Annotated in this window: 55 protein-coding genes (2 of these 55 running past the window's edge); 20 read left to right on the top strand and 35 right to left on the bottom strand. The window is 70.4% G+C overall.

What is annotated here, in order from left to right; translation table 11 throughout:
• From VMD91_14200 to VMD91_14175, 6 genes are all read left to right on the top strand, one after another.
• On the top strand, window positions 1–235 hold the 3' end of the coding sequence (locus tag VMD91_14200) for an FAD-binding oxidoreductase (GenBank protein ID HTW85217.1). The gene continues 1031 nt to the left of window position 1, outside the view; only the last 235 of its 1266 coding nucleotides appear in the window; its start codon lies beyond the left edge, outside the window; its stop codon occupies window positions 233–235.
• Window positions 225–1337: a DUF2600 family protein gene (locus VMD91_14195; GenBank protein ID HTW85216.1), complete on the top strand. Its 1113-nt coding sequence runs from the start codon at window positions 225–227 to the stop codon at window positions 1335–1337. The genes VMD91_14200 and VMD91_14195 overlap by 11 nt, the downstream gene beginning before the upstream one ends.
• Window positions 1338–1445: 108 nt before the next feature.
• Window positions 1446–1883, top strand: coding sequence for a hypothetical protein (locus tag VMD91_14190; GenBank protein ID HTW85215.1), 438 nt, complete (start codon window positions 1446–1448; stop codon window positions 1881–1883).
• Between the two features lie 200 nt (window positions 1884–2083).
• Window positions 2084–3943, top strand: coding sequence for a M28 family peptidase (locus tag VMD91_14185; GenBank protein ID HTW85214.1), 1860 nt, complete (start codon window positions 2084–2086; stop codon window positions 3941–3943).
• A gap of 34 nt (window positions 3944–3977) precedes the next feature.
• Window positions 3978–4835 (top strand): TIGR01777 family oxidoreductase, encoded by an 858-nt coding sequence (locus VMD91_14180; protein ID HTW85213.1) that lies wholly within the window; start codon window positions 3978–3980, stop codon window positions 4833–4835.
• Between the two features lie 25 nt (window positions 4836–4860).
• A complete protein-coding gene (locus VMD91_14175) occupies window positions 4861–6540 on the top strand; it encodes a long-chain fatty acid--CoA ligase (GenBank protein ID HTW85212.1) in 1680 nt (559 codons plus the stop codon).
• Here VMD91_14175 and VMD91_14170 read toward each other — a convergent pair.
• From VMD91_14170 to VMD91_14135, 8 genes are all read right to left on the bottom strand, one after another.
• Window positions 6537–6767 carry a hypothetical protein gene (locus VMD91_14170; protein HTW85211.1) on the bottom strand — a complete coding sequence of 77 codons (231 nt, stop codon included), beginning with the start codon at window positions 6765–6767 and terminating at the stop codon, window positions 6537–6539. The genes VMD91_14175 and VMD91_14170 overlap by 4 nt on opposite strands.
• A gap of 8 nt (window positions 6768–6775) precedes the next feature.
• Window positions 6776–7381, bottom strand: a complete 606-nt coding sequence (locus VMD91_14165) for a hypothetical protein (GenBank protein ID HTW85210.1) — start codon at window positions 7379–7381, stop codon at window positions 6776–6778.
• An 8-nt stretch (window positions 7382–7389) separates the two neighbouring features.
• Complete coding sequence (locus tag VMD91_14160) at window positions 7390–7644, bottom strand: zinc ribbon domain-containing protein (protein HTW85209.1); 255 nt, start codon at window positions 7642–7644, stop codon at window positions 7390–7392.
• A complete protein-coding gene (locus tag VMD91_14155) occupies window positions 7634–8086 on the bottom strand; it encodes a MarR family winged helix-turn-helix transcriptional regulator (GenBank protein ID HTW85208.1) in 453 nt (150 codons plus the stop codon). Before VMD91_14155 ends, VMD91_14160 begins: the two co-directional genes overlap by 11 nt.
• Window positions 8087–8201: 115 nt before the next feature.
• On the bottom strand, window positions 8202–9389 hold the full coding sequence (locus VMD91_14150) for an acetyl-CoA C-acyltransferase (GenBank protein ID HTW85207.1): 1188 nt from the start codon (window positions 9387–9389) through the stop codon (window positions 8202–8204).
• A complete protein-coding gene (locus VMD91_14145) occupies window positions 9382–11517 on the bottom strand; it encodes a 3-hydroxyacyl-CoA dehydrogenase NAD-binding domain-containing protein (GenBank protein HTW85206.1) in 2136 nt (711 codons plus the stop codon). Before VMD91_14145 ends, VMD91_14150 begins: the two co-directional genes overlap by 8 nt.
• 28 nt (window positions 11518–11545) lie before the next feature.
• Window positions 11546–13366 carry an acyl-CoA dehydrogenase C-terminal domain-containing protein gene (locus VMD91_14140; GenBank protein HTW85205.1) on the bottom strand — a complete coding sequence of 607 codons (1821 nt, stop codon included), beginning with the start codon at window positions 13364–13366 and terminating at the stop codon, window positions 11546–11548.
• Window positions 13363–13794: a PadR family transcriptional regulator gene (locus VMD91_14135; protein HTW85204.1), complete on the bottom strand. Its 432-nt coding sequence runs from the start codon at window positions 13792–13794 to the stop codon at window positions 13363–13365. The genes VMD91_14140 and VMD91_14135 overlap by 4 nt, the downstream gene beginning before the upstream one ends.
• A gap of 85 nt (window positions 13795–13879) precedes the next feature.
• On the opposite strand from VMD91_14135, the gene VMD91_14130 reads away from it, so the two are divergent.
• A complete protein-coding gene (locus VMD91_14130; protein HTW85203.1) occupies window positions 13880–15676 on the top strand; it encodes a long-chain fatty acid--CoA ligase in 1797 nt (598 codons plus the stop codon).
• A gap of 93 nt (window positions 15677–15769) precedes the next feature.
• Window positions 15770–16636, top strand: a complete 867-nt coding sequence (locus VMD91_14125) for an SDR family oxidoreductase (GenBank protein ID HTW85202.1) — start codon at window positions 15770–15772, stop codon at window positions 16634–16636.
• Here VMD91_14125 and VMD91_14120 read toward each other — a convergent pair.
• From VMD91_14120 to VMD91_14090, 7 genes are all read right to left on the bottom strand, one after another.
• Window positions 16587–17099 (bottom strand): hypothetical protein, encoded by a 513-nt coding sequence (locus tag VMD91_14120; protein ID HTW85201.1) that lies wholly within the window; start codon window positions 17097–17099, stop codon window positions 16587–16589. The genes VMD91_14125 and VMD91_14120 overlap by 50 nt on opposite strands.
• 218 nt (window positions 17100–17317) lie before the next feature.
• The gene (locus tag VMD91_14115) at window positions 17318–17650 is read right to left on the bottom strand and encodes a tRNA-binding protein (GenBank protein ID HTW85200.1); all 333 of its coding nucleotides are present in this window, start codon (window positions 17648–17650) and stop codon (window positions 17318–17320) included.
• The gene (locus VMD91_14110; protein HTW85199.1) at window positions 17650–18420 is read right to left on the bottom strand and encodes a glucose 1-dehydrogenase; all 771 of its coding nucleotides are present in this window, start codon (window positions 18418–18420) and stop codon (window positions 17650–17652) included. The genes VMD91_14115 and VMD91_14110 overlap by 1 nt, the downstream gene beginning before the upstream one ends.
• A complete protein-coding gene (locus VMD91_14105) occupies window positions 18420–18932 on the bottom strand; it encodes a PaaI family thioesterase (GenBank protein HTW85198.1) in 513 nt (170 codons plus the stop codon). Before VMD91_14105 ends, VMD91_14110 begins: the two co-directional genes overlap by 1 nt.
• Window positions 18929–19885, bottom strand: coding sequence for a thioredoxin-disulfide reductase (trxB, locus tag VMD91_14100; GenBank protein ID HTW85197.1), 957 nt, complete (start codon window positions 19883–19885; stop codon window positions 18929–18931). The genes VMD91_14105 and trxB overlap by 4 nt, the downstream gene beginning before the upstream one ends.
• Window positions 19886–19942: 57 nt before the next feature.
• Window positions 19943–20692 carry a hypothetical protein gene (locus tag VMD91_14095; GenBank protein HTW85196.1) on the bottom strand — a complete coding sequence of 250 codons (750 nt, stop codon included), beginning with the start codon at window positions 20690–20692 and terminating at the stop codon, window positions 19943–19945.
• Window positions 20689–22017, bottom strand: a complete 1329-nt coding sequence (locus VMD91_14090; GenBank protein HTW85195.1) for a MurT ligase domain-containing protein — start codon at window positions 22015–22017, stop codon at window positions 20689–20691. The genes VMD91_14095 and VMD91_14090 overlap by 4 nt, the downstream gene beginning before the upstream one ends.
• Window positions 22018–22113: 96 nt before the next feature.
• Here VMD91_14090 and VMD91_14085 point away from each other — a divergent pair, with 96 nt between their 5' ends.
• The 4 genes from VMD91_14085 to VMD91_14070 all read left to right on the top strand — a co-directional run bounded on the left by VMD91_14085 (window position 22114) and on the right by VMD91_14070 (window position 25136).
• Window positions 22114–22302, top strand: coding sequence for a hypothetical protein (locus VMD91_14085; GenBank protein ID HTW85194.1), 189 nt, complete (start codon window positions 22114–22116; stop codon window positions 22300–22302).
• Window positions 22302–23138 (top strand): MBL fold metallo-hydrolase, encoded by an 837-nt coding sequence (locus VMD91_14080; GenBank protein HTW85193.1) that lies wholly within the window; start codon window positions 22302–22304, stop codon window positions 23136–23138. The genes VMD91_14085 and VMD91_14080 overlap by 1 nt, the downstream gene beginning before the upstream one ends.
• Window positions 23139–23202: 64 nt before the next feature.
• Entirely contained in the window at window positions 23203–24675 is a 1473-nt protein-coding gene (locus tag VMD91_14075; protein HTW85192.1) for an FAD-binding oxidoreductase, read from the top strand.
• Between the two features lie 47 nt (window positions 24676–24722).
• On the top strand, window positions 24723–25136 hold the full coding sequence (locus VMD91_14070; protein ID HTW85191.1) for a hypothetical protein: 414 nt from the start codon (window positions 24723–24725) through the stop codon (window positions 25134–25136).
• 119 nt (window positions 25137–25255) lie between these two features.
• Here the strand turns inward: VMD91_14070 and VMD91_14065 are convergent, their stop codons facing one another.
• Complete coding sequence (locus VMD91_14065; protein HTW85190.1) at window positions 25256–26494, bottom strand: MFS transporter; 1239 nt, start codon at window positions 26492–26494, stop codon at window positions 25256–25258.
• A 79-nt stretch (window positions 26495–26573) separates the two neighbouring features.
• On the opposite strand from VMD91_14065, the gene VMD91_14060 reads away from it, so the two are divergent.
• Entirely contained in the window at window positions 26574–27455 is an 882-nt protein-coding gene (locus VMD91_14060; protein ID HTW85189.1) for a LysR family transcriptional regulator, read from the top strand.
• On the opposite strand, the gene VMD91_14055 is transcribed toward VMD91_14060, so the two are convergent.
• The 7 genes from VMD91_14055 to VMD91_14025 form a co-directional block, all read right to left on the bottom strand.
• Window positions 27445–28998, bottom strand: coding sequence for a redoxin family protein (locus VMD91_14055; protein ID HTW85188.1), 1554 nt, complete (start codon window positions 28996–28998; stop codon window positions 27445–27447). The two genes, VMD91_14060 and VMD91_14055, sit on opposite strands and share 11 nt — an antisense overlap.
• Window position 28999: 1 nt before the next feature.
• Entirely contained in the window at window positions 29000–30622 is a 1623-nt protein-coding gene (locus tag VMD91_14050) for a redoxin domain-containing protein (protein ID HTW85187.1), read from the bottom strand.
• A gap of 45 nt (window positions 30623–30667) precedes the next feature.
• Window positions 30668–32281: a tyrosinase family protein gene (locus VMD91_14045; GenBank protein ID HTW85186.1), complete on the bottom strand. Its 1614-nt coding sequence runs from the start codon at window positions 32279–32281 to the stop codon at window positions 30668–30670.
• A gap of 87 nt (window positions 32282–32368) precedes the next feature.
• Window positions 32369–33136: an ABC transporter permease gene (locus tag VMD91_14040; protein ID HTW85185.1), complete on the bottom strand. Its 768-nt coding sequence runs from the start codon at window positions 33134–33136 to the stop codon at window positions 32369–32371.
• Window positions 33133–33858, bottom strand: a complete 726-nt coding sequence (locus tag VMD91_14035) for an ABC transporter ATP-binding protein (GenBank protein ID HTW85184.1) — start codon at window positions 33856–33858, stop codon at window positions 33133–33135. Before VMD91_14035 ends, VMD91_14040 begins: the two co-directional genes overlap by 4 nt.
• Window positions 33855–34592, bottom strand: a complete 738-nt coding sequence (locus VMD91_14030; protein ID HTW85183.1) for a metallophosphoesterase family protein — start codon at window positions 34590–34592, stop codon at window positions 33855–33857. The genes VMD91_14035 and VMD91_14030 overlap by 4 nt, the downstream gene beginning before the upstream one ends.
• A 10-nt stretch (window positions 34593–34602) precedes the next feature.
• Window positions 34603–35448: a hypothetical protein gene (locus tag VMD91_14025; GenBank protein ID HTW85182.1), complete on the bottom strand. Its 846-nt coding sequence runs from the start codon at window positions 35446–35448 to the stop codon at window positions 34603–34605.
• Window positions 35449–35533: 85 nt separating this feature from the next.
• Between VMD91_14025 and VMD91_14020 the strand changes: the two genes are divergently transcribed.
• Together VMD91_14020 and VMD91_14015 are read left to right on the top strand one after the other, a co-directional pair.
• Window positions 35534–35725 (top strand): DUF3311 domain-containing protein, encoded by a 192-nt coding sequence (locus VMD91_14020; protein HTW85181.1) that lies wholly within the window; start codon window positions 35534–35536, stop codon window positions 35723–35725.
• Window positions 35722–37173, top strand: a complete 1452-nt coding sequence (locus VMD91_14015) for a sodium:solute symporter family protein (GenBank protein ID HTW85180.1) — start codon at window positions 35722–35724, stop codon at window positions 37171–37173. Before VMD91_14020 ends, VMD91_14015 begins: the two co-directional genes overlap by 4 nt.
• A 191-nt stretch (window positions 37174–37364) precedes the next feature.
• On the opposite strand, the gene VMD91_14010 is transcribed toward VMD91_14015, so the two are convergent.
• From VMD91_14010 to VMD91_13985, 6 genes are read right to left on the bottom strand one after another with little or no spacing between them, the layout of a single operon-like run.
• Entirely contained in the window at window positions 37365–37805 is a 441-nt protein-coding gene (locus VMD91_14010) for a DoxX family protein (protein ID HTW85179.1), read from the bottom strand.
• Window positions 37806–37838: 33 nt separating this feature from the next.
• Window positions 37839–38300, bottom strand: a complete 462-nt coding sequence (locus tag VMD91_14005; protein HTW85178.1) for a hypothetical protein — start codon at window positions 38298–38300, stop codon at window positions 37839–37841.
• Window positions 38297–40843 carry an alkaline phosphatase family protein gene (locus VMD91_14000; protein HTW85177.1) on the bottom strand — a complete coding sequence of 849 codons (2547 nt, stop codon included), beginning with the start codon at window positions 40841–40843 and terminating at the stop codon, window positions 38297–38299. The genes VMD91_14005 and VMD91_14000 overlap by 4 nt, the downstream gene beginning before the upstream one ends.
• A 27-nt stretch (window positions 40844–40870) precedes the next feature.
• Window positions 40871–42310, bottom strand: a complete 1440-nt coding sequence (locus VMD91_13995; protein ID HTW85176.1) for a PLP-dependent aminotransferase family protein — start codon at window positions 42308–42310, stop codon at window positions 40871–40873.
• Window positions 42307–42993 carry a response regulator transcription factor gene (locus VMD91_13990; GenBank protein ID HTW85175.1) on the bottom strand — a complete coding sequence of 229 codons (687 nt, stop codon included), beginning with the start codon at window positions 42991–42993 and terminating at the stop codon, window positions 42307–42309. Before VMD91_13990 ends, VMD91_13995 begins: the two co-directional genes overlap by 4 nt.
• Complete coding sequence (locus tag VMD91_13985) at window positions 42994–44442, bottom strand: NAD-dependent malic enzyme (GenBank protein ID HTW85174.1); 1449 nt, start codon at window positions 44440–44442, stop codon at window positions 42994–42996. It abuts the gene before it with no gap.
• A 121-nt stretch (window positions 44443–44563) separates the two neighbouring features.
• Here VMD91_13985 and VMD91_13980 point away from each other — a divergent pair, with 121 nt between their 5' ends.
• Both VMD91_13980 and VMD91_13975 read left to right on the top strand, forming a co-directional pair.
• The gene (locus VMD91_13980; protein HTW85173.1) at window positions 44564–45520 is read left to right on the top strand and encodes an adenylate/guanylate cyclase domain-containing protein; all 957 of its coding nucleotides are present in this window, start codon (window positions 44564–44566) and stop codon (window positions 45518–45520) included.
• The gene (locus VMD91_13975) at window positions 45517–46923 is read left to right on the top strand and encodes a hypothetical protein (protein ID HTW85172.1); all 1407 of its coding nucleotides are present in this window, start codon (window positions 45517–45519) and stop codon (window positions 46921–46923) included. The genes VMD91_13980 and VMD91_13975 overlap by 4 nt, the downstream gene beginning before the upstream one ends.
• A gap of 264 nt (window positions 46924–47187) precedes the next feature.
• On the opposite strand, the gene VMD91_13970 is transcribed toward VMD91_13975, so the two are convergent.
• The 5 genes from VMD91_13970 to VMD91_13950 all read right to left on the bottom strand — a co-directional run bounded on the left by VMD91_13970 (window position 47188) and on the right by VMD91_13950 (window position 54897).
• Window positions 47188–48534 (bottom strand): TldD/PmbA family protein, encoded by a 1347-nt coding sequence (locus VMD91_13970; GenBank protein ID HTW85171.1) that lies wholly within the window; start codon window positions 48532–48534, stop codon window positions 47188–47190.
• Window positions 48527–49933: a metallopeptidase TldD-related protein gene (locus VMD91_13965; GenBank protein HTW85170.1), complete on the bottom strand. Its 1407-nt coding sequence runs from the start codon at window positions 49931–49933 to the stop codon at window positions 48527–48529. The genes VMD91_13970 and VMD91_13965 overlap by 8 nt, the downstream gene beginning before the upstream one ends.
• Before the next feature lie 120 nt (window positions 49934–50053).
• On the bottom strand, window positions 50054–51529 hold the full coding sequence (dacB, locus tag VMD91_13960; GenBank protein ID HTW85169.1) for a D-alanyl-D-alanine carboxypeptidase/D-alanyl-D-alanine-endopeptidase: 1476 nt from the start codon (window positions 51527–51529) through the stop codon (window positions 50054–50056).
• Window positions 51526–54042 carry a M1 family aminopeptidase gene (locus VMD91_13955; GenBank protein ID HTW85168.1) on the bottom strand — a complete coding sequence of 839 codons (2517 nt, stop codon included), beginning with the start codon at window positions 54040–54042 and terminating at the stop codon, window positions 51526–51528. Before VMD91_13955 ends, dacB begins: the two co-directional genes overlap by 4 nt.
• 9 nt (window positions 54043–54051) lie before the next feature.
• On the bottom strand, window positions 54052–54897 hold the full coding sequence (locus VMD91_13950) for a helix-turn-helix domain-containing protein (GenBank protein ID HTW85167.1): 846 nt from the start codon (window positions 54895–54897) through the stop codon (window positions 54052–54054).
• Between the two features lie 70 nt (window positions 54898–54967).
• Here VMD91_13950 and VMD91_13945 point away from each other — a divergent pair, with 70 nt between their 5' ends.
• From VMD91_13945 to VMD91_13935, 3 genes are read left to right on the top strand one after another with little or no spacing between them, the layout of a single operon-like run.
• A complete protein-coding gene (locus VMD91_13945; protein HTW85166.1) occupies window positions 54968–55732 on the top strand; it encodes a glucose 1-dehydrogenase in 765 nt (254 codons plus the stop codon).
• An 11-nt stretch (window positions 55733–55743) separates the two neighbouring features.
• Complete coding sequence (locus VMD91_13940) at window positions 55744–56139, top strand: cupin domain-containing protein (protein HTW85165.1); 396 nt, start codon at window positions 55744–55746, stop codon at window positions 56137–56139.
• The gene (locus VMD91_13935) at window positions 56132–56458 is read left to right on the top strand and encodes a carboxymuconolactone decarboxylase family protein (GenBank protein HTW85164.1); all 327 of its coding nucleotides are present in this window, start codon (window positions 56132–56134) and stop codon (window positions 56456–56458) included. Before VMD91_13940 ends, VMD91_13935 begins: the two co-directional genes overlap by 8 nt.
• On the opposite strand, the gene VMD91_13930 is transcribed toward VMD91_13935, so the two are convergent.
• Window positions 56386–57333 carry the 3' portion of a glycosyltransferase family 39 protein gene (locus VMD91_13930; protein ID HTW85163.1) on the bottom strand. Its footprint extends 681 nt past the window's final position, so 948 of the gene's 1629 nt are visible here — the last part of the coding sequence; the start codon falls outside the window, past its right edge; the stop codon is at window positions 56386–56388. The two genes, VMD91_13935 and VMD91_13930, sit on opposite strands and share 73 nt — an antisense overlap.

Genomic DNA, 57333 nt, shown 5'->3' with positions numbered 1-57333 from the left:
CGTCGTCGCGCGCCTGACCTGGCGCGCGGCGCACGACGGCGAGCTGCCCGAGGTCGTCGCGCTGTTGCGCGCCGCGCTCGGGCGCGCGCATCGGATCGCCGGCGACCCGCACGCCTGGGCCGCCGTCGATGCGTGGGGCGAGACGCCGGCGGCGCTGGCCACCATGCACGCGATCAAAGCGCGCTTCGATCCGCACGACACGCTGGCGCCGGGACGGTTTCTCGGTGGACGCTGAGCCGCCGCGGCTCGGGCGCGTCCCCGACGCGCTCTGGCACGACGTGCGGCGCACCCTGACGGTCGTGTTCCGCCGGCGCTCGCGTTTGGTGCGGCTGCTCGCGCTCGGTCCGCGCGGATGGTTCGCGACCGCGCGTTTCTTGACCGTCGTCATCCCGCGCGCCGGGCGCGAGCTGGCGCGCATCCGCCTGCGCGCCGCGGCGATCCCCGATCCGGTGCTGCGCGAACAGGCGCTGGCGTCGATCGACCTCAAGGCCTACCACGTGCACGGCGGCGCGATCTTGGCGACGTTCTTGCGCGGGGCCGTCGCGCGCCGCTACGTCGCGCTGGTCGCCGCGCTCGAGACGATCTACGACTACCTGGACAACCTGTGCGACCGGGTGCCGGACGTCTCCGCCGAGGCGTTCGCGGCGCTGCACGGCGCGCTGCTCGACGCGCTCGACGACCGTCGCCCGTTGGGCGACTGGTACCGCGCCGGCCCGGCCGGCGACGACGGCGGCTATTTGCTCGCACTGGTCGAGACGGCGCGCGCCGAGCTGCGCGCGCTGCCGAGCTACGCGGCCGTGCGCGAACGGCTGGCCGAGGTGGGCGCCTACTACGCCGAGCTGCAGGTGCTCAAGCACGGGCCGAGCGGGACGCGCGAGGACGCCTGCGACGCGTGGTACGGGCGCAACCGCGAGCGCTTCCCGGATTTGGCATGGTGGGAGTTCGCCGCGGCCTGCGGTTCCTCGCTGCCGGTCTTCGCGCTGATCGAGCTGGCCACGCGCCCGCGGCTCGATCCGGCCGAGATCGACGCGACGCTGCGCGCGTACTTCCCCGGCGTCTCGGCGCTGCACATCCTGCTCGACTACTTCATCGACCAGGCCGAAGACCGCGAGCACGGCGAGCTGAACTTCGTCGCCTGCTATCCGTCCAGCGCGGACGCCGTCACCGCGCTGGGCGCGCTCGTGCGCCTGGCGCTGGTCCGGGTACGGACCCTGGCCGGCGCCGCCCGGCACCGCTTCCTCGTGCAAGCGATGTGCGTCTTCTACCTGACCCACCCCAAGGTGTTCGAGCAGCAGCTCGACCGCGAGAGCGACGTGCTGCTCGGCGCTCTGTCCTGAAGCGCACCAACCAACGCGAAGCGCTCGCTTCCATGAAGGCCGGATGAGAAGATGCTCAACCTACGCTGAGAGCGGCACCCTCGCGGCGGTGGTACCATTGTATGTATCATGAACAACATCGCGCGAGCGCTGCTCGCCGGCCTCGTCGCGAGCGCGGCACTCGCGCTCCCGCTGGCGGCCGGCGCACAGGCTCCCTCCTATGCCGAGCAGCCGTCGTACGCTTCCCACGATGAGCAGATTCAGGGTCGCGTCGTCAGCTTCGACGGCGGCTACAACCTGCAGGTCCACGACAAGCGCGGCTTCATCGACAACGTGCGCCTGCACCAAGGCACGGTCATCAACCCGACCGGGTTGACGCTGCGTCCCGGCATGGCCGTGACGATCATCGGCACCTCGGGCGGCAACGTGTTCAACGCCAACGTCATCGACACGCCGTACACCTACGCGTACGCCTACGGTCCGTACCCGTACCCGTATTACTACCCGCCGGTCGCCATCGGCATCGGGTTCGGGTGGGGCGGCGGCTGGGGCCGCCACTGGCGCTGACCCTCGGCTGACAGTGCGCGCGGTCGCATCGCTCCGCTGAGCGGGCGCCGTGCGCAGGTCGCCAACCCGGGCGCGTGCAAGCGGGTCATGTGCCGTCCCCGCGCGCCCTAGGCCTTTTCCTAGCGGCCGTTTTCCTCGTCGGTGCCGCTCCGGTCCCCGCCATCCGCGGGTTCGACCCGGTCGCGCTCGCCCACGAGCGCATGGACGAAGCACTCTTCCTCGACGTGCCGAGCGCGCAGGGCGCGCAAGACGCCGCCGAGGCGCTGGGGCTGCACCCGCACTACGCCGGCACCAAGAACGATCACGCGTACGCGGTCCTGACGCGCGACCTGCTGCAATCGTACGGTTTCGACGCGCACCTCGAAGCGTTCACCGCGCACGTCGACACGCCGCGTTCGCTGGTGCTCGAGATGTACGCGGATGCGCGGCTGTACCGCCCGCGCGAGACGGTGTTCATCGGACCGCGGGGGACGCCGCCGACCGACTTCGCGCTGCGTGAGGTCGGCACGCCGGCCGATCCGGCGACGCTCGATCCGGCCGCCGGCCTGCCGTTCAACGCCGGTTCGGCCAACGGCGACGTCACCGGACCCCTGGTCTACGCCGGTCGCGGCTTGCCGGCCGATTTCGCCGTGCTGCGCGCGGCGGGCGTCGACGTGCACGGTGCGGTGGCGCTGATCCGCTACGGCGCCGCGTTCCGCGGCCAGCTGGTGCAGAACGCGCAAGCGGCGGGCGCGAGCGCGGTCGTCCTCTACGACGATCCCGCCGACGACGGTGCCGGACGCGGCGCGACCTATCCCGACGGACCGTGGCGCCCGTCGGCGTCGGTGCAGCGCGGTTCGCTCGGCGCCGGGATTCGCATTCCGGTCTTGCCGGTCAGCGCCGACGCCGCGCGGACGCTGCTGCGCGGCCTGCACGGGCCGGCCGGGCCGGCGGGCTGGGGCGGCGCGCTCGACGCACCGTACCCGCTCGCGAAGGGTCCGGCCTACGTGCGCGTCGCGGTCACGCTCAATCACGAGACGCGCACGCTGTGGAACACGATCGGCGTGCTGCACGGGACGCGCCCGGGCGAAGAAGTCGTGCTCGGCGCGCACCGTGACGCGTGGGTCGCGGGCGTCGGCGACAACGGCGCCGGCACGACCTCGCTGCTCGAGACCGCGCGCGGCTTGGGCTATCTCGCCAAGAGCGGTCTTCGTCCGGTCCGCACGATCGTGATCGCGCTCTGGGACGGCGAAGAGGTCGGGCTGCTCGGCTCGGCCGCCTACGTGCGCGCGCACGAGACGGAGCTGCGCAACGGCTGCGTGGCGTACCTGAACGCCGACGAAGACGTCACCGGGCCCGCCTTCGCCGCCACCGCCGTGGGCGCGCTCGGCCCGACGCTGATCGAGACGACGCGCGCCGTGCACGACCCGGCGCGCGAGCGCGCCAGCGTCGCCGATCGCTGGAGCCTGCAGCGCACCGGAATGCGCGTCGGCACGCCGGGCGGCGGCAGCGATCACGAATCGTTCCTCTATCGCTTCGGCACCCCGGTTGCCGAGCTGGGCTTCTACGGCCCCTTCGGCCCATATCACTCGAGCTACGATACCGCGCTGTACGCGGAGCACCAGAGCGATCCGTACTTCGTGCTGCACCGCGCCAACGCGCAGCTGTACGGCCTGATGGCGATGCGGCTGGCGAACGCCGACGTCGTGCCGTACGCGTTCGGCGGTTATCTCGCCGGCTTGCGCGCCGGCGTCGACGTGCTCGAAGCGCGCGCGCAGGCCGACGGCCGCACGATCGACCTCGCGCCGTTGCGCAAGAGCATCGACGCGTTCGGTCGCGCGGCGCGGCGGGCGGACGGCGCCATCGCGCTGGGCGGCGGCCCGGGCGACGAGCGCACGCTCGAAGCCGCGCAGATCGTCGACAGCGTCGCCTACGGCGTCTCGGGCTACGCCTCGGTCGCCTATCCGGCCATCGCCGACGCGTACGCCGGCGGCTCCGCGCAAGCGCTCGACGAGGCCGTCGCCGCCACCGTCGCGGCGCTCGACCACGCGCGCGACGACCTGCGGCTCACGCAACCGTAGCAACTCTCGCCGTCGGCCCGGCGTCGTGAGCGTGGTGAAGGTCACGCTTTTGGGCGGCTCCGGGTTCATCGGCCGTCACTTGACGGCCGCGCTGCAGGCGCGCGGCGATCAGGTCGGCGCCGTCTCGCTGCGGGATCCCGACGCGGCGGCGGCCGCCAGCGCCGGCAGCGACGCCGTCGTGAATCTCGCCGGGGCATCCGTGTCGCAGCGCTGGACGGCGGCGCACAAGCGCGAGATCGCGCGTTCGCGGGTCGACCTTCCGGCCGCGTATCTGGCCGCGCTCTCGCGCGCCCGTACGCGGCCGCGCACGTACGTGAGCGCGTCGGCGATCGGGTACTACGGGACCAGCCGCGATGCGACGTTCACCGAGATGAGCCCGCCCGGCGAGGACTTCCTGGCGCGCGTCTGCGTCGACTGGGAAGCGACCGCGCAGAGCGCGGCCGGGCTCGGCATGCGGGTGGCCTTGGTCCGCACCGGGCTCGTGCTGGGCACCGATGGCGGCGCGCTGGCCCCGCTGCTGCCCGTCTTCCGCGCCGGACTGGGCGGCGTGGTGGCGAGCGGCGAGCAGTGGTACTCGTGGATTCACGTCGACGACTTGGTCGGCATCTATCTGCTCGCGCTCGACGCCGCGACCGGTCCGCTCAACGCCACCGCGCCGGTGCCCGTCACCAACCGCGAGTTCACCCACACGCTGGGCCGCGTGCTGCACCGGCCCACCCTGCTGCCCGTCCCGGCCTTTGCGCTGCAGGCACTGCTCGGCGAGGGCGCCACGATCGTGACCGAGGGCCAGCGCGTCCTGCCCGAGCGGCCGAGAGCCGCCGGCTACGTCTTCCGCCATCCCGCGCTCGAGGGCGCCCTGCGCGCCCTGGTCCAGCCGGCGCCGCGCGCCTGAGGCGCACGCGAAGGAAATTTCCGGGGTGACCGGACAACCGAGCGGGATGGCGACGCTCTCCGCACCGGTTCTCACGTCGACGCTCGGGTCGACGATGTCCGATCAGCCGCTCTGCGTGCGCGCGATCTTCGAGCACGCGATGCGCAATCACCCGCGCAAGGAGATCATCACGCGCGAGGGCGGCGACGTGCTGCACTTCACCTACGCCGAGTTCGGCCGCCGGGTCGCGAAGCTCGCCAACGCGCTGCGCACGCTCGGCGTCGGGCCGGGTGACCGGGTCGCGTCGTTCGCCTGGAACGGACACCGGCACCTGGAGCTGTACTATGCGGTGCCGATGATCGGTGCCGTCCTGCACACGGTCAACATCCGGCTTTTCCCCGACCAGATCGCCTTCGTGCTCGACCACGCCGAGGACCGCGTCGTCTTCTTCGACGGCTCGCTCTCGAAGGCGCTGCGCGCCGGTCACGACTACCGGCCCGACGCGAGCCGCACGTTCGTGCAGATGGGCGCCTGCGCCGAGCCGTTCCCGGGCGCGCTCGACTACGAAACGCTGCTGGCCGCCGAACCGGACACGTACGCCTGGCCCGACCTCGACGAGCGCGCGGCCGCGATGCTGTGCTACACGTCGGCCACCACCGGCGATCCGAAAGGCGTGCTGTTCTCGCACCGTTCGACGTACCTGCACGCGATGGCGGTCGGGCTGGCCGACGCGATGGCGATCCGCGAACGCGACCGGCTGTTGCCGATCGTGCCGATGTTCCACGTCAACGCCTGGGGAACGCCGTTCGTCGCGCTGCTGGTCGGCGCCGACTTCATCATGCCGATGGAACGGCTGGACCCGGCCGGCGTGATCGAGCTGTGCGAGCGCGAGCGGGTGACGATCTCGGCCGGCGTGCCGACGGTCTGGATGGCCGTCCGCGACGTGCTCACCGCGCAGAACAAGCGGCTGCCCGATCTCGAGCGGGTCATCATCGGCGGCTCCGCGATGCCCAAGTCGCTGATGGACGATCTCGAGCAGCTCGGCATCGCGGCCACCCATGCGTGGGGCATGACCGAGATGTCGCCGATCGGGACGATGGCGTCGGACTACTCGCTGCTCGACGGCGATCCGGCGCGCCAGCACGCCGAGCGCTACAAACAGGGCCGCTTCAACCCGATCGTGCAGTGGCGCGTCGTCGACGAGCACGGCCAGGACGTCGCGCAGGACGGCGTCGCGCGCGGCGAGCTGTGGGTGCGCGGCTTCGCGGTCACGCGTTCGTACTATCACAACGAGGCCGGCACCAAAGCGGCGTTCGAGCCCGACGGCTGGTTCCACACCGGCGACGTCGTCACCGTCGACGAGTACGGCTACATCGAGATCGTCGACCGCGTCAAGGACTTCATCAAGTCGGGCGGCGAGTGGATCTCGTCGGTCGAGGTCGAGAACACGATCATGGGCCATCCCGCCATCAAGGAAGCCGCCGTGTTCGGCATCGCGCACCCCAAGTGGCAAGAGCGCCCGGTCGCGGCCGTCGTCGTGCGCGAAGGCCAGCAGCTCGACGAGGAGACGTTGCGCGCGTGGATGCTCGAACGCCTCGCCAAGTGGCAGACGCCCGATCGCGTCGTGTTCCTCGACGTCATCCCGCGCACCGGCGTCGGCAAGTTCCTCAAGCGCGAGCTGCGCTCGCGCTACGAGGGCCTGTTCTCCGAGGGCGAAGCGGGCTAGGGCTGCGAGCCGCCCGCGATCCAGTTCTGAACGATCGCGACTTTCTCGGGCGGCCACGCGCCGTCGCACGGCATGGTACCGCCCTTGACCGCGCCCAGGATCGCGTCCTGGTGCGTCTTGACGTCGCTGTAGCTCCAGAGATCGAAGGCTTTGAGCATCGAGTCGCGATCCTTCTGACGAAACAGCGGCTTGACGTCGGCGTCAAAGCTCGGGGCGTTCGTTGCCATAGCTCCTCCTAGCCTTTGCGGCGCGTGAACTGCAGGGCAGTCAGGCGCGCCGACACGGCTGCGACTTTCCGGTCGATCAGACCTTCACCGCGCAGCATCGCTCGAACGGCGGTCTCTCCGAGCGGCGCGTTCTTGCCCTTCACGTAGACGACCCATAGGGCCACGCCGGCGGCGAGTGCGGGGCCGGCCTTGCCGAGCGCGGTGCGTAGGGCGCCCGCATCGTCGGTGCGCACGATCAGCATCTCGGCAGCCGACGCTCGCGCAGCGCGGGGCACCCCGTCGAGCGCGCTCGCCAGCTCGTCGTCGTCGATGTCTCCGCTGACCCACACGCGCGTCGTCGGTCCGACGCTGAGCTTCTTCGCAAGCGAGGGCGGCGCGGCGACGAGCGCCGCCGCCCAGCGCGGTGCGAGGGTCGCGCCGAGATCGAGCACGATCTCCTCGCCTGCCGTGGAGCAGCGCACCGTCCCGTTCTCGGCGCGAACGCCGACGAGCGTAGCCAACGGCGCACGAACGCGAAACGCGCCGCGCGCGATCAGGTCCGGCGGTTCGATCTGAACCGTCACCTCGCCGGCGTGCTCTCCCCAGCGCGCATAGCAGCGCGCTTCACGCCCCATCGTGCGCGCTACGCTTCGGCCAGTGCCGGATGGTCTTTCCAGAGCGGCATCGTGCGCATGTAGGCCTTCGTCTTCGCTTCCGCCGCCGGTCGATCGAGACCGTCCTGCCGCAGCGCCCACTGCACCATGCGCTCGAACCGCTCGGCGAAGTCTTGCAGCGTGCCGTCCGGCTTGCTGCAGTATTTGCAATGGCGGCTATGCGGGTCGCCCGGGGCGTGATCCTCAGCGTCGTTCATCGCGTAGCCGCAGCTCTCACAGTGCATCGTCGTTCTCCTCACCGGCGCGCACGAGCGCGCGCATCCCTCGGACGAGCGCTTCGCGATCGTCCGGCGTCATGCGCGCGAGCGCCGCGCGCAGCGAATCTTCCTCGAGGACGCTCGGCGCGCGCTTCGCGCGACGTTCGCCCTCGACGGTCAGCCCGACGAAGACGCGACGTGCATCGCGATCGTCGCGCATCCGTGCCACGTAGCCCTTCGCCTCGAGCCGGTCGACCAGTTCGGTCGCGGTCGACTTCTTCGTGCCCGACGCTTCCGCCAGCTCGCCGAGCGTCGACGGCCCGACCGACGCGAGATGCTGCATGATCCACAGCATGCGCGGCGTCAGATCGGATCCCGGCAGACGCTGCTTCGAGACGTGGAAGCGATGATAGACCGCGGGGTACAGACGCCCGACCTCCGCACTCACCTCGTCCAGATCGTTCGTCACGAACTACCTTAGCATGGCGCGCCCGGACCGGTCAAGCCGCACGCGGACGACTGACAAGAAAAAGAAGGCGTGCCGCCGGGCACGCCTTCCGCGCGAGGAGCGCGCTCGCGCTGACCTAGTTCAAGTTGACTTCGAATAGACCGGCGGCGCCCATGCCGCCGCCGATGCACATCGTCACGACGACGTACTTCGCGCTGCGGCGCTTGCCTTCGATCAGGGCGTGCATGACCATGCGGGCGCCCGAGACGCCGTACGGGTGGCCGATCGAGATCGCGCCGCCGTCGACGTTGAAGCGCTCGTTGGGGATGCCCAGCGTGTCGCGGCAGTAGACGGTCTGCACCGCGAACGCCTCGTTGAGCTCCCACAGGCCGATGTCGTCGATCTTGAGGTTGTGGCGGCGCAGCAGCTCCGGTACGGCGAAGACCGGACCGATGCCCATCTCGCCGGGCTCGCAGCCCGCCACGACCATGCCGCGGTAGAAGCCCAGCGGGTTGATGCCCCGCGTACGCGCTTCGTCGGCGTCCATGATGACGACGGCGGCCGCGCCGTCCGAGAGCTGAGAGCTGTTGCCCGCCGTGATCGAAGAGTTCTTGTCGATCACGCCCTTGAGCGAGGAGAGGCCCTCGAGTGTCGTATCGGGACGGTTCCCCTCGTCCTTGAGCAGCGTGACCTGCTCTTCGGAGAACGAGCCGTCTTCCTTGTGCTCGATCAGCTTCCAGCTCTGCAGCGGGACGATCTCCGCGTCGAAGCGACCCGCCTGTTGCGCCGCGGCGACGCGCTGCTGCGACTGCAGCGAGTACTCGTCCTGTCGCTCGCGCGAGATGTCGTACTTCTTGGCGACGAAGTCGGCGGTCTGCAGCATCGGCATGTAGATGTCGGGATCGTGCCGCAGGATCCACTCTTCGGTGAAGCCCTTGGTGTTGACGTCGTTCTGCACCATCGAGATCGACTCGACGCCGCCCGCGACGATCGTCTTCACGCCGTCGGCGACGACGCGGCCGGCGGCCGTCGAGATCGCCTGCAGCCCGGAGGCGCAGTAGCGGTTGATCGTGGTGCCGGGCACGCGCAGCGGCAGGCCCGCGCGCAGCGCGGCGACGCGGCCGATGTTGTGGCCGGTCGCGCCTTCCGGCAAGCCGGTGCCCAGGACGACGTCTTCGATCTCGTTCGGATCGACGCCGGCACGTTGCACCGCGTGCTCGATGGCGTGTCCCGCCATCGTCGCGCCGTGCGTTTGATTGAATGCGCCGCGGAAGGCCCGACCGATCGGGGTCCGCGCCGCTGAGACGATTGCCGCCTCAGGCATGAGTCAGCTCCTTGGTTGCGTTCGCGATGGTGCCGCCGCGCTTGGCGATGTCGACCAGCAGCGGCGCGGGGGTCCACTGGTCGCCGAACTGCGACCGGTAGCCTTCCATGATGTCGACGGCCTTCTGCACGCCGATCTCGTCGACGTACCACATCGGGCCGCCGTGGTGGGGCGGGAAGCCGTAGCCGTAGATGAAGACGATGTCTTCGTCGCCGGGCCGCAGCGCGATCTGCTTCTCGAGCAGGTCGGCGCCGACGTTCGCCAGCGCCAGCCACAGCCGGTTGATGATCTCCTCGTCGGAGATCTCGCGCGGCGTGACGCCCAGACGCTTGGCGTCCTCGGCGAACAGCTGCTCGATCTCCTCGGAGCGCTGCGGCTCGCGGTTGCCCTTGACGTAATCGTGGAAACCGCCGCCGGTCTTCTGGCCCCAGCGCTTGCGCTCGTACATGGTGTCGACGACGGAGGTCTTGGCGCCCAGCGAGTCGGGCCGCTCCTTCTGGATGTGGTAGAACACGTCCACGCCGGAGAGGTCGAACGTCGCGAACGGCCCCATGGCCATCCCCGCAGCCTTCATGACCGCATCGATGCGGGTCGGCGTTGCACCTTCGGTCGCCAGCGCCATCGCTTCGCGCGCGTAGTCGAAGAACATCCGGTTGCCGATGAACCCGAACGCGTTGCCCGAGATGACGGCGACCTTGCGCAGCGTCTTGCCGAGCGCGATCGCGGTCTGCAGGGTCTGCGCCGAGGTGTCCTTGCCGCGCACGATCTCGAGCAGCTTCATGATGTTGGCCGGCGCGAAGAAGTGCAAGCCGACGACCTTGTCGGGGCGCTTCGTCTGCGCGGCCATCTCGTCGATGTCGAGCGTCGAGGTGTTCGAGGCCAGAATCGCTTCCGGCTTGACGGTCGCGTCGAGCTTCTGGAAGATCTGCTTCTTGAGGTCCATCCGCTCGACGACCGCCTCGACGACGACGTCGACGTCTTTGATCTCGTCATAGTCCGACTCGAACGACACGAGCTGGCTCTGCTGCCAGGCCTGCTCCTGCGTCAGCCGGCCCTTCTTCACGTGGTACGAGAACGTCCCGAAGACCAGCTCGCGCGCCTTGGCGATCTGTTCCTCGCTGATGTCGACGACCGTCACCGGGATACCGACGCTGGCGAAGGTGATCGCGATCCCGGTGCCCATCGTCCCGGCGCCGATGACGGCGGCCTTCTTGATCGGCAGCGGCTCGGTCTTCGGCAGGCCCGGCACCTTGCCCAGCTCGCGCTCGGCGAAGAAGATGTGGCGCAGCGCGGCCGAGGGCTTCGAGGCCAGCAGCTCGTCGAACAGGCGATACTCGCGCGCGAGACCGCGCTCGAACGGCAGCTCGACCGCGGCCTGCACGGCGTCGATCAGCTTGTGGGCGGCCAAGCCGCCGTTGTCCTCGGGCGGCACCATCTTGTGCGCCTGCGCGACGACGAACGGCGTCGCGAACAAGCCCAGGTTCGGAATGCCCAGCCCGGCTTGCAGCGCCGAGAGACGACGCTTCGGCTTGCCGGCGTAGGCCTTGGCCGCGGCGACGACGTCGCCGTCGACGACGTCGTCGAGCATCTTCTTCTGCAGGGCGTCGGGCGCTTTGACGTTCTCGCCCTTGAGCATCATCTGCATCGCGTCTTGCGCGCCGACCAGGCGCGGCAGACGCTGCGTGCCGCCGGCCCCCGGCAGCAGGCCGAGCTTGATCTCCGGCAGGCCGACGCGCGACTTCGACGTCGCGACGCGGTAGTCGCACGTCAGCGCCAGCTCGAAGCCGCCGCCCAGCGCCTGACCGTCGATGGCCGCGACGTAGAGCTTCTTGCCGTGCTCGATGGCGGCCATGACGTCGCGCGCCGTCTTCGTCTCCGGGCCCGGACGCGCGTCGATGTTGTTGAGGTCGTTGACGTCCGCGCCGCCGGACAAGAAGCCGTTGGCGCCGGTGATGACGACCGTCGAGACGTTGGGGTCGTTCTCGGCTTCGTGGATCGCCGCGACCAGCTCCGCGCACAGCGCGAACGAAAGCGCGTTGACCGGCGGGCTGTCGAGGGTGATGACGCGGACGCCGTTGCCGGCGTCCTCGCCACGAACCTTCCACTGCGGTTGGGTGAGTTCGCTCATTGCCTTCTTCTACTTCGACTCGCTGTGTTTAGGCGGTAACCAGGGCGCGGCGCTCGACTTCGAACGCCTCCTCACCGACGGCCATGACGTCGCCCGACCCTTCGGTGATCTGCTTCTGGTACCAGGCCGCCTGGCTGAGGACGTGGTGCGCGTAGAACGTCGCGGTCTGGATCTTGGCGGTGTAGAACGGATCGCTCTCGCCCGCCGCCAGCTTCTGCGCCGCGATCTCCGCGCCGCGGAGGAGCTGCCAGCCGCCGGCGACGACGCCGAAGAACTTCATGAACGGGACCGACGCGGCGAAGGCCTTGTTGAGGTCGCCCATCGCGTTCATGCCGATCCACTGCGCGGTCTCGCCCAGCGCCTTCGTGGCATCGCCGAGCGGGCCGGCGAGCGCGGCGACGTCCTTGTTGGGCGACTCGGCCAGCTGCTTTGCGAACTTGCCGATCGTCTTGAGGACCTTGGTCGCGCTGGCGCCCATGTCGCGCACCAGCTTGCGGCCGACCAGGTCGAGCGCCTGGATACCGGTGGTGCCTTCGTAGATCGTCGTGATGCGCACGTCGCGGTACTGCTGCGCGATGCCCGTCTCTTCGATGTAGCCCATGCCGCCGAAGACTTGCAGCGCGGTCGACGCGACGTCTTGCGCGGTCTCCGTGCACCAGCCCTTGACGATCGGGATCATCAGCTCGACGAAGGCCTGATGCTCCTTGCGGGTCGCTTCGTCGGGCGACTTGTGCGCCAGGTCGAGCGAGGCTGCGGTGACGTACGAGAGGGCGCGCATCGCCTCGACGTTGGCCTTGCACCACAGCAGCATGCGCCGCACGTCGGGGTGCTTGATGATCGCGACCGGCTCGGGGCTGCGCGAGGCAGCGTCGCGGAACTGGATGCGCTCTTTGGCGTACTCGACGGCGTGCTGATAGGCACGGTCGGCGATCGCCAGACCCTGCACGCCCACGCTGAAGCGCGCGGCGTTCATCATCACGAACATGTACTCCAGGCCGCGGTTCGCCTCACCGACAAGGTAGCCGATCGCGCCTTGGCCCGCCTCGCCGTAGTTGAGCGTGCAGGTCGGGTTGGCGTTGATCCCCATCTTGTGCTCGATGCCGGCGCACTTGACGTCGTTGCGCTCGCCCAGCGAACCGTCGTCGCCGACCATCACCTTGGGGACGATGAACATCGAGATGCCCTTGGTGCCCAGCGGTGCGTCGGGCAGACGCGCGAGCACCAAGTGGATGATGTTCGGCGCCATGTCGTGCTCGCCGAACGTGATGAAAATCTTCTGGCCCTTGATGCGGTAGTGATCGCCCTCGGGAATCGCCTGGGTGCGGACCTGCGCGAGATCGGAGCCGGCCTGCGGCTCGGTCAGGCACATCGTTCCCGTCCACTCGCCGCTGACGAGCTTCGGAATGAACTTCTGCTTCTGCTCGTCGTTGCCGAACTGTTCGATCGCCTCGATCGCGCCCTGGTTGAGCAGCGGACCGTTGGCGAAGCCGACGTTAGCGGCGTTCCACATCTCGAGCGTCGGCCCGAGCATGAGCGAGGGCAGGCCCTGACCGCCGAATTCCGGCGAGACGGGCAACCCGATCCAACCCGCTTTGGCGAAGCTGGTGTACGCCTCTTTGAAGCCCTTGGGCGTCGTCACGACGCCGTCGTTCCAGCTGCAGCCCTCTTTGTCGCCGCTCTGGTTGATCGGGTCGAGAACCTCGGTCGCGAACGTCGACGCTTCGTCGAGGATCGCGTCGAGGACGTCGGTCGTGTCCTCGAAACCGGGGAGCTTCGCGATCGCCTCGGCGTCCGCGAGCTCGCGCAGGACGAACTGCATGTCGCGCAACGGCGCGCGGTAGGTGCTCATGACGTCTCTCCGTACAAGTCGCGGCGCACTTGCTGCAGGGCCGCGATCAGATTGGTCAGGTAGGGCTTGAAGTTGATCTTGATGCGATCGAGGCGTTCTTCGCCCGCCTCGGTGATCGAGTAGACCGTGGTGCCGCGCTTGGTGGTGGCGTCGAGCTCGCCGCGGATGAAGCCCCGCTCTTCGAGCCGCCGCAAGAGCGGGTAGACGGTGTTCGGGTTGACCGAGAAGATGCCGCTCAGGCCGGCGATCCGCTGCATGAGCCGGTAGCCGCTGTCGGGCTGGGCGTGCAGCATCGAGAGGACCAGAGCGGGAAACACCGTCTTGGTTTTGACCTCACCGGTGAAGATGCGGTCGCCCCACAGCGCCGGCAGGTCGCCGGGATCGTCCCCGGCGTCCTCGGAAACGGCTTGCGCCGCCCTTGACCGCATCGACATATATTATTCATAATAGGTTAGGGTTAAGCCGTCAAGGGCCATCCCCACCCTTTCCCGACCGGTCCGCCTCGAGGTGTCGATGTCCCCTTCCGACGCGCTGCCGACGCTGCCGGCGTTCATCGCCGAGCGCCTGTCCCACCCCCGTTCGATCGCCTTGGCGGAACGGGTCGGCGGCCGCACCACCGCGCTCAGTGCGGCCGACGTCCACCGCCGGGCGGCCGCGATCGCCTACGCGCTGCGTGCCCGCGGCGTCGGTTTCGGGGACCGGGTGGCGCTCGTCGCCGAGAACTCGCTCGCCTGGCTGCTGGCGGACTTCGGGATCCTCTACGCCGGCGCCGTGGTCGTGCCGGTCTTCGCGACCACCGCCGACGACCAGCTCGGCTACATCCTGGCCGACAGCGCGGCCAAGCTGGCGTTCGTCGGCGACACCGGCGCGGCCGAGCGGATCGGCCAGGCGGTGCCGTCCGCCCCGGCGCTGGTCGCGCTCGACAGCACCACGGAGACCGGTCTGCAGGCGCTGATCGCCGAGGGCGAAGCCCTGCTCGACGCCGACCCCGGTGCGCTGGCGGGCTTCACCGCTGACGGCAAGCTCGACGACCTGGCCGTGCTGATCTACACCTCGGGGACCACCGGCACGCCCAAAGGCGTGATGCTCTCGCACCGCAACCTGGTGTCCAACGTCGTCGACGCCTACGACCCCGCGTCCAGCGGGCTGCACGAAGGCGAGGTGGGACTCTCGGTCTTGCCGCTGGCGCACATCTTCGAGCACACCGACGCGCTGGGGTATCTCTACAACCTGCTCACGCACTACGTCACCACGCCCGACCATTTGTTGGAAGACCTGCGCGCGGTGCGGCCGCACTACGTCGCGTTCGTGCCGCGCATCTTCGAGCGGCTGCTGGCGGGGATCGTCGGCAACGCGCGCAGCGCCGGCGGCGCGCAAGCGCGCCTCGTCCCGTGGGCGCTCGAGATCGGAACCGCGTACGAGCGCGCCAAGCGCGAGGGCGGCACGATCGCCCCGGCGCTGCGCGCGCAACACGCGCTGGCCAACGCCCTCGTCCTCAAACGCATCCGCCCACGGCTGGGTCTGGACCGCCTGCGCTACTTCGTCAGCGGCAGCGCGCCGCTGCACCGCGACACCGCCCTCACGCTGGCGGCGATGGGACTCGACGTCCTCGAAGGCTACGGCATGACCGAGACCTCACCGGTGGTGACCGTCAACCGCCCCGACGACAACGAGCTCGGCACGGTCGGCACGCCGATCAGCCACGTCGAGGTCAAGCTCGACGAGGACGGCGAGGTGCTCGTCAAAGGCCCCAACGTCATGCTGGGCTACTACAAGCTGCCGCCCGCGGAGCAGCCGTTCACCGCCGACGGGTGGTTCCGCACCGGCGACATCGGCGAGTTCGCCGGCACGCATTTGCGCATCACCGATCGCAAGCGCGAGATCTTCAAGACCAGCGGCGGCAAGTGGATCTCACCGGCCCGCATCGAGACCGCCATCAAACGCTCGATCTCGATCGCGCAGGTGATGGTCGCGGGCGCGGAGCGCCCGCACCCGATGGCGCTGGTCGCGCCGAGCTGGAACCTGCTCCGTACCGAGCTCGATCTGCCGGAGTCGATGACGACGGCCGAGATGGCGCAGAACCCGCGCGTGCGCGAGTACGTCGTGTGCGAGGTCACCGAGAACACCAAGGACCTCGCCGCCTACGAGCAGATCCGCCGCGTCGCGATCCTCCCGCGCGAGCTGACCATCGAGGACGGGGAACTCTCCCCGACGCTCAAGATCAAGCGCCGCGTGGTCGAGAAGCGCTACGCCGACCTGATCGACGCCGCGTACGCCGAGGACCTGCGCGCCCGCGACGCCGCCCGCTAGCAGCCCTTCGGCTAAAGGTCCCGCTCGGGAACAAGCTAACCTCGCAGTACGTACCTTTCATTTTGCAAGTCACGATGCTACCGTGGGGGCCTCATGGCTGAGAAGAAGACCATCCTGATCACCGGTGCGAGCACCGGATTCGGCGCCCTGACGGCGCAAACGCTGCACGCCGACGGCTGGCGCGTGTTCGCGACCATGCGCAACGTCGCGGGCGCGAACGCCGCCGCCGCGGGCCGCCTGCGCGACGCCGGCATCGACGTCGTCGAGCTCGACGTCACCGACGACGCCTCCGTCGAGAAGGCGGCCACCGCGATCCAAGAGGAGGTCGGCGCGATCGACGTCCTCGTCAACAACGCCGGCGTCGCCTGGTTCGGCGTCCAGGAAGCGTTCACGCCGCAGCGCGTCGAGCAGCTCTACGCGACCAACGTCTTCGGCCCGCTGCGTGTCAACCGCGCCTTCTTGCCCGCCATGCGCGAGCGCAAGAACGGCCTGGTGATCTTCATCTCGTCGGTCGTCGGCCGGCTGGTGTTCCCGTTCGGCGGCATCTACGACTCCTCGAAGTGGGCGCTCGAAGCGCTGGCACAGGCCGCGCAGTACGAGCTGGCGCCGTTCGACGTCGACGTCGCGATCGTCGAGCCGGGCGCGTACCCGACCGAGATCATCGGCAAGCCCGCCCGTCCCGACGACGAGGCCCGCGAGCGGTCCTACGGTCCGGAGCTGGCGGCCATGAGCGCCAACGCGATGCAGCGCATCGTCGAGCGCGGCAAGGACAACGACCCGCAGGACGTCGCCGACGTCGTGCTCCGGCTCGCTAACGCGCCCGCCGGCACGCGCCCGTTCCGTACCGTCACGCCGCACACCCCGCCCGTCGAAGCGATCAACGCCGCAACGGAACCGATCCAGCGCGCCGTCATCGAGTCACTCGGCGCGCCCGCGCTGGTCCCGAAGGTTCCGGCCTAGACTGACCGGATTTTGCCTTCCACAGGGGGCTGAAGAGCTTCTCCGAGACAAGGCGCGATCGTTGGAACTGAACGATCAGCGCCTTGTCTCTTTTTGATTGAGGCTTCAGGTGCGCAAGAATGCATTCGATGAGGGCATCTTGTGCAGCGCTGTGCATCGCCAAGTTTCGAACGTAGTCAAAATACGTATCGAGTACGTCCGGCGAGGCCGACATCGCCGCATCGAGCCCACGTTTGAGCAAACGCTCGATCGTAGCAGTTATCGTACGATCTTTTTCGCGTCGTTTCTCACTTAGGACCGCTCGATAGACGGCGGGGTCAAGACGCAGCGTAACGTGAATCTTCGCGTCCTTCGTTTCCCGCGCCGACAATATCGAGGCGTCGTGCCAAAGCGACTCATCGCCTTCGACCAGCTCACCTGCTCGTCTTGTCATTGTCTTCTCCAACGCGTACGGCGCGGGCACGCTTCACGTCCGCCTCACCCGATGGGAAGGCAGAAAGCACCCACAAAAATCCTTCCGCTTCTTCGCAGATAATCCACTACCGCGTCGAGCACATCTTCAGCGGTTATATTGTGCTGGTGGTTGTGATCGTAGAAGTACTCGCTGAAAGCGAGGTCCGGAAGCTTCACCTCATTCGTGCTACATTGTAGCACGAATGAGGTGAAGCACTCAATACCTCGTCAGTATAACCGCGCGCCGTTCGGGACCGGCAGGTCCGGGGAGAACAGCACGACGGCACCCTCGGCGTCGGGGAAGCCGAGGGTGAGCACCTCCGAGACGAACGGGCCGATGCGCCGCGGTGGGAGATTGACCACCGCGGCGACTTGGCGGCCGACCAGCTCGTCGCAGGTATAGTGGACGGTGATCTGCGCGCTCGAGCGTTTGGTGCCGATCTCGGCGCCGAAGTCGATCGTCAGCTTGAACGCCGGCTTGCGCACCTCGGGGAACGGCTCCGCGGCGAGGATCGTCCCGATACGAACGTCGACGGCGAAGAACTGCTCGACGTCGATCACTAGAAGCCGGCGGTCATACCGCCGTCGATGACGTGCTCGGCGCCGGTGACGAACTGCGATTCGTCCGAGGCGAGATAGACGATCAGGTCGGCGATCTCTACCGGCTTGGCGAAGCGGCCCAGCGGGACCTGATTGCGCAACGCGCTCTCGATCCGTTCGCGCTCGCCCTCGGGGCGGCGATTGAGACCGTCCAGCAGCATCGGCGTCTCGACGAACGTCGGGTGCACGGAGTTGCAGCGGATGCCGTAGCGTTTGCGCGCACAGTGCAGCGCGACCGACTTGGTCAGCAGGCGCACCGCGCCTTTCGAGGCGTTGTAGGCGACGATGTTGTTGCCGCCGATCAGCCCCGACACCGACGACATGTTGATGATCGAACCGCCGTGGTCTTTCATCGCCAGGACGCCGGCACGACAGCCCAGGAACACGCCGTCGACGTTGACCGCCATCACGCGGCGGAACTGCTCGAGCGTCTCCTTCTCGACGTCGCCCAAGGGTGCGATGCCGGCGCTGTTGAGCAGGATGTCCAGCCGCCCGAAGCGCGCGAGCGTCGCGGCCATCGCGTGCTCCCAACTGACCTCGTCGGTCACGTCGAGGTGCACGGCGAAGAAAGCGGGGTTCGTGGCGGCCAGCTTCTGCGCGGCCGCGTCGTTGAGGTCGGCCAGCGCAACCTGCGCACCCTCTTCGGCGAACCGCTGCGCGGTCGCCCATCCGATACCGCTCGCGCCGCCGGTGATCAGCGCGAATTTGCCGGCCAGTCGCGGACCGGGCACTATGCGTTCTTGGGTTCGTCGCGGAGGATCATGAGCGTCGAGGTTCCGGTCGCGTAGACCCTTCCCTTCGCGTCGACGAGCTTAGCTTCGGAGGTGGCGGTGCGACGACCGGCGTGGACGACCTTCGCTTCGGCGAAGACCTTGCCGGTCTCGACCGTCACCGGACGGTGGAAGCGCGTCTGCAGATCCATCGTCGTCGCGACCTGACCGGCCGGCAAGAGCGACTGCACCGCGGTCCCCAGCGCGGTGTCCATCAGCGTCGTGATGATGCCGCCGTGCACCGAGCCGATCAGGTTGTAGAACTCTTCCTTCGGCATCATGCCGAAGGTGACGGCGCCCCGCTCGACTTTCTCGAGCGTGAAGTTCATCCAGCGCGAGAGCGGCGTCTGCGGCGTCTCGCCGCGCTGCATGAGGTGCAGCGCGTCCAGGCCGTCCATCGCGCGGAAGACGTCCTGCGCGTGCGGGTACTCTTGGGTGACCGGCACGCCGCTCGGATCGTCCTGCGCGGTCATCGCGCCAGGGCCGTGGCGTGCGCGGCTTCGCGCTCCTCGAGGTACTTCTCGGCTTCGAGCGCCGCTTTGCAGCCCGAGCCCGCCGCGGTGATCGCCTGTTTGTAGCGGATGTCGTAGACGTCGCCCGCCACGAACACGCCCTCGATGTTGGTAAGCACGCCGTCCACACTGCTGATGTAGCCGGCCTCGTCGAGCTCGAGCTGATCGCGGAAGATCGCGGTGTTCGGGTCGTGCCCGATCGCGATGAACAGCGCGTCGGCCGGCAGGACCGATTCCTCGCCGCTGACGACGTTCTTGACCTTCAACGCGGTCGTCGCGTCCTCGCCGACCACTTCGACGACGGCGCTGTTCCAGATGACGTCGATCTTGGGGTGCGCCAGCGCGCGGTCGGCCATGATCTTCGAGGCGCGGAAGTGGTCGCGCCGGTGGACCAGCGTGACGCTGCTGCCGAAGCGGGTGAGGAAGATCGCCTCTTCCATCGCCGAGTCGCCGCCGCCGACGACGACGATCTTCTTCTCGCGGAAGAACGCGCCGTCGCAGGTCGCGCAGGTCGACACGCCGCGCCCGCGCAGGCGCGCCTCGCCGGGGATGTCGAGCCAGCGCGCGCTCGCGCCGGTCGCGACGATCACGCTGTCGGCGGTGTAGGTCTCCTCGTCGGTACGCAGCACGAACGGGCGTACCGAGAAGTCGACCGACGTCACGTCGACGTTGTGGATCACCGCGCCGAAACGCTCGGCTTGGGCGCGGAACGCTTCCATCAGATCCGGGCCGAGAATCCCCTCGGCGAAGCCGGGGTAGTTCTCGACCTCGGTCGTCAGCATCAGCTGCCCCCCGTACATGTGACCGGCGAAGACGAGCGGCGCCAGGTTGGCGCGGCCGGCGTAGATCGCCGCGGTGAGGCCGGCCGGGCCGGAGCCGATGACGGCGACCTTGGCGTGGGTGGGGGCAGACATTCCGGTCTCTTCAACCCGGGGCGGGTTGCGTCCGGTTCGCTCTCCGGGCCGGCGAGGTCAGCGCAGGGTGTGCTGACGGGCGGGCGCGCGGATGACGTAGTCGTGGGCGGCCGACTCGACCGCGTCGTCGAGCAGGGCGAGGCCGGGATCGATGCCGCGACGGCCCAGCGCGCGGCCGATGAGCCAGTCCGTCAGGGCCGGGTTGCGCGGCAGCAGCGCCCCATGCAGGTACGTGCCGATGACGTTGCGGCGCCAGGCGCCCGCGGTGCGGTCCTGGCCGTTGTTGCCGTAGCCCCGCACCACCCGCGCCAGCGGCTGGGCGTCGCCCAGGAACGTGCGGCCGCCGTGGTTCTCGAACCCGACCAGCTGCTCGCCTTCGAGCCCGGGGAGGACCGACTCCCAGATCGCGTCGCCGACGAACCGCACCCCGTGCGACTGGCTGACGACGTCGAGGATGCCGCCGCCGGGCAGCTCGCGGCCAGCCGGCGTCACGTACGCTCGCCCGAGCAGCTGATATCCGGCGCAGACGCCGAGCACGGGCAGATCCTGCTCGACCAGGCGCCGCAGCGGCTCGGCTTTGGTGGCGACGAAGTCGTCGTGGATGCGCTCTTGCTCGAGATCCTGGCCGCCGCCGATGAACGCGAGATCGAGATCGTCGAGCTCCGACGCGGCACCCTTCCCGATCCGTACGACCTGCACGTCGTAGCCGCGCCACTCGAGCCGGCGCGAGAGCGCGATGACGTTGCCGCGATCGCCGTAGACGTTGAGGTAGTCGGCGTACAGCCAACCCAGCACGAGCGGCTTCATCGCGACCAGTAGTTCGCGGCCAAGCCGTCGTTCTGCAAACGCGCGCGCGCCTGCATCATGGCGGTGTACGTGCACATCATGATCAGCGGCAGCTCGCTGGGACGGCGCAGCTCGCGCTGCACGGCGGCGTCGAGGTCGCCGCTCGCGCGCGCCGGCTCGATGCCCGCGTACTTGAGGCGCAGCACCACGTCCTCGTAGCGCCGGCCCGCGACGATCAGCTCGAGCCCGCCGCGTTCCGCCAGCCGCTCGAAATCGACGTCCCACATCCAGGACAGGTCTTCGCCGTCGGCGGGTAGATCGTTGATCGCCAGCAGCACGCGCGCCGGTTCGCGCCCGCGGACCAGCTCGTCGAGAAAGACGTTGAAGCCGACCGGATTCTTGAGCAGCACCAGGGTCGCGCGGCGGCCTTCGACCTCGACGATCTCGTACCGGCCGTAGGGCGGCTCGACGTCGGCCAGCAGCGCCGCCGCGTCGTCCTCCGGGACGCCCAGCGCGGTCACCGCCGCGAACGCCGCCGCCAGGTTGGCCGCGTTGACGTCGCCCTGCAGACGGCTGGCGATCGTGAAGCCGTTCACCTCGACCAGCAGACCCGGGACGTCGGTGCGCCGGATCGTCGCGCGAAACCGGGTCGGCGGCGACGAAAAGCCGCAGCTGCGGCAATGGAACCCGCTCGCGTCGTGCGCCAACATCTCGCCGCACGACGCGCACAGACGACGGTCGACGAGAAACGGTTCGCGGCGCGTCTCCTCGTGCGCGACGCCGAACCACACGGCGTCGCGGCCGCTGGCGCGCACCATCTCGACCAGCCGGGGATCGTCGGCGTTGGCCACGATGACGGCGTCGCGCGGCAGTGCGGCGATCGCTTCGGAGAACGCGCGCACGACCCGATCGACCTCGCCGTAGCGGTCGAGCTGATCGCGATAGACGTTGGTGAGCACGATCAGCGCCGGACGGGTCTGCGCGACGACGCGCGGCAGCGTCAGCTCGTCGACTTCGAGCACGGCCTCGTCGGCGGCGACGCGCCCGCGCAGGTCCGCCGCGCGCGTCGCGGTCGAGACGATACCGTGAAAGAGATTGGCCCCCTCGCCGTTGCTGACGACGCGGCGGCCGCGCGCGCGCAACACGCCGCTGATCAAGCGCGTCGTCGTCGTCTTGCCGTTCGTTCCGGCGACCAGCACCGTCGGCGTCTGCGCCAGCAGACGCCCGAGCAGCTGCGGCGCGATGGTGGCGGCGATGCGTCCGGGGAGCGTCGTGCCGCCCCCGCCGACGCGACGCAGCACCGCCGCGGACGATTTGCCCGCCCACACCGCGACTAGCCGGCGCACGCTTGCTCGTCGGCGGGGGCGAGAGGTTGGGGCACGAAGCACGGTTCTCGTCGCGAGACGATCACCCCGTTCGCTTGCCTCGGAGGACCGCACGCGTTGAAGCTCCTGCTGCAGATCCTGCTCGCAATAATCCTTCACCCGATCGCCGTCGTCCTGATGTGGCTCAACATCGCGAGCCGCGATGATCTCGACACGATAGAGAAGATTATCTGGGCCATCGTTGGGGTGATCTGGGGAATCGGGCCGATTTTGTACATCTTGGTCGGCCGGGGCGCGCTCTGGTAGTGGACTGGCCACGGATTCCGCTCGAAGACGACCCGAGCGACCTCCTGCGCAAGGGGATGCGCGGGAATCGCGTCGATGCCGCGGGGCTCGCGTCGCGCACCGGCCTCGATGCCGGCGCGGTCCAGGCCTGGCTGCGCGGAGACGGGGTCCCGACCGAGGACCAAGCACGCGCGATCGCCGTCGTGCTGCGGCTCGACCCCGGCAAGTTCGCCGATGCGACCGCCCGCCGTTGGTACCCCGGCGCGGAGCTGCCGCCCGACGTCCGCCATCACCCGCACGACCCGCATCCTTCCAACGGCTACCTGTTCTTTCTCGAAGACGGCCGGACGGCCGCGCTGATCGATCCCGCCGGCTATCCTGATACCCTGATGCGCGCCGTCAACGAAGGACCCTACGCGCTGCGGTACATCCTGATCACCCACAAGCACGCCGATCACTGCGATGCGACGGCCGACGTAGCACGAGCGTTCCCTGAAGCGCGGATCGTCATGCACAAAGCCGACGTCGGCGCGATCGGCGCCCTGGGGTCACGCGCCATTCCGATCCTCGACGGGGACGAGCTGCCGTTCGGAACGGACGCCGCGATTCGCATGCTGCACACGCCTGGTCACACCGACGGCTCGTCGTGTTTCCTGTTCCGCTCGACGGTTTTCACCGGCGACACGCTGTTCGCGGGCTCGGTCGGCGGCATCTTCGCCGACGTCTCGACCTACGACGATCTGCTCGCCAACATCCGCTTCAAGCTGTTCGCGCTCGACGACGACACCGTCGTCATGCCTGGTCACGGCCCGCCCTCGACGATCGGTCAGGAGAAGGCCCACAACCCGTTCTTCTAGGCGGGACGTCGACGGCAGGTCGATCGCCTCACCGCAGTCTAACTTCCGCGACGGAGGGTGTGCGATGAGTGACGGGGACGTCGTCTGGCCGAGCGACCCGCGCTACGCGGCGTTGCGGACCGGATTCAACCAACGGTGGAGCGGGACGCCGGCGTACATCGGGTTGTGCGCGACGCCGGCCGACGTGCGCGACGCCGTGCAGACCGCGCTCGACGCCGGCAAGCGCGTCACCGCCCGCGGGGGCGGCCACTGCTACGAAGGCTTCGTCTCCGACAACCCCGACGGTGTCATCGTCGACTTGAGCCCGCTGCACGACGTGTATCGTGACCCGGTGATGGGCGGCGCATATTGCGTCGAAGGCGGGTGCACGCTGTGGAACGTCTATCTGACCCTCTACAAGCAGTTCGGCGTGACGATTCCCGGCGGCTCGTGTTACTCGGTCGGTGCCGGCGGCCACGTCTGCGGCGGCGGCTACGGGCTGCTCTCACGCAAGCACGGACTCACCGTCGATCACCTGATCGCCGTCGAAGTCGTCTGCGTCGACGCGAACCGCCGCGCGCACTTGGTGCTGGCGCGCCGGAGCGACGCCGACCCGCGCCTGGAAGACCTGTTCTGGGCGCACACCGGCGGCGGCGGGGGCAACTTCGGTATCGTGACGCGCTACTGGTTCACGCCCGATCTGCCGGCGGCGCCCGTGTCGGCGTACCTCAGCCGGCTGGCCTGGAACTGGTCGGACCTCGCCCAAGCGCAGTTCGCGCGGCTGCTGCAGAACTACGGTACGTATTTCGCCGGCCACAGCGCGCCGGGCGACCCCGCCAACGATCTCTTCGCGCTGCTGGTGCTGATGCGCAACTCGCCCGGGTCGCAGCTCGTGCTGACCACGCAGTACGTCGGCGACGACGTCGCGATACTTGACGACTTCCTGGCACGCGTGAGCGACGGCGTCGGTGCGCGCGGACCGCAAACGCGCGACATCCCGTATCTGTCATCGTTCGTGCACGACGGCGACTACCGCCGCATGCCGTGGATCGAGGCGACCCAAACGCTCAACGGCTCCGGTCCCAATCAGCGCGGCAAGTACAAGTCGGCCTACATGACCAAGCCGTTTCCCGACGACCAGATCGCGGCGATCTGGAGCGCGCTCAACGCGCGGCAGCCGGGCGCCGTCAGCACGCAAGCGCTGCTGCAAGTCGACTCCTACGGCGGCGCGGTCAACGCGATCGCGCCCGACGCGACGGCCGTCGCGCAGCGCTCGTCGATCCTCAAGCTGCAATACCAGGTCTACTGGACCGACCCGGCCGACGACGACGCCAACCTCGCTTGGATTCGCGACTTCTACACCAGCGTCTACGCGCGCACGGGCGGCGTGCCGATCGCCGACGGTCCGGTGACGGACGGCTGCTTCATCAACTACTGCGACACCGATCTCGCCGATTGGCCGGCGCTGTACTACAAGCAAGGCTACGCGCGACTCGCGCGCGTCAAGCGCATGTGGGACCCGACCAACGCCTTCCACCACGCGCAGTCGATTCGCTGACGGCCGCCCAGGGAGGCACGCATCGCCTCGGTCGCGCATCCCGTAGGATGCTTTCCGCCCGCCGCTCCCTCGCCGCGGCCCTGGCGCTCGCGCTGCCGCTCGTCGCCGTGCCGGCGGCAGCTCAAACCGTCGGCCAGACATATCGGATCGGCGACGCCGCCGGCACGGGCGCGACGTCGATGGGTGCCATCTACGCGACGCTCGACGGCTATTGCCGCGTCGTCAGCAAGCTGCGCGCGCAGCCGCACCCCGCCAGCCTGAGCCCGGCCCAAGTCCACCACCTGGCGCCGGCGATCGACTTCGTGCGCGACGGCCTGCACGTGCAGGTCGTGCACGGCCCCGCGCAGCTGCCGTGCGTGCACGGACCGCGCTACTTCTCGGTGCGCATCCTCGACGGCCGCGCGATGTTCGGCGCCACGGCCGGCTGGGTCAACGCGGCGAACCTGGTCGCCGCCAAGTAGGCGGACTACAGGCTACGATGGCCGCGCGCCAGGAGCGGCGCGCGCGAGCTGCGCCGCGAGCCGCCCAGGGCGGCGCCGAAGACGCGAACGAGATAGAGAAGCGCCATGACCCTCGCATCCTACCCGCGCGTGCGCGCGGCGATGCTCAGGAATCGCCCAGCGACGACGGGGCGTTCGCGACCGCACAGCAGCACGTCGGCCAGCAGCGCCACGACCATCCCGGCCACGCACACGCCGACCACGCCGGGCCACGCCCAGCGCTCCCAGGCCAGTCCCGGGAGCGTCGAGCCGAACACGGCGCCACCGTAGTAGAACGACTGATAGAGCGCGTTGGCGCTGCCGCGCGCACGCGTCGCGGTCAGCGTCACGAACGTCGGGACGATCGGCTGCGCCAAGAACATCCCCGCGCACAGCACGACCGCGGCCACGACCACCACCACCAGACTGTGGGCGAGCGAGGCCAACAGCGCGACGATCGTGATCGCGAGGCCGAGCGCGATCAGCGCGCGCCGCGAGAACCGTCCCGCCAGGCGGCCGGCGATCGGTGAGACGACGACGCCGGCCAGATACGGGGTGTACACCCACGCGATCGCACCGGTCGAGAGACCGAACGGCGGCGCCGTCAGCAAGAACGGCAGATACGTGAAGAATCCGATGAAACCGAAGAACAGCGCGGCGCCGATCACGAACCCGCCGACCAGACGCACGTCGTGCAGATGAGCGCCCATCTCGCGATACGCGCGGGCGAGATCCCGCGAGAGCGAACGCAGCTCGCGGCGCGCGTCGGGTTCCACCGGTGACGCGCCGGCCGGCAGCGCCAGTGCCAGGCCGACCGCGCCGACCAGCGTGAGCAGCCCGAAGAAGACGAACGTGACCCGCCAGTTCGTGGCATCGGTCAGCAGCCCGGAGACGATGCGTCCGGTCAAACCGCCGACGACGGACGCGGCGACGTAGCCGCCCACGATCGCGCTCGGATCGCGCCCGCGCAGCTCCTCGAAGACGAAGGCGACGGCCAGCGCCGACACGCTCGGAATCAACACCCCTTGCAGCGCGCGCAGCGCGATCAAGATCGGGAGCGAGGGCGCGGCCGCGCAGGCCGCCGTCGCCAGCGCGAGCAGCACCGTGCCCCACACCATCAGCGGGCGCCGGCCCAGGACGTCGCTGAGCGGACCGTACGCGCTCGAGCACAGGGCGGTCGTCAGCACGACCGCCGAGAGGGTCAGGCCGGCGGTGGCGGCGTCGACGCCGTAGTCGCGGGCGAGCAACGGCAGCAGCGGCTGGGTGACGTAGAGGTCGGCGAACGTCGCCACCGTCGCCAGGTAGAGGGCGCCGATGGTCCAGCCCAGGGAGTGGGTCACGCCCCCGAGCCTACCGCAGCGATATCGATGCAGTCCAATGCCGGATCGCGACCAATATATATCGAAATCGGCATGAATTGTGGACGAGCAGCAGCTGCGCTACTTCCGCGCCGTCGCCCGGCGGCAGAACGTCACCCGAGCGGCCCACGAGCTCGGCCTGACGCAGCCGGCGCTCAGTCGCGCGCTGGACCGGCTCTCGCGCGAGTTGGGCGTCCCGCTGTTCGAGCGGCACGGGCGTGGGATTCGGCTGACCCGCTTCGGCGAGGCGTTCTTGCCGCACGCCGAGCAGGCGTTGCGAGAGCTCGAGGACGGCCGCCGGCGGCTCAGCGACCTGGGCGGCGGGGTGGCGCACGGCACGATCGCGCTGGGCTTCCTGCACACGCTCGGGACCGAGCTGGTCCCGGCGCTGGTGCGGGACTTCCGCGCCCGGCATGCCGAGGTCGGTTTCGAGCTGTCCGAGGCGGGCGCGACCGTGCTGCTGCAACGGCTGGCGGCGGGCGAGCTCGATCTCTGCCTGAGCTCGGGACCGCCGGACCCGGCGCGCTACGGCTGGGCGCCGTTGGGCCAGGAAGAGCTGGTGCTGATCGTACCGCGAACACACCCGCTCGCCAAACGCCGCAGCGTTCCGTTGCGCGCGGTCGCCGACGAGCCGTTCGTCACCTACGGGCCGAACACGGCGATGCGCGCGCTCGACGAGGAGCTGTGCCGGCGCGCCGGGTTCGCGCCGCGCGTCGCGTTCGAAGGCGACGAGACCGGAACGGTCGCCGGCTTCGTCGCCGCCGGCCTCGGCGTCGCGATCGTGCCGGCCGTCGCGCGCACCGGTCCGGCGCTCGCGCGGTTACGCATCACCGAGCCGCCGGCGCGCCGCACCATCGGCGTGCTGTGGGCGATCGGACGCTATCAGTCGGCGGCGGTACGCGCGTTTCGCGACTTCGCCGCGGCGCGTGCGTCTACGGCGTGACGGCGACGCTCGCGCTGGCGCCGTCGCCGGTGACGACCACCGTCGGCGGCGCGCTGACCTGCGACTCCGGCACGACCTGGAACTCGAGCACGGCCACGCCCGACGCCGGCAGCGTCACCTCGGTGCGGAACGGCGCGCACGAGCCGCCGGTACAGAACGACGCCACCCAGTGCGGCGGCAAACCGGCCGTGCTCAGCGCGACCGTCTTCCCCGGCGTGCCGGCGACGATCAGCCGATACTTCGCGGTGCTCGCGATCGAGCCGGGCAGATCGGGCCCGGTCCACGGCGAGAGCGAGATCGCCGTCGCGCCGCCCGGATGAGCGTCGAGCGCGATCGCGCCTTCTTGCGCTTCTTCGGAGTACATCGCGTAACGCGAATCGGTCGGCGGCAACTTGGCGGCCCACGCGGCGGCGTGCGCGAACGCGGTCCGTGCCCGCGCCGGATCGCCCTCGGCGAACGTCTGCCCCTGCTTGAGGTAGCTCCACGCCACCATGCGGATCGCGTGCGTGTCGGTCGGCTTCTCGTTCGCCTCGGAGCGCGCCAGCGCGATCGCGCGCGCGAACGCCACCCCCGCGTCGGCGTCGCGATCGGCCCGGCCGTCTGCGATCGCGACGCCGACCTCGGTCTCGACGTCGGGCGTATCGCCGGCCGCTTCGGTATACGCGTCGGCCGCCTCGGCGTACTGTTGCGTCGCGGCGTATGCGTCGCCCAGCCCGCCCAGCAGCGTCGCGTCGTCCGGCGCGAAGAGCAAGCCCGTGCGGTATGCCGCGATCGCGGTCGTCCAGTCCTCACGGTTCGCCGCGGCGCGACCGCGCAGCAGCGCCAACAGCGCGCGGTCGCCGTCGTTCGCGACCAGCGGCCGCAGCGCGTTCCCCGCCGCGTCGAGCAACGCGGTCGCTTGGACCTGGAGCCGCAGGTAGTCGACGTCCCCGTCGACGTTGCCGGCCGCGTCGATCGCGTCGAGGATCTTCTTCGCGCCGGCGCGCACGCTCGCGACGTCGCCGGTGAGCGGGAACTGCGCCGACGCGAGCAGCGCGTCGACCTGCTGCTGCGCGGCGCTGTGCAAGACGCCGTCGCGCCCGGCGCGCGCGTCGTCGACGAAGCCGATCAGCGCCGGCTGCGAGATGTTCCCGACGTAGCGCGCGCGGAGCACGCCGTCCGGCCCGACGACGAACGTGGTCGGATAGGCGTGCACGTCGAACGCGCGCACGAACCCGTCGTCCCCGATCGCCTGCGGATACGGCACACCCTTGGACGCGACGAAGGCCCGCACGACCGGTGCAGTCTCGGTCGTGTCGACGCCGAGAAAGGCGACGCCGCCGCGCGCGAGCTCGCGTTTGGCGACGGCCAGCACGTCGGGGGTCTCTTCGCGGCACGGTGGGCACCAGGTCGCCCAGACGTTGATCACCAGCGTCTTGCCGCGGAAGTCGGCCAGCGAGAGCGCGCGGCCGTCGAGCGCGGTGAGATGGAAATCGGGCGCCGGCGCGCCGACCTGCGGGCCGCTCAGCGCGAGCGCGGCGGCGACCAGCGCGGCGGCCGGCACGTCAGGTCCGCACCGTTGTGCCGACGCGCGCGACGGGACGATTCCCTACGCTGGCTTGGATCGACACCGTCGGCGGCGCGTGCACCGCGCTCTGCGGCACGACCTGGAACTCGATGATCTTCGCACCGACCGGCGGCACGACCACCGAGACGCGGAACGGCGAGCAGACGCGGTCGGTGCAGAACGAACCGATCCACCGCTTCGGCAAGCCCTGGGTCGCGAGATCGACGGCGGTGCCCGGCTTGCCGGTCACGACCAGGCGGTACTTGATCGTGCTCGCCAACGAGCCGGGCAGATCGGGTCCCGTCCAGGGCGCCAGCGAGAGCGCCGGCGCGGCACCCGGGACGACGCCGAGCGCGACCGTCCCCTCCTGCGCGCGCTCGATGTACCACTCGCGGCGCGGATCGGTTGGCGCGACGCGCTCGGCCTCGACCAGCGCGCGGGCGAAAAAGGCGCGCGCGCTGGCGGCGCGACCGAGGTCCGCCTCGGCTTGTCCGGCGTACAGCGCCGTCCACGCGATCTGCGCGGCGTTGGGCGGCGGCTCGGCGGCCGCGAGCTCGATCGCGTGCGCGAACGACGCCTCGCCGCCGGCGACGTCGCCGGTTTTGATCTGCGCGCGCGCCAGGGCGACGTAGGTCGCGCGGGTGGGGTGGAGCTGCGCGATCTGCTGATCGAGGGCGACCACCCGCGCCGCGTCACCCAACTGGCCTTCGGCGTCGGCGAGGCCGCTCAGCGCGTCGAGATCGTTCGGCACCTTCGTGAGCGCGTCTTCGTAGGCGCTCTTCGCGTCGCTCCATTTGCCGAGCGCGGCGTCTTCGTCGCCGTGCAACCGTGCCAGCAGCGCCAGCTGCGGATCGCCGGTCGCGATTGGCGTCAACGCGGCGATGGCGGCGGCGCGCAGCGTCTCTTCCTCTTGCTGGGTCGCGATCAAGTCGTGGTCGCGCGAGGGGTCGTCCATCGCGTCGTCGAGCAGGTCGTCGACCTTGCCGATCGCCGAGACTGCCTGCTGCACGTTCGCCAACACCGTCGCCGGATCACCGGTGAACGTGTACCGCGCCGGTGCCAGCATCGCGTCGAGCTGCGTCTGGAAGGCGGTCTTCAGCGGCGCGGTCGCGCCGTGCTGCGCCGCGACGATGTACGCGTGCAGCTGCGGGCGCGGCAAGAGGTTGTCGGCGTGGCGCGCGCGCAGCACGCCGCTCGGGTCGATGACGAACGTGGTCGGGTAGTTGCGAATCGCGTAGTCGCGCGCGAAGGCGCTGGTCCCGCTCGTCGCGACCTGCGGATACGGAATCGCCTTGGCGATCGAGAACGCGCGCACCACCGACGGCGACTCGGTCGTGTCGACGCCCAAGAACGCGACGCCGTGGCGCGCCTGCGCCTTCGCCTCGGCGACCAAGTCGGGCGTCTCGAGCCGGCACGGCGGGCACCACGAGCCCCAGACGTTGATGACCAGCGTGCGGCCGCGATAGTCGCTCAGCCGAACGTGCTTGCCGTCGATGGTCGTGAGGGAGAAATTGGGCGCGGGCTGGCCCACGACCGGACCCGGGAGCGGCGCCGCCGACCCCGGAGCGAGGGCGGCCAACGCCAAGACGGCGGGGAACGCGAACCGGACCAGACGTGTCATCCTACGTCTGGACGTTCGACGTCGCCCGCCGGGTTGCGTCCTCGGCTAGCGTGCGACCGCGGCGAGCGCGGTAAGCCGCGGCGCGACACCGCGCCCTTGGGTGGGGACGACCGACACGGTGAGCGGGCCGCCGCCGCCGGTCGCGGCCAGCAATCCGGGGGCCTGGCGGACGAGCGGGACCGCGAAGGTCGTCTCCATCGGCATCGCCATCCCGTGCATCGGCGGACCGAAGAACGAGATGGTGGCCACATGCGCGCCGTCGATCACGACGTCGAAGATGCGTTCGCTGCCCGGCCGAACGATCGTCACCTCGAGGGTCAGCTCCGAGGCGGCGGCGGTGCCGACCGCGGCGCGCAGCGCGGGGGCGGGCAGCGAGAGCGTGCCGCTGTTGTTGCCGTTCACGGTCCCGGTAATGGTGCGTGCCGGCGAACTCGGCGCGCGGAAGAGCGGCTGCGTTTCGGCCTGCGCGTTGAGCAAACCGCCGGCTTCCGGGAACCCCGGCTGATAGTCGTAGTCGAAGCGCGCGGTGCTCACGTAGTCGGCCGCCTTCCCGTCGGTCACGAATCGACCGTTGCCGTCGACGAAGAACAAGAACGGTTCGGCCAGGAACTGCGCCCGCGCGGCCGGGTCCGGCGGCAGGAACGGCTGACCGATGCGCTGTTGCTTGCGCGTCCACACGTCCCACAGCCGGTCCATGTTCGAGTGGTGCAGGAAGAAGATCGGGTCGACCGGCGAGAGGTTGTTGGTCATGTTGCCGTACGGGCCGTAGTCGAGCGGGCCGGCGCCGCCGATGTAGTTGTGGATCGTGTTGTGCGGCTGGCCTTCGAGGATCGAGAACGACGCGCGACCGGTCGGCGGCGTGTTGTGGGAGGCGGTGCGCGCGCTGGTGAAGCCTTTGGCGACGTCTTTCTCGTCGTTGAACTCGATCGGATAGAGGCCCGACAGCACGACTTCCGGCGTGCACGTCTTCGCGGTCGACTCGTTGAAGGCGGGGTTGTCGCGGGTGAGATAGCGAGCGGAGCAGGTCGGCGCGAACGCGATGTCGCCCGCGCTGGCGATCTTTCCGGTCGGGTCCCATGCCAGCATGTTGTTCCAGAGGTCGGTGAACGTGTTGAACGAGCGGGACTTCTGCTGCGCCAACTGCGCCGGCGTGAGCGTGCTCCAGTAGCTCTGCAGCGTCGGCTTGATATAGTCGGTGAACACCGCCAGATTCTTGGTGAACCGCGCGTACGCGGCGCTGGTCGGATCGAGCACGCCGGTAAACATCGCGTCGGGGATGCGCGGCAGCCGCGTCCAATCCCAATACGGCAGGGTGAAGGACGAGTTTCCGCTGACCGCGCGTATCGTCTGCTCGAAGTAGCCGATGTAGCCGCGGTGCCACACGTAGAACCACCAGTTGCCGTGCGGGCAGTCCATGAAGTGGACGAACGCGTTGCGGAACCAGTTGTGCGGATGCGTCGGCGGCAGCGCCAGCATCCGCTCCACCGCCAGCGCGTAGATGCGGAGCATCTCCTGGCCCTGCGGGCTGGTGACGTTGTAGCGCGTGTATCTCGCCGCGGCACGCGCCGGGGAACCCGTCACCGCCGTGGCCGCCGCGGCGGCGCCGGCCGTCGCCAGAAAGCGCCGCCGCGCCAGGGGCCGAAGCTCGAAGTCGGACATCACCCTTCCTCACCACACCAAAGAGGCAAACGCCTTACTGATTGGAACCGGTGATGCCCACCTCCTTTGCCCGGCGAACCCGGCGTGCTAGGTGCGCAGCTTGATGCCGCGCGCCGTCATCCACAGCGCGACCGCGAAGGCGAGCGCCGCAAGCGCGGTCACCACGACCAGCGCCGTGCCCAGCGGCTCGTCGCCCGTGCCGGCATAGCTGTAGCGGAACGCGTCGATCATGTGGAACATCGGGTTGACCAGCGAGATCTTGCGCACGATCGGCGGCAAGAAGTTGATCGAGGTGAACACGCCGCCGACGAACACCAGCGGCGTGATGAAGAACGTCGTCATCACCGCGATGTGGTCGAACTTCTCCGCCAACAGGCCGAAGATGATGCCCAGCGCGGAGAACAGCACCGCCACCAGCACGATCGTCAAAACGTAGAGTCCCCAGTTGGTCGGCGCGGTGTGGACGAAGACCACCCCGAGCAGCGTGATCAGCAGCGCGATGAAGATCGCGCGCAGCACGCCGGCGACGGTGAAGCCCAGCACCATCTCGAACGCCGACATCGGTGCGATCAGCATCTCTTGGATCGAGTTCATGAAGCGGCCCTGGAACATCGAGCTGGAGCTCTCGCTGTAGGTCTGGTCGATGACCTGCAGCATGATCAGACCGGGGATCAGGAACTGCGCGTAGCTGACGCCGCCGACCGACTTGATTTGGCTGCCCAGCGCCAGACCGAAGATGAAGACGTACAGCAGCGTCTGGATCACCGGCGGCCAAATGACCTGATTGATGATCGAGAAGGTGCGGACCATCTCGCGCTTGACGAGGGTCTCGAAGCCGACGCGATTGCCGATCATTGACGGGTCAGCTCCAAGAAGACGTCCTGCAGCGAGCCCTCACCGATGAGCTTCTTCGTCCGCTCGAGCGCGATCAGCTTGCCGGTCTGGATGATCCCGATCCGGTCGCAGAGCTCTTCGGCCTCTTCGAGGTAGTGCGTGGTCAAGATGATGGTGGTGCCGTTGGTGTTCAGCTCGCGCAAGAGCGACCACAGCTCGAGCCGCAGCTCGACGTCGACGCCGGCCGTCGGCTCGTCCAGGATGACCAGCCGCGGCTCGTGGATGAGGGCCCGCGCCAAGCTCAGCCGCCGCTTCATCCCGCCCGAGAGGCGCGTGTAGACCTGCTTGGCCTTGGAGGACAGGCCGAAGCGCTCGAGCAGCACGTCGGCCCGCTTGGCGACCGCCGGGCCGCGCAAGCCGTAGTATCCGGCTTGGAAGATCAGCACGTCGCGGATGTTGAGGTAGCGGTCGAAGTTGTACTCTTGCGGCGCCAAACCGACTTGGCGGCGCGCGGCGCGCCAATCGCGCACGACGTCGTGGCCGAACAGGGCGATCGCGCCGCTGGTGATGCCGGCCAGGCCGACGATCGCGTTGATCGTGGTGGTCTTGCCCGCGCCGTTGGGGCCGAGCAAGCCGAAGAACTCGCCCTCTTGCACCTCGAGCGAGATGCCGTCGACGGCGGTGAAATCCCCATAGCGTTTGACGAGCTGGTCGATTCGGAGGGCGGGTGGCCGTGGCGTCACGGGATCACACAACCCACCTCGCCGAGCTTCGGATACCGGTGACGCCGCAGCGTCGTGAGCCGCTTGTCGAGGTCGGGGATGCCGCTCGCTTCGAGCTGGCGAGCGACCTTTTCGGCGTCGAAGCGGACGCGCCGCGACTGGATCTCCCAGCCGCCCGGCCGCTGGGTGAGCAGCGCGTAGTGTGCGAGCGGATCGCCGTCCTTGGGCAGACCCGCGGAGGCGACGTTGACCAGCATGCGGCCGCGCCACACGCGCACATAGGAAAGGTGCAGGTGCCCGAACGCGATGGCGCGCTGCGGGACGTCGTCGAAGAGCCGCTCGAGCTGCGCATCCGGCGCGTCGGGCCACACGTGCTCGTCGTCGTTCTTCGGATTGGCATGACAGACGAGCAGGCCGTCCTCCCCGTCGCCGAGCGCGATCGTCGCCGGCAGCGCGCCCAGCCAGCGCGTCCAATCCTCGCCGATCTGCTCGCGCGTCCAGCTCACCGCGCGCGCGTCCTCGGGATCGAGCGTGTCGGCGTCTTCCGCGCCCACCATGCGATCGGTGTTGCCGCGCAGCGCTTGCGCGCCGGCCTTCTCCAGCAGCTCGAGCACGCGCCGCGGTTTGGGGCCGTCGACGCACAGGTCGCCCGCCGCGACGACGACGTCGGCGCCGCCGCGCTCGGCGAGATCGGCCAGGCAGCGCCGCAGCGCGTGCGCGTTGCCGTGGATGTCGGAGAGGATCGCGACACGCACGGCGGGCGCCTTATCCGCGTTTGAGCGCGAGCACGAGCGACGGCGGCGCGAAGCCGGCTTTGCCGAACTCCCACAAGTCGATCGCCTCGACGGTGACCTTGGCTTTGCGCAGCAGCGCGATCGACTCGCGGAAGCGCAAGTTCGCCAGCACGCGCCGCTCGCCGAGCACGACGACGCCGGCCGCCATCTCCTCGCCGCGCGGCAGCTCGACGACCTTCAGTCCCTGCGCCGGCACCAAGTCGACCTTGTTCGGCGCGGCGACGACCGTATCGCTCGCGATGACCGAGAAGACGTCGCGCAACCGGCAGACGTCGGCGGCGACCGGCAACTCGACCGTCTCGAAGCCCTGCTGTTTCGCGATCGCCTCGAACTGGCGCCGCCCCAGCGCGTTCGAGCGCGGCTGCAGTCCGGTCCCGGCCGAGACACCGATGAACGCGCGGCCCGCCGCCAGCGCGACGTCGCTGCCGTCGAGCAGACCCGGCGCCTCGACGCGGCCGATGACGGGGATCCCGAGCTCGCCCAGCAGCGTCTCGAGATTGGCCGCCTCGGCCCGCCGGTCGATTTGCGGTGGCCGGGTCAGGACGGCGCCGTCCGGCAGCAAGACGGCTCCGTCTCCCAGCAACGACTCGGTCGGGGCGCCGGTGCGCGGCTCGAGGACGCGCACGTCGACGCCGCGGTCGCGCAGGGTTCCGACCAGGATCGCGTGCTGCTCGATCGCCCGGTCGGCGATCGGCGAGGGCTCGCCGGGGCGCGGCGGCAGCTGGTCGACGGCGGCGGTGGGGCGCACCAGGGCGGCGGCGATCAGCGTCCCCGCGTCGGACGAGACGAACGGAGCGGCGTAGGACTTCACGGTCACGACGTGCCGCGTTTCGCCGACACGCCCACCCAGCCCTCATACGCCGAGCAAAGGAGTCGGGCACCGCTGGGGCACAGACCGAGCGATGCAGCAGCGCCGTACCGTCGCCGCCGCCTGCGCGGCGATCCCATTCCTCGCGTTGACCGTCGGGGTCGCGCTGGCCAACCACCTCGAACCGCGCATCCTGGGCCTGCCGTTCGTGCTGGCCTGGATCGTCGCGTGGATTCTGCTCACGCCGGCCTTCCTGTGGGTGGCGTACCGGAGCACGCCCGCATGAGCGCCACCGTCGCGCTGGGCATCGTCGCCCTCGTCGTGATCGGCACGCTGTTGCTCGGCATCCGCGGCGTGCGCGGCATCACGATGGACCCGCAAGAGTACATCGTCGCCGGCCGCCGCGTCGGCGCGCTGCTGCTCTGGCTGCTTCTGGCCGGCGAGATCTACACGACGTTCACGTTCCTCGGAGCCGCCGGCTGGGCGTACGGCAAAGGCGCACCCGCCTACTACATCCTGTGCTACGGGACGCTGGCCTACATCATCGCCTTCTTCCTCACCCCCAAAGTCCACCGCATCGCGCGCCGGCACAATCTGCTCACCGGTCCCGACTTCTTCGTCAACCGTTACGGCTCGAAAACGCTCGGCGCACTGGTCGCGCTGCTCGGCTTCGTGATGCTGGTCCCCTACGTGACGCTGCAGCTGACCGGCATCCAGATCTTGGTGCGCATCGCCGGCTTCGGCCAAGTCGATCCCCTACTGGCCGTCGGTATCGCATTCTTCCTGATCGCCGTCTTCACGTTCGTCGTCGGCCTGCGCGGCGCGGCCTGGGCCAGCGTCGCGAAGGACGGCCTGGTCCTGATCGGCGTCATCTTCGCCGGCATCGCGCTCCCGACGCACTTCTTCGGCTCGCCGGCCGGCGCGCTCGACGCGGTCCTGCGCGATCACCCGAACTGGCTGACGATCGCCGGCCCGTCGTCACCCAGCGGCATCACCTGGGTCGTCTCGACCACGGTGCTGACCGCCTGCGGCTTCTTCATGTGGCCGCAATCGATGGCCGCCGTCTACAGCGCCCGCAACGAAGACACGCTCCGCCGCAACGCGATCTTCTTGCCCTTCTACCAATTGATGCTGCTGCTGGTGTTCTTCGCCGGCTTCGCCGCGCTCGAGATCGTCCCGGGCCTGGTCGGACCCGCCGCCGACCAGTCGTTCATGCTGGTCGTCCAACAACATTATCCCGCGTGGACGCTGGGCATCGTCGCCGCCGCCGGCGTGCTCGCCGGCCTGGTCCCCGCCGCCGGGCAGCTCCTCGCCGCCGCCAGCATCGTCGGCAAGAACGTCCTGGCCGACTACGGCATCGCGCGCGACGAAGCCGCGCAAACGATGGCCACCCGCATCCTGGTTCTGATCGTCGCGCTGCTGGCCTTCGGCTTCTGGGCCCTCGCCCGCACGACGCTGGTCGGATTGCTCCTGATCGGCTACAACGGCATCACCCAACTCTTCCCCGGCGTCGTCCTCGGCGTGACCGGAAGACGCCCCTCCGCCGCCGCCGTCGGCGCCGGCATCATCGCCGGCCTGATCGTCCTGATCGTCTGCACGGTGAAAGGCGTCAGCCAAATCGACGGCATCAACACCGGCCTGGTCGCCCTGGCAGCAAACATCGTCGTCCTCGCCGTCACCGCCGCCATCGTCCCCGCGCGCCACACAGCACCCGCAGCGCTCGCGGACACGTAATCAGCCCCCACCACGATCGCGCCGTGCGGCGAGGGGCGCATGGCGCGCTGGCGGGGCCTCGCGGAGCGGCGTGAGCCCGGAGGGCCGAGAGCGGCGGAGCGCCGGAGCTCCCTGCGCGCACGACGCGCGCAGGGAGCGTCCCCGCCAGCGCACCATGCGCCCCTCGCCGCACCCCCAACGATGTGCGAACGTCAGGTCTTGGAGAACAACGCGAACCGCCCAGCCCCACCGATGACGAGCGCCAACGCGATCGTGCACGCGTAGAGGAAGTACTCGACGCCCTCCCCCGCCTGATGTCCGCTGAAGTTCATGAAGAACCCGTTCGCCGAGTGCACGAGGATCGCGGCCATCGCCATGTCGACGAAGATCGCGAGCGCCGCGAGTCGCGTGAGAATGCCGAGCACGAGCAAGATCGGTCCGAGAAACTCGGTCGCGATGACGAGATACGCCAGCGGCGTGGGGACGCCGACGTGCTGATGCAGGCCGGCGACGACACCGGCGATGCCGGGGCCGCCGAACCACCCGAGCGCTTTCTGCGCGCCGTGCGGCCACAGCACGATGGCCTGACCCAGGCGCAGCACGAGCAGCGCGATGTCGGTCGTGAGCGTGTTGGTGTGTGAGACGGACCGCATGCTTCCGATGGTACCCCTTCCGGCCGGTCCTGGCTATCCGATGCGCCGATCGCCCGGATTGAGCCAGGCTCGCATGACCGGAAAAGCGCTCGGCTCGCACATCGCGAGCCAGACCAGGAGCGGAACGCCGGGGCCGCCTCCGCGCGCGAACGCTTCCGCGATCGACGTGCCGGCACCGCGGTAGCCGTGCTCGTGAAAGACCACGTTCGCGTCGATCCCCAGCCGGACGGCCGCAGCGTACGACCACGCCAGCGCGGCCATCTCCTCGGCGGGCGCACTGTCGAGCCGGCCGTGCGCGGCAGGCCGCTCCGCGGCCGGTAGGAGCGCGAGGTGAGCGGCTTCGTGCAGGACGTCGCCGGGCTGCACGCGCTCGCGGTCGACGACCAGCGTACCCGACTCCAGCGCGACGCCCGCCATGACCGCTTCCGCGGCGCTCGCGCCGAAGCGCATCGGCAGGCCGAGCGCGCGGACGAAGGCGGCGATCGCGTCGATCATCGGCTCGCCGCGGCTTGCTCCGGGACGGGCAGGGCGACGTAGGGCGCCTCGTCGCCGCCGTGCGCGGTGAGGCATTCGGTGAGGTCGGTGGCGAGCAGGTCGCCCAGCGAGAGCGTGCCCACGTGCAGCGCCTCTTCCGCCGTCTTGAGCACGCTGGCGGTCGAGAGATGCCGCGCGTCCAACGCGTGGCGCTTGGCGAACGGCGAGACGACGACGGCGTAGCTGCGCGTCGCGTCGACGTGGTCGTGCGAGCCCGGCGCGTCGCCGCCGACGATGATGATCGCGGTGTGGCGCCACGAGCGCAGGTGGCTCAAGTAGGCGACGATCTCGCCCAGCGCGCGGTCGCCGTCGGCGACTTGCTCGGCCGGTGGCGGCGCGCCGGGAACGGTCACCGCCGCGTCGGCCGGCAGCCAAAGGTGGACGTAGCGCGGCTCGCGGCCGGAGGCGACGAGCGTCGAGTAGTCGCGGATGAACTCTTGGGCGCGCCGCTCGTCGCGGATGCGCGGGTTCCAACCGGGGTATTGCAGGTCGACGTGATCGGCCAGCGCGGCCGGCGCGGGGACGTTCTGCGCGTAGAGTCCGCCCAGCCCTTGCGTCGGCGCGCTGGTGTCGGCCGGTCCGGCATAGTACGGATCGTCGGCGCGCGGATCGGCGGCGCGGCCGTCGTCGTAGCCGGCGACGGTGAGCAGGTCGCCGTAGTCGCGATACGACATGCGGTGACGCGCGAGCGAATCGAAGATCGATCCGAGGCGCGGCCAATCTTCGGGATCTTGCGCGGCGGTGCCGAGGCCGTCCCGCCCGGCGCGAGCGCGCAGCAGCCGTTCGGCGAACAGCGAGGCGGTGCCCGCGGTGAGGAATTGCTGATTGCCCGCCCCGATCGCGTCGTCGGCGAAGAAGTTCGTCGCGAGCGCGTAGCGCCGGGCCAGCGCGTGCAAGTTGGGCGTCACCGCTTCGCCGTACTGCACCAGTGACGGATCGCCGGCCGGTGCGCCCAGATCGCCGAGCATCGCGTCGAAGCCTTTGCCCGCTTGTTCGATGACGACGACGTCTCGCAGGCCGGGCGGCACCATCGCGCGCGCGGCGACGACGCGGCGCGTGTTGCCCAGCGCGTTCTGCGTCGCGCTGGTCAAGCGCACCGCGCCCAGGTCGATCTTCTCCAGCGTCGACCACACCGCGGTGCCGTCGGCGTTGGGATCGGCGCCGGCGCCGGCGTCGCTGCCGAAGCCTTTGGTGTTGAGCACGTACAGGGTGCGATCGTCGGCGCCGAGCGCCAGCGCGGACGGATACCAGCCGGTCGGGATCAAGCCCATGCGGTGCAGGTGCGCCGGGTCGCGCGCGTCGATCACCGCGACCGCGTTGAGTCCGGCCAGCGCGACGTACAAGCGCGAACCGTCGCGCGAGAGCGCGAGCGCGGCCGGTTCGGTGCCGTACGGGCCGCGATCGAACAGCCGCAGCTCGGTGCCGCCGACGACGCGCGGGCTCGCACCCAGCTCCACCGTCGCGATACGGTCGACGCCGCTCATCGCGACGTACGCGTGCGTGTCGTCGGGCGTGACGACGACGGCGGTCGGGTGCGCGCCGCCGACGGTGCGGATCCCGTCCGGCGTGGGATCCATCGGCAGCGACGCCGGCGCGCCCAGATCACCGTTCGCACCGAGCGCCAAGAGCGAGAGGGACGAAGCGCGATCGAGATCGGCCGCCGGCGGGGCGAACGGCGGCGCGCTGACCGGCGCGCCGAGCACGCCGTAACGCAGCAGTCCTTCGTTGGTGACCAGCAGCTGGTCGCCGGCCGGGGCGACGCCGAACGGGAAGAATCCGACCGGCCAGCTCGACCCGCTCAGCCGGCGCGTCGCGGTGTCGATCGCGCTGATGCTGTCGCCGGCGTCGTCGACGACGTACGCGCGCTTGCCGTCGGCCGAGACGGCCAGCGTCGACGCCAGGGCGTGCCCGCGCGCGGCGAAGGCCGGGTCGCTCGACCCCGGCAGCGCGATGACGTGGCGCGGATCGGGCGTGAGCGCGCCGCTCGCGTCGAGCCGAAACACGTACACGCTGCCGCTGGTCCCACCCGACGCGAGCACGAGCGTCCCGCCGGGACGCGCCGGATCCGCCAGCGCGGCGATGCCGTTCCAGTACGTCTCACCGGGCGCGCGATAGCGGCTGACGACCTGCATCGTCGCGAGATCGACGACCGCCAGCACGTACCCGCCGGTCGCGTTCGGGTCGACCAGCGAGTGCATCGCGCCGTCGAGCTCGTCGTCGTTCGAGACGATCGCGTAGCGGCCGTCGGGACTCAGCGCGAGGCCGAGCGCGTTCATCCCCGTGACGACGCTCGTGCCGGCCGGCGTGACGAGCCGCCCCGAGGGCAGCACCGCGTCGTAGGTCGCGCCGTGCAGATGCTCGACGGGCAGGTCGCCGGCCGGGGCCGCGTAGCTGACGGGCACGGCGGCGCGAATGGCGCGCACGCTGCGCACGCCGGCGGCGGAAGCGTTCTGCACGGGCAGCAGGGCCAGCAGCGCCGCCGCGATCGCGAGTCGGTGGTTCATCATCCCCTTGAAGGAAGGTGCTGCCGCTTACGGAGCGGCCAGCGCGCGAGCGAGTCGGTCGACCGCGCGCAGCAGCGTGTCGTCGTCGCGGTCTCCGAACGAGAGCCGCAGGGCCGGTGGCCCGCTGCGCGTCGGATAGAAAGGATCGGCAGGCATGACCAGGACACCTTCGCGCACGCAACGCTCGAACGCCGCCTGGCTCGAGAGCCGGCTCGGGAGGCGCAACCACACGTTGGTCCCCGCTTGCGGCGGCGCGACGTCGGCCCACGGCAGCGCGCGCGCCAGCGCGTCGACGAACAGGTCGCGCCGGTGGCGGTAGAGCGAGCGGGCCGAGCGCAGGTGGCGCGCGTAGGCCGGCGTGCGCAAGAAACGCCACAGCGCGCGCTGCGTGAGCGTCGAGGTGAACGAGTCGGTGCGCACCTTGGCCGCCTCGATCGTCAAGCGGAGCGCGCCGCGCACCCGCAGATAGCCGATGCGCAGCGCCGGAAAGATCGCTTTCGAGAGCGACTCCATCATCACCACGCGGCCGTCGTCGTCGTACGCCGCCAGCGGCGGCGGCGGCGCGCCGTCGTAGGTGATCGTCCAGCCGGTCTGGTCCTCGAGGATCACCACGTCGTAGCGGCGCGCCAGCTCGACGATGGCCTTGCCGCGCCGCGCCGGCAGCACGACGCCGGTCGGGTTCTCCGCGATCGGACAGATCGCGAACAGGCGCGGGCGGTACTCGGCGAAGACGCGCTCGACGTCGTCGATGCGCACGCCGTCCTGATCGGAGCGCACCTCGACGTAGCTCGCCCCGCGCGCGTCGAAGACGCCTAGCGTGCCGGGATACGTCGGCGACTCGCAGGCCACGACGGCGCGTTCGTGCAGCAGCACCGAGGCGATCAGATCGGCGGCCTGCTGCGCGCCCGAGGTGACGATGATCTCGTCGGGCTGCGTCGCGCAGCCGCGCGCGGCCAAGCCGTCGGCCAGCACCGCGCACAGGTCGGGATCGCCGGTGTTGGCCCGGTATTGCATCAGCTCGGGTGGATCGTCGGCGAACGTGCGCTGCATCGCCCGCGAGAACTCCGCCAGCGGAAACGTCTCGGGCGCCGGATGCGCGCTGGCCAGCGAGATCACGCCCGGGCCGGCCGCCTGCGCGAGCCGGTCCATCACGCCTTCCATCCGCTCGCCGCGCACCAGCAGCGAGGGTTCCCACGTGCGCGGGGCGGCGTCGGCGCTCGGGCGCGGCGGCGCGACGAAGGTGCCGCGGCCGGCCCGCGCGACCAGACGTCCGCGCGCGGCCAGCGCGTCGTACGCCTGCGAGACGGTCACCACCGCGACGTCGAGCTGGCGCGCCAGCGTGCGAATCGCCGGCAGCCGTTCGTCGGGCGCCAGCTCACCGCGCTCGATCGCGTCGGTCAGCGCGTCCGCCAGCTGCACGTAGAGCGGACGGGGATCGCGCTGATCGAGCGCGATGCCCGCCTTCACCGCTCGTCGAGCCGGTATCCGATCCCGCGGACGCTGCTGATCGCCAACTGCGCCGTCACCTCGGCCAGCTTCTTGCGCAGCGCGGCGACGTGGACGTCGACGACCCGGGTGGGGACGCCCGAGACGTCGTTCCAGACGCGCTCGAGGATCTGCGCGCGGGTCAGCAGCTTGCCGACGTTCTCCGCCAGATACCAGAGCAGGCGAAACTCGAGCGCGGTCAAGGTCACGCTCTTCCCGTTGTTCTCCAGCGTGTGGAAATCGCGCACCAGCGTCGCGCCGCCGACGGCCAGCCGGCCTTCCTGCTCGATCTTGCGCGAGCGCTCGCGGCGGCGCAGGAACGACTGCACGCGCGCCACCAGCTCGTTGCCCGAGAACGGCTTGCGGATGTAGTCGTCGGCGCCCAGGCCCAGTCCGCGCAGCACGTCGTTCTCGCTCGAGTGCGCGCTCACCATCAGGATGAACGCTTCCGAGGAGTTGGCGAGCGTCGTGCACACGTCCAAGCCGGAGATGTCGGGCAGCTCGACGTCGAGCAGCACGACCGCCGGCTTGAAGCTGGGCTCGGTCTCGAGACCGGCGGACCCGGTGTTGACGACCCGCACCTCATAACCGTTGCGTTCGAGGATCGCGCGCTCGAACGCGGCCACCTCCGGGTCGTCTTCGATGATCAGGACGCGATCGGACATTCAGCGAACCCCCGAGGTTTCGGCCGCGGCCTCGTCGGGCAGCAGCAGCTCGCGGCGTGCGACGCCCTCGTCGATCGCCGCTTGCATGACGGCCTTGCCCACGGCGTCGACGACCCGCGTGTCGAAGACGCTGGGGATGATGTACTCCGCGCTGCGCTCCTCGCCGACGATGTCGGCGATCGCGCGGGCGGCGGCCAGCTTCATCCCCTCGGTGATCCGCCGTGCGCGGCAATCGAGCGCGCCGCGGAAGATGCCGGGGAAAGCGAGCAGGTTGTTGATCTGGTTGGGGAAGTCGCTGCGGCCCGTGCCGACGACCGCGGCATAGGGGGCGGCCGCGTCGGGCATGACCTCGGGCGTGGGGTTCGCCATCGCGAACACGATGGGATCGCGCGCCATCTCGCCGATCCATTCGGGCTGCAAGATGCCGGGCGCGCTGACGCCGATGAAGACGTCGGCGCCGCGCAGCACGTCTTTGAGCCCGCCGCGGCGGTTCTCGCGATTGGTGTGCTCGGCGAGCCACGTCCAGTGCGGGTTGCCGTAGTGGTCGGTGCGGTTGAGCGCGCCGTCGCGGTCGACCGCGATGACGTCGCGCACGCCCGCGGCGAGCAGCATCTTGATCGTCGCCGTCCCGGCGGCGCCGCTGCCGGTCAGCACGATGACCAGCTCGTCCATCCGTTTGCCGACGACGGCGGCGGCGTTCATCAGCGCGGCCAGGATCACCACCGCGGTGCCGTGCTGGTCGTCGTGCATGACCGGGATGTCGAGCTCGTCGATCAGCCGGCGCTCGACCTCGAAGCAGCGCGGCGCGCTGATGTCCTCGAGGTTGATGCCGCCGAAGATCGGCGCGATGCGCTTGGCCGTCTCGACGATCTCGTCGACGCTCTTGGTGTCAAGGCAGATCGGGAAGGCGTCGATGTCGGCGAACTGCTTGAAGAGCATGCACTTGCCCTCCATCACCGGCGCCGCGCCGTAGGGGCCGATGTCGCCCAGACCGAGCACCGCGGTGCCGTCGGTCAGCACGCAGACGGTGTTGCGCTTGATCGTCAGCGCATACGCTTTGACCGGATCGTTCGCGATCGCGCTCGAGACGCGCGCGACGCCCGGCGTGTAGACGGTCGAGAGATCTTGGCGCGTCTTCACCGGTCGCGTGATCCCGGTGCGAATCTTGCCGCCGAGGTGCGCAAGGAAGGTCGAGTCGGAGACGTTCAGGATGCGCACGCCGTCGAGCTTTTCGATCGCCGTGCGCACGGCGGTCGCGACGGCGTCGCTGGGGACGTTGACCGTCACGTCACGGGTGATGGTCGTCTTGCCGACCGTCCGCGTGTCGACGGCGCCCACCATGCCGCCCGCGTCCCCGATCGCCGAGGCGAGCATGCCGAACGAGCCGGGCTCATTGGGAGACTCGAGCCGCATCACCAGCTGGGTCCCGATCGAAGGAGCGGTAGCCATTACCTGTCCCCGTACGGTGCCGCACCCGGGCGGTCCTCGCCGGACGGCCGTCCCGGCGGGCGTCGAACCGGGCGACCCGTCGCCGGTCGACGCCGCGTCCGGTTCTGGGCATCCTAAGATCATGACCGGCGTCATGACCTTCGCGGCAGGGTCGTTCGCGACCGTCGCGACGGTCGCCGTTGCCGGCGGCCGGGCGCTGGGCGCCGGCCGCGAACGGTGGGAGGCGGCCGCCCTGGCCGCCGGCGGAACCGTGCTCGCCCTGACCGATATCAGCGGCGTCTTCGCCGGCGTCGCGCTGGTGCTGGGCCTTTCGGGCGCGGCGCGCCTCGCCGAGAGCCTGCTGCGCGCCCGCCGCGAGCGCTCGATCCGGCTGGTCGCCGCGCTCGAACGCGAAGGCGTCGCGCGCGGCCGCTTCTTGCCGCGCACGCTCGTCGAGCGGCTGGGACGCGCGTCGCTGGCCGAGGTCAGCCTGGGCGACCGCGCCACCCATCCGATGACGGTCGTGTTCGCCGACATCCGCGACTCGACGGCGCTGACCGAGTCGCTGGACTCCGAGGCCGCGTTCGTTCTGATCGCCGACTTCTTCGCCCGCTCCGCGCGCGTCGTGCGCCGCCACCACGGCAGCATCGACCGCTATCTCGGCGACGGCTACATGGCGCTCTTCCCGCGCTGCGTCGAGGACGCGCTCGACACGGCGCTGGCGCTGCAAGATGCCGTCGCGCAGCTCAATGCCGAACGGCTCGGGCCGCCGATCGAGATCGGGATCGGCGTGCATACCGGCCCGGTGACCTTCGGCACGGTCGGCGACGCGCTGCACCTGGACGCGACGGTCGTCTCCGACACGGTCAACACCGCCAAACGGGTCGAAGGGATATCCAAGCAGTTGGCGGTGCCGATCGTCGCCACCGAGGACGTCGTGCAAGCCGTGCGCGACCCCGATCAGTATCTGGTCCACGCGCTGGGCACGCAGCAGCTGCGCGGCAAGAACGAGCCGATCGACGTCTTCGCGATCAGCGCGGCACCGATCGCCCGCGTGGCGACGGTACGGGAGACGGTCCCGGCGAAGCCGGCCGGGTGATCGCCGGTCCCACCACCCGCACGCCGACGCTGTCGGCCTGGCTCCTCCCGCTCGCCGTGCTGGCGATCGTGGCGGCCTGCGTGGTCGACATCCCGATGTACGACGAGTGGATCTGGTCGCCGCTGGTGCTGGCGCAGCACGCCGGCACGCTGCACCTTGCCGACGTCTGGGCGCCGCAGGGCGCGCACCGCAGCGTCGTCCCCACCCTGCTCGCCCTCGGGTTGGCGCGCCTGGACGGCTGGAACGTGCGCGTCGAGGCGCTGCTCTCGGTCTCGTTCGTCGCGCTGGCGCAAGCATCGCTGCTGGCCATCGTGCGGCGCCGGCTCGGGACGAGCGCGCGCGCCGCGAGCGCGTTCCTGCTCGCAAGCCTGTTGCTGTACTCGTTCGTGCAGGCGGAGAACTGGCTGTGGGGCTTCCAGCTCTCGTGGTTCATCGTCCAAGCGTGTGCGCTCGGCGTCGTGTGGGCGCTCGACGGACGCCCGTCGGGCGCGCGCTTCGCGCTGGCCGTCGCGTGCGCGCTGATCGCCAGCTTCTCGCTGTTGTTCGGGTTCGCGACGTGGGTCGCGGGGGCGGTGCTGCTCCTGCGCGATCGGGTGCGGCTCGCGCTGTGGCTGCTGCTCGGCGCGATCGCGGCGGTCGTGTTTCTGCACGGTTACCACCTGCCGCGCTTCGAGAACGGCTGGATCGGCGGCGCGGCGGCGCCGTTCGTGGACGGGCCGCAGTTCCTGCTCGCCTATCTGGGCGCGCCGCTGGGCCTAGCCGGTGGACGCTGGACGTGCGAGCTGCTCGGGCTGGCGCTGCTGATCGCGTGCGGCACGCTCGGCGTGCGCGCCGCGCGCGCCGGCACCACGCCCGCGCCGTGGTTGGCGCTGCTGGCCTTCGCGCTGGTCGCAGCGGTGCTCGAAACCGCCGGACGCGCCGGCAACACCGTCGAAGCGGCGCTGGCCTTCCGTTACACGACGCCGGCGACGCTGGGCTGGATCGCGCTGGTCGGGCTCGCCGCGCAGGTTCCGGCGACGCGCGCCGCGCCGCACCGCGCCGCGTACGCGCTGGCCGGCGTGCTGTTCGTGGTCGCGAACGCCGCGGGTGCCTTCGAGGCGCTGCAGCTGGCCGGAATGCAGCGCGCCGCCGCGGCTGCGCTCGCCGATCCGGCCGCGGTCGACGACGACGAGCTGGCGCAGTACGAGAACGATCCGGCGTTCCTGCGCGCGCAGGCGGCGGCGCTGCGGGCCGCGCGCTTGGGCCCGTACGCGCCCGGCGCTCCCGACGCGGTCAGTGCAACGGGACGGACAGCTCGCGGGCGGTCGGCGTCCCCGCCGTCGTGCGCGCCACGAAGCGGAACGTCAGCGTATAGCGCGGGTGCACGAACGGTGGCAAGAACGGGAAGCGGTACACACCGGTGAACTGCCCGGGCGCGCGCTTCGTCAGCGCGCGCCCGTAGGGACCGACGCGCAGCTCGACCAGCGCGACGTTGGTCGAGGCGACGACGTGGATGCGGGCCAGGTCGCCCCACCGGTAGTCGGGCTGCGAGAGCCAGATCGCGGTCAGCTCGGGCGGCGCCTCGGGGGCGCGCACCGGTGCGGCGATCGTCGGCGCGCAGCCGCCGCGCGCGATGCGCGTCGCGGGGACGAGCGGCGCCGCCGCCAGCGCGAGCAGCTGCGCGCGCGTCACGTTCCGCTGAGCGTCATCTCGGCGATGCGGAACGACGGCGCGCAGACGGCGCCGTCGAAGCGCAGGTCGCCCGCGATCGCGTCGACGCCGGCCAGCATCTCGGGGAAGGTCGAGGCGATGGTGAACTCGTCGATCGGGTGCGTCGGGACACCGTCCTCGATCCAGATCCCGCTGGCGCCGCGGCTGTACACGCCGCTGGCGTGCTCGGTCGCGAACCCGATCGTGCCGAGCACCAGCACGCCGCGCTCGGTCGAAGCCACCAGGTCGTCGAGCGTCCCCGAGCCCGGCACCAAGTAGAAGTTGCTGGGGCCGACGCCGCCGCTCTCGGCGTTGCCGGTCGAAGCGATGCCGATCTTGCGACCCCAGTACGTGTCGCTGAGGTACGACGCGACGACGCCGCCGCGCACCGCGACCGTCTCGCGCGTCGCCGTCCCCTCGGCGTCGAACGGCGCGCTGCCCAGCCCGCCTTTGAGGCGGCCGTCGTCGACCAGCGTGACCAGCTCGCTGCCGACGCGTTCGCCGACGCGGCCCGCCAGCCACGAGTTTCCCAGCGCGACGTTGGCGGCGCTGAGCGCCGCGAAGACGTCGCCCAACACGGCTGCCGCCGCGTCGCGTTCGAAGATCACCGCGACCCGTTCGGTCGGCGGCTTGCGCGCGCCGATCAGCGCGACGGCCCGGTGCACGGCGTGGCGCGCGACCGCGAGCGTACTCTCGGCGGTCGTCCAACCGCGCGCGGCCGTCCCGTAGTGGCCGATGCGCTTGTCCTCGCCGTCGCGCGCGACGGGCGCGGTCATCCGCGAGACGCTCGTGCCGTGCGTCACGCCGCGAAAGCCGCGCGTGTTGGCGAGCGCGAACGAGGAGACGGAGTCGCGCACGCGCGAGCCGTTGGAGTTCTCGATGCGCACGTCGGTCTCGCGCACGGCCCGCTCCATCGCCAGCGCGTCTTCGAGCTTGGCCTCGTCCGGTCGCTCCGCGACGTCGTCGGCGACGGTGAACAAGTCGTGATCGCAGACCTCGTCGCTCGCGAACTCCTCGGGCAGTCCCGCGCACGGATCTTCGCCGGCGTAGGCCGCCGCCGCGACCGCGCGCCGCACCAGCTGATCGATCCCCGCGTGGGTCAGATCGGTGGTCGTGAGCGTCGCCCGCCGCTTGCCGGTGAACGTGCGCACGCTCAGCGTGCGGCCGCGCGAGCGTTCGAGCACGGTGATCTCGGCCAGGCGCGCCTCGCACGAGAAGCGGTCGACGACCGAGACGGTCGCCTCGGCTTCGCTCGCGCCGGCGCGCCGCGCCAGCTCGATCGCCGTCTGCGCGAGCGCCAGCGCTTCGTCGCGCGGATCAGCCACGGCCGGTCCCGCCGACCGTGCACGCCGACAGCTTGACGGTCGGGATGCCGACGCCGACCGGGACGCGCTGCCCGGCCTTGCCGCAGGTGTAGGAGCGGTGCGCGAGCCGGCCGTCGTTGCCGACCATCGTCACCTTCGTCATCACGTCCGGTCCATTGCCGACCAAGGTCGCGCCGCGCACCGGCGCGGTGATGCGGCCGTTCTCGATCAGGTAGCCTTCGCCGACCATGAAGACGAAGTCGCCCTTGCTGATCTCGACTTGTCCGCCCGAGAACGAGGCGGCGTAGAGCCCGCGCTCGATCGAGCCGACGACCTCCTCGGCCGTCGAGCCGCCGCTGGGCATGTAGGTGTTGCACATGCGCGGAATCGGCAGCACGCGATACGACTCGCGGCGCCCGCTGCCGGTCGACGCGACGCCCATCAGGTGCGCGTTCTGCCGGTCTTGCATGTACCCGCGCAAGATGCCGTTCTCGACCAGCACCTTGTGCTGGCCCGGCGTTCCCTCGTCGTCGACCGCGACCGTGCCGCGCTCGCCGGGCAGGTTGCCGTCGTCGTAGATCGTCACCATGTCGCTCGCGACGCGCTCGCCGACGCGGCCGCTGTAGAGCGAGGTCCCCTTCCGGTTGAAATCCGCCTCGAGCCCGTGCCCGACGGCCTCGTGTAGCAGCACGCCGCCGCCGCCCGGGCCGATCACGACCGGCATCTCGCCGGCCGGCGCGGAGCGGGCGCCGAGCTTCATGGTCGCGGTGCGCGCGGACTCCTGCGCGAGCGATTCCGGCGTGACCTCGTCGTAGACGGCGATGCTGGTGCGGCCGCCGTCGCCGACGTACCCGTTCTCGCGCTGCGAGCCTTCGCGCGCCACGACCTGCACGCCGAGCGCGACCAGCGGGCGGCGGTCGTGCACCAGCCGACCGTCGCTGCCGGCGACCTGGACGTACTGCACCTCGTCGGAGATGAACGCGTTGACCGCGACGACGCGCGGATCGTAGCCGCGCGCGGCGACGTCGGCGCGCGCCAACAGGTCGACGTAGCGCTGCGAGTCGGCCGGTCCGTCGGGATGCGGCCGGTAGAGGTCCGGCGCCCCGTGCCCCGGCCCGAGCGCGACCGTCGCGGCGTGCTCGCGCCCGTCGCGGGCGATCAGCGACGCGGCCTCGGCGGCCCGCAGCAGCGCCGCTTCGTCGAGATCGTCGGAGAAGGCGTAGCCGGCGCGCTCGCCGGTCACGACGCGCACGCCCGCGCCGCGCACCAGCGTCGTCGACGCCTCGCGGATCGCGCCGTCCTGCAGGCGAAACGTCTGGGTCAGCCGGTGCTCGAAGAACACGTCGGCGAAGTCGCCGCCCCGCCGCAACGCGCGCGCGAGCACGCGGGCCAACAGGTCGGGATCGAGGGCGGTCAGCACCGGGCGCCGTTTCGCGCGGGGGAGCCGGATAACCCCGCCTCGAGCTCGCCTTGCGGACCTGCAGGAGCCGGTCGGGTGCCGTGCTAGGCGGCCGATCCGTCGGTCCGGCCCGCCGGCGCGCTAACTGCGCGCCAGCAGATCCAAGGCCTGGTCGATCCCGCGATCGACCGGGCCCGCGTCGGCTCGCCGGTCGTTGACCACGATCGCGAAGCTGACCCGGCCGTGCCTGCGCGTCTCGACGTAGCCGGCCAGCGCGTTGACGCCCGAGATGTGGCCGCTCTTCGCGCGCGAGCGCCCGAGCGCGTCGGTGACGTCGCGATAGCGCACCGTTCCCTCGATCCCGACGCGCGGCAGATCGTCGTAGAGCACCGCGCCGACGGGTTCGTAGGTCGCGCGCGCCAACAGCGTGGCGAGCGTGATCGGCGCGACCCGGTCGCTGGGCGCCAGACCGCTGCCGTCGACGATGTGCAAGCCCGGCTGCGGCACGCCGTCGCGGGTGAGGATGGCGCGCTCGACGACCGCACCGCTCGCCACGGTGCCGCCGCCGCGCGTCTCGCCGACCGTGCGCAGCAGCTGCTCGGCGAAGTGGTTGTTCGAGTCGAACAGCATGTCGTGCACGATCGCGCGCAGCGGGGCCGAGTGGTGCCGCCAGAGCACGTCGCCGGCCAGCGGCGCGATCCCCGTGCGCACCGGCCCGTCGAGCGCGATGTCGCGCGCGTGCAGCATCGCCGCAGCGACCTCGCCCGCGTACTGCGCCAGGTCCGTGATCGGTTGGAAGAACGACTGCGGCGCGCGCGCCGCGACGCGGCCCGAGACGGTGAAGTCGTTGCGGAACGGGTCGCGCTGGATGCTCAGGTCGGTCGTGTAGCCGGTCAACAGGCCACCGCTGACGTGCACCGCGCTCGAGGGCGGCAGGACGCTGATGTGCGCGGGGCCGCCCACGACGCCCGGGGTGAGGCGGAACTCGACCGTGCCTTGATCGAGCGAGAGCGCGCTGGTCCCCGCGCCGTAGGCATAGTGCAGGTCGTCGGGATCCCAGGCCGGGTTGACTTCGGGTCCCGCGAACGAGCTGGCGTCGGCGACCAAACTGCCGTCGACCGCGTGAATGCCGGCGCGCGCCAGCGCGCCGACGCCGGCCCGCAGGTCGTCGCGCGTGAGCGTCGGATCGCCGCCGCCCACCAGGTACAGCGCGCCACGGACGATGCCGTCGACCGGATCGTCCTCGCTCTCGAGCATGGTGGTGAAGCGGTAGTCGGGCCCGAGCACGGTCAGCGCGGTGGTCGCGACCAGCAGCTTGAAGGTCGAGGCCGGCGCCACCGGCACGCGCTCGCGCCGCTCGAACAGCGGGCGTCCGGCGGCGTCGACGATCGCGACGCCGCTAGTGGCGAGCGCCGAGGGTGCGAGCACGCGCTGCAATTGCGCGTCGAGCGCGCGCACGTCGCTCGCGCTCCACGCGGGTGCGTGCGGCACCGTCGCGATCGTGGCGGCCGCGGGCACGGGTGCGGGCGAGGGTGACGCTTCGGGCGCCGGTTGGGCACACGCCGTCAGCGCCGCCAGCGCGAACGCGACGGCGAGCTTGAGCACGGTGCGGCTCACCGCGGTTCGAGCGCGTCGAGCCGTTCGCGCAGCGCCTGCGCGTCGGAGCGCAGCCGGTCGAGTTCCTCGCGCAGCTGCGCGACCTCGGCCGGCGTCTTCTGCGCTTCGCGCACGCGGACCGCGGCCTCGGCCGCGTCGCGCCGCAGGCGTCCGTCGTTCTCGCTCCCGGCCAGGCGGTCGAGCGTGTCCAACAGGCGCGCGTCGGCGAGCCGCTCGGCGGCGGCATAGGCCGACATGCGCACCAGATAGAGCCGGTCCTCGAGCGCCCGTTCGACGGCGTCGACGGCCGCCGTGCGCGTCGACTCGACGAGCGTGCCGAGCTGCGCGATCGCGCCGACGGCCGCGCGCCGCAACGCTTCGGGCCGGTCGGGCGCCAACGCTTCGATCAGCAGCGGGAGCGCGCGCGCGTCCGCCAGCGCGCCCAAGCCGCGCGCCGCTCCGGCCGCGATCGTCTCGTTCCACGACGGCGTCGTCAAACCGTCGACGAGCGCGTCGTAGGCCCGCGGATCGCGCGTGCGGCCCAGCGCGTGCAGCGCCGCCGCGACGACCAGGTACGACGGATCCTCGCGCAGTCCCAACAGTCCGTCGGCCGCGTCGGGCTCGCGCCAGGCGCCCAGCGCCTCGGCGATCGCGCGCCGCACCTTCGGATGCGGATGGTCGACGCAGCTCAGCAGCGTCGTGCGGCCCGACGGCGCGCGCGAGCTTCCGAGCGCGGCTGCGACTTCGACGCCGACGCCCCAGAACGGATCGTGCCGGAGCGCGTGCGCCAACGCCTCGCGCGCGACCAGGTTGCCGTCTTTCGCCAGCGCCTTGGCCGCGCGAATGCGCGCCAGCGGCGAAGGATCGCTGCGCAGCACGGTCGCGTGCGCGTCGGTGCCGAGCGACCACGTCCACGCGCCCAGCAGCCAGCCCGACGGATCGACGCGGACCAGGCCCGGTTCGCGCGGCAGCGGGATCGCGAAGACCTGGGTGCTGCGCTCGACCTGCAGCCGCACCCGCGTCTCGCCCGGCAACGAGTCGGGCCCGGCATCGGTCGCGATGCGCGCCGGCGCGTCGGCGACGAAACCGACCTCGAGCGAGAAGTCGTAGGCGGGGTGCGCGTCGTCGACGGTCTGCTTCTGGGAGACCGTCAGCAGCGCGACGGAACGCTGCGCGTCCCAGCGGTACGCGACCTCGATCTCCGGATGCCCCGCTCGCTCGACCCATTGCGCGAAGAACGCGCGCAAGTTGCGTCCGGTCTCGCGCTCGATCGCGCGCACCAGGTCGATCGTCTCGACGTTGCGGCCGGCGTTGTCGCTGACGTAGCGCTGCAGCGAGCGCTTCATGCGTTCCCAGCCCAGCTCGCCGCGCAGCTGGTGCAGCACCGCGCCGCCCTTCTCGTACAGATGACGGTCGAACAGCTCGATGGGATCGCGATAGACGTTGCAGACGATCGGGCGCCGATAGCGTTCGGCGTCCTCGTCGAGATAACGGCCGACGATCGAGTAGATGTCGTAGAGGTACTCGTCCCAGCCCTTGTCGGCTTCGAGCCAGACCGCTTCGAAGTACGTCGCGAAGCCTTCGTTGAGCCACGCCTGCGACCAGTCGCGGCAGGTGATCAGGTCGCCGAACCACTGGTGCGCCAGCTCGTGCGAGGCCAGGTAGTCAGCCGAATAGTCGAGATGCGCGCGCTCGTCGTGCAGGACGCGATCGGTCTGCGTCGTCGCGGTGGTGTTTTCCATCCCGCCGAAGATGAACTCGGCGACCGCGATTTGCGAGTAGCGCGCATACGGATACGGAACGCCGATGGTCCGCTCGAACACGTCGATCATGCGCGGCGTGTTGCCGAACGCGCGCTCGCCGTCGGCTTCGCGTCCCGGCACGACCATGTACGCGACCGGGATGCGCGCGTGCACCTGATCGATGACGCTGAACGTCCCCGCCACCATCGTCACCAGGTAGGTCGAGTGCGGAACGTCCTGCTCGTAGCGATAGGTGGCCAGGCCGGCGGCCTGCGTGCGCGAGAGCAGCTTGCCGTTCGAGAGCGCGAAGTGATCGGCCGGGACGACGATCGTCGCCGAGGTGGTCTGCTTCTCGGCCGGGTGATCGAAGCACGGGAACCAGAAACGCGCGTCGGAGTCTTGGCTCTGCGTCCAGACGTGCTTGGGTTCGGTGTCGATGAAATAGAGCCCGCGCCGCGGTTCCTCGACGCTGTAATCGACCGCGAAGACGATCTCGTCGCCGGCGTGGAGGGGCGGGTCGAGCGAGAGCTCGAGCGTCTCGCTGGTCGAACGGTACGCGATGCCGCCGCCGTCGGGCCGGCGCACGTCGTGCACGCGCAGATCGACGGCGTCGAGCACGAGCCGCGAGACGCCGTCCTCGATCGCCCGCACGGTGGTCGTGCAGATGCCGTCGAGCCGGTGGCGCTCCAAGTCCGGCCGCAGGTGCAGGTCGATGTGCAAAACGTCGACCACCCGATCGGGGCCGTACTGGGGGCGGGCGCCGGGCAGCGCAAACTGGCGGTGGTCGCTCACGAAGCGCCGTCATTCGCGCCGGTATGAGGGCCTCCCGTCTACCGACTCATCGCCGCGTGCCGCGCGCGCCAAGAGAGCGCGCCCTTCGCTGTCGGGGACGTGCACGACCAGTCCCGATGTTTCGCCGGGATTCGCCAAGGTCAGCGCCTCGTAGCTGAACCGGCCGAGCGGAGATTCGATCGTCGCCCGGTTCGGGACGAGCGGATCTCTCACTTCGTAGGCATTCCACAGCGGCAGGGTCTCCGGGTCGGCGACGAGCTTCGCGCGCAGGCGCTGCAGGGTGTCGAGGTGCGGACGCCGCCCGACGGCCGAACGTACCATCGCGACGATCGGCGCGACGTTGTCCACGAAATACTTCCCGTGCATGCGACGTGCGGCCGGTTCCATGAACAACCGCTCGACCGCATTGAAGGGAAGCTCGCGTTCCTCGATGCCCCAGACGAGGCGAAACGCGTCGTTGCACGCGACCACGTCCCACGAGGCCGTGATGATGTAGGCCGGAAACGCGAGCGCGCGCATCGTCTCCGTGAGGAGCGCGCGCGGCCCGCTCGCCTGCTCGTCCGCGACCGGCAAGCGTCCGGTCAGCGTGAGCAAGTAGGTGCGCTCCGAGGGCGAGAGCCGCAGCGCTTCGGAGATGGCCAGGACCGTCTCTTCCGAGACGCCCGCGGCGTCGCCGCTCTCCAGGGCCGTGTACCACGATACGCCGATCCCCGCGAGGCTCGCCACCTCTTCACGGCGCAAGCCGGGAACGCGGCGACGACCGGTCGGGGGTAGCCCGGCTTCGGCCGGGCTGATACGCGCTCGCCGGTCTTTGAGGAAGCGCCGCAGCTCGGATCGCCGCTCGTGATCGCTCATCCGTACACTGCCGAAGGTACGTTCCGAGAGTCTGTTTCTCCGGCCGTCCCGCCGCCGTAGACTGGCGGCGATGAACATCTCATTCGACAATCAGGTCGCGCTCGTCACCGGCGCCGGTTCCGGGCTCGGGCTCGCGACGGCGAAGGCGTTCGCGCAAGCCGGCGCCGCCGTCGTGCTGGCGGACGTCGACGAGGCGGCGGTTCGCTCGGCCGCCGACGAGCTCGCCGCCCGCGATCACCGCGCGCTCGCGATTCGCTGCGACGTGACGGACGACGCCCAGGTCGCGGCGATGATCGAGCGCACGGTGGCCACCTTCGGGCGGCTCGACGCCGCCTACAACAACGCCGGGATCCAAAACGTCCTCGCCGACACCGCCGACGCCACTCGCGAGGATTTCGATCGCGTGACGGCCGTCAATCTGCGCGGCGTCTGGAGCTGCATGAAGTTCGAGCTGCAGCAGATGCTGCGGCAGGGCGGCGGCGCGATCGTCAACTGCTCGTCGATCGGCGGCATCGTCGGCGGCGCGGGGCGCGGAACGTATCACGCCGCGAAGTACGGCGTCATCGGGCTCACGACGAGCGCGGCGCTCGAATACGCGGCCAAGGGAATCCGCGTCAACGCGATCTGCCCCGGGATGATCGACACGCCGATGAGCGATCGCATGAAGGCCGCCGGCCAGACCGAGGCGCTCGCGGCGATGCTGACGCAGGTTCCGATCGGCAGGCTCGGCCGCCCCGAGGAGATCGCCGACGCGGTCCTGTGGCTGTGCAGCTCCGCGGCAAGCCTCGTCGTCGGTCACGCGTTGGTGGTCGACGGCGGGTACACGGTGCACTAGGAGGCCAGATCGTGAACGTTCAGCATCCCGGCGCACAACCGTCGGCCGCGGGGCCGCAAGAGAATTTCACCGGCAGCGTACGGATCGATCCGCTGTTCGCGGTCGCGGATCCGTCGCGTGTGAGCGCGGGCGCCGTCACCTTCGAGCCCTGCGCGCGCTCCGCGTGGCACACGCATCCGCTCGGGCAGCGCTTGATCGTCACCGCCGGCTGCGGTCGGGTGCAGCGCTGGGGCGGTCCGGTCGAGGAGATCCGGCCCGGCGACGTGGTGATCATCGAACCGGGCGAGAAGCATTGGCACGGCGCCGGCCCGACGACCGCGATGACGCACATCGCGATCCAAGAGACGCTCGACGGGCGCAACGTCGATTGGCTCGAGAAGGTCTCCGACGAGCAATATCATGGCTGACGAACCGACTGCCGCGCGGGCGTCCTTCGGCGACCTCGCCCCCGCGCTGGCGGAATACACGGACAAGGTGCTCTTCGGCGACGTGTGGCGGCGCCCGGAGCTCGGCCTTCGTGACCGCAGCCTCATCACCGTCGCGGCACTCGTCGCCCTCTATCGGGTCAACGAGCTGCCGTTCCATCTGCAGCGCGCGCTCGAGAACGGCGTCACCCGCGAAGAGATCGTCGCCCTGATCACGCACCTGGCGTTCTATTCGGGATGGCCGACGGCGAATACGGCGCTCGCGATCGCGCGCCGGGTCTTCGATGCCGCTCCCGCCTGACGAAGTCCGCTACGGCTTTGCCGCGGCCGTGACCGACGACGCTGGGGCGGCAGCGGTACGTCCCAGCGCAAGATGCGCAACGCGTCGGGGCGCGGAGCGTCACACCAGGTCACGAAGTAACGCCGCGCCGGGACGTTGTGTCCGGTCGGATCCGTGTACGAGTACTCGAGCTCCGGACCGGGTCGCACCGCGCCGCACGCGGCGGCGAGCCGGCGCGCGAAATCGGGCCGGCCGGGATAGGTCTCGGGCCGGCCCGGCGTCGGCACCAACGCCTCTTTGTCGAGAAACAGGATGCGCGCCGGGTGCATGTCGGGATCGTACCAGCGCTTGGCCTCCTGGCCTTGCGCGTTGTAGCCGATGAACACCGGCGCGATCCCCGCTTCGTAGTCCATCTGCGAGGAGAAGCCGTAGCCGTCGGTGACGACGATGGCGTCGTTCGCGTCGGCCATGCGGCGCACGTCTTGCGCCAGCGGCCAATAGGTGAAGATCTCGAACGGCCCGTCGTTGCGCAGCGTCGAGCCGGTCTTGCGGAACTGCTCGTAGAGCGGACCGGGAAACGCGGCGGCGATGAACAGCAGCGGCACCAGCACCAGCGCCGGCACCGCGGCGGCGCTGGCCCACAGCACGCGCGTGCGTTGCGCCAGCGGGAGCAGCGCCAGCCCCATGCCGACCGAGAGCGAGACGTACGGGCCGATGATCCAGTGCAGCTCGATGCGCTCGTGGAAGTTGAGCAGCAGCAGCAGGGCGGTCAGCGGGATCGCGGTCCAGCCGACCAGCGCGTTGCGCGGACGCGCGGCCACGAACAGCGCGGCGATCAAGAGTCCCGGCGAGTACGCGCCGGCGCACGCGACCAGATACGTCAGCGGCCGGATCAG

Origin of the sequence: Candidatus Sulfotelmatobacter sp. (assembly GCA_035504415.1) — a bacterium.
In the GTDB taxonomy this organism is placed as follows: Bacteria; Vulcanimicrobiota; Vulcanimicrobiia; order Vulcanimicrobiales; family Vulcanimicrobiaceae; genus Vulcanimicrobium.
This window is presented reverse-complemented; position numbering and strand designations above follow the sequence as displayed.

What these genes read in the sequence shown, in the direction of transcription:
- VMD91_14005 (HTW85178.1), bottom strand. Translation starts at nt 38,300, where the DNA reads ATGATCGACGCGATCGCCGCCTTCGTCCGCGCGCTCGGCCTGCCGATG.
- VMD91_14150 (HTW85207.1), bottom strand. Translation starts at nt 9,389, where the DNA reads ATGCCTGAGGCGGCAATCGTCTCAGCGGCGCGGACCCCGATCGGTCGG.
- VMD91_14015 (HTW85180.1), top strand. Translation starts at nt 35,722, where the DNA reads ATGAGCGCCACCGTCGCGCTGGGCATCGTCGCCCTCGTCGTGATCGGC.
- VMD91_14185 (HTW85214.1), top strand. Translation starts at nt 2,084, where the DNA reads ATGGACGAAGCACTCTTCCTCGACGTGCCGAGCGCGCAGGGCGCGCAA.
- VMD91_13950 (HTW85167.1), bottom strand. Translation starts at nt 54,897, where the DNA reads ATGAGCGATCACGAGCGGCGATCCGAGCTGCGGCGCTTCCTCAAAGAC.
- VMD91_14190 (HTW85215.1), top strand. Translation starts at nt 1,446, where the DNA reads ATGAACAACATCGCGCGAGCGCTGCTCGCCGGCCTCGTCGCGAGCGCG.
- VMD91_14165 (HTW85210.1), bottom strand. Translation starts at nt 7,381, where the DNA reads ATGGGGCGTGAAGCGCGCTGCTATGCGCGCTGGGGAGAGCACGCCGGC.
- VMD91_14010 (HTW85179.1), bottom strand. Translation starts at nt 37,805, where the DNA reads ATGCGGTCCGTCTCACACACCAACACGCTCACGACCGACATCGCGCTG.
- VMD91_14130 (HTW85203.1), top strand. Translation starts at nt 13,880, where the DNA reads ATGTCCCCTTCCGACGCGCTGCCGACGCTGCCGGCGTTCATCGCCGAG.
- VMD91_14040 (HTW85185.1), bottom strand. Translation starts at nt 33,136, where the DNA reads ATGATCGGCAATCGCGTCGGCTTCGAGACCCTCGTCAAGCGCGAGATG.
- VMD91_14145 (HTW85206.1), bottom strand. Translation starts at nt 11,517, where the DNA reads ATGAGCGAACTCACCCAACCGCAGTGGAAGGTTCGTGGCGAGGACGCC.
- VMD91_13985 (HTW85174.1), bottom strand. Translation starts at nt 44,442, where the DNA reads ATGGCTACCGCTCCTTCGATCGGGACCCAGCTGGTGATGCGGCTCGAG.
- trxB (HTW85197.1), bottom strand. Translation starts at nt 19,885, where the DNA reads ATGTCTGCCCCCACCCACGCCAAGGTCGCCGTCATCGGCTCCGGCCCG.
- VMD91_14170 (HTW85211.1), bottom strand. Translation starts at nt 6,767, where the DNA reads ATGGCAACGAACGCCCCGAGCTTTGACGCCGACGTCAAGCCGCTGTTT.
- VMD91_14160 (HTW85209.1), bottom strand. Translation starts at nt 7,644, where the DNA reads ATGCACTGTGAGAGCTGCGGCTACGCGATGAACGACGCTGAGGATCAC.
- VMD91_14050 (HTW85187.1), bottom strand. Translation starts at nt 30,622, where the DNA reads ATGACACGTCTGGTCCGGTTCGCGTTCCCCGCCGTCTTGGCGTTGGCC.
- VMD91_14000 (HTW85177.1), bottom strand. Translation starts at nt 40,843, where the DNA reads ATGAACCACCGACTCGCGATCGCGGCGGCGCTGCTGGCCCTGCTGCCC.
- VMD91_13980 (HTW85173.1), top strand. Translation starts at nt 44,564, where the DNA reads ATGACCGGCGTCATGACCTTCGCGGCAGGGTCGTTCGCGACCGTCGCG.
- VMD91_14135 (HTW85204.1), bottom strand. Translation starts at nt 13,794, where the DNA reads ATGCGGTCAAGGGCGGCGCAAGCCGTTTCCGAGGACGCCGGGGACGAT.
- VMD91_14075 (HTW85192.1), top strand. Translation starts at nt 23,203, where the DNA reads ATGAGTGACGGGGACGTCGTCTGGCCGAGCGACCCGCGCTACGCGGCG.
- VMD91_14070 (HTW85191.1), top strand. Translation starts at nt 24,723, where the DNA reads ATGCTTTCCGCCCGCCGCTCCCTCGCCGCGGCCCTGGCGCTCGCGCTG.
- VMD91_14105 (HTW85198.1), bottom strand. Translation starts at nt 18,932, where the DNA reads ATGACCGCGCAGGACGATCCGAGCGGCGTGCCGGTCACCCAAGAGTAC.
- VMD91_14045 (HTW85186.1), bottom strand. Translation starts at nt 32,281, where the DNA reads ATGTCCGACTTCGAGCTTCGGCCCCTGGCGCGGCGGCGCTTTCTGGCG.
- VMD91_13990 (HTW85175.1), bottom strand. Translation starts at nt 42,993, where the DNA reads ATGTCCGATCGCGTCCTGATCATCGAAGACGACCCGGAGGTGGCCGCG.
- VMD91_13935 (HTW85164.1), top strand. Translation starts at nt 56,132, where the DNA reads ATGGCTGACGAACCGACTGCCGCGCGGGCGTCCTTCGGCGACCTCGCC.
- VMD91_14140 (HTW85205.1), bottom strand. Translation starts at nt 13,366, where the DNA reads ATGAGCACCTACCGCGCGCCGTTGCGCGACATGCAGTTCGTCCTGCGC.
- VMD91_14020 (HTW85181.1), top strand. Translation starts at nt 35,534, where the DNA reads ATGCAGCAGCGCCGTACCGTCGCCGCCGCCTGCGCGGCGATCCCATTC.
- VMD91_13945 (HTW85166.1), top strand. Translation starts at nt 54,968, where the DNA reads ATGAACATCTCATTCGACAATCAGGTCGCGCTCGTCACCGGCGCCGGT.
- VMD91_14125 (HTW85202.1), top strand. Translation starts at nt 15,770, where the DNA reads ATGGCTGAGAAGAAGACCATCCTGATCACCGGTGCGAGCACCGGATTC.
- VMD91_14095 (HTW85196.1), bottom strand. Translation starts at nt 20,692, where the DNA reads ATGAAGCCGCTCGTGCTGGGTTGGCTGTACGCCGACTACCTCAACGTC.